The 56,307-nt window shown below is 71.4% G+C and carries 51 protein-coding genes, 2 tRNA genes and 4 pseudogenes (1 of these 57 only partly in view); 43 read left to right on the top strand and 14 right to left on the bottom strand.

All coding sequences use genetic code 11. The features are described from left to right. Both ACKUB9_RS24520 and ACKUB9_RS24515 read right to left on the bottom strand, forming a co-directional pair. Positions 1-743, bottom strand: the 5' portion of a protein-coding gene (locus tag ACKUB9_RS24520; RefSeq protein WP_407527957.1) for an MFS transporter. It extends 667 nt beyond the left edge of the window; the window shows 743 of its 1,410 coding nt (coding positions 1-743); its start codon is at positions 741-743; its stop codon lies off the left edge, out of view. A gap of 99 nt (positions 744-842) precedes the next feature. Continuing rightward, positions 843-1,610, bottom strand: a complete 768-nt coding sequence (locus ACKUB9_RS24515; protein ID WP_407527955.1) for a TetR/AcrR family transcriptional regulator — start codon at positions 1,608-1,610, stop codon at positions 843-845. 296 nt (positions 1,611-1,906) lie between these two features. Here ACKUB9_RS24515 and ACKUB9_RS24510 point away from each other — a divergent pair, with 296 nt between their 5' ends. The 3 genes from ACKUB9_RS24510 (at position 1,907) to ACKUB9_RS24500 (ending at position 5,651) form a co-directional block, all read left to right on the top strand. Next, positions 1,907-4,162 (top strand): MBG domain-containing protein, encoded by a 2,256-nt coding sequence (locus ACKUB9_RS24510; protein WP_407527952.1) that lies wholly within the window; start codon positions 1,907-1,909, stop codon positions 4,160-4,162. A 65-nt stretch (positions 4,163-4,227) separates the two neighbouring features. Further along, positions 4,228-5,010, top strand: a complete 783-nt coding sequence (locus ACKUB9_RS24505) for a SapC family protein (RefSeq protein WP_407527950.1) — start codon at positions 4,228-4,230, stop codon at positions 5,008-5,010. After that, the gene (locus tag ACKUB9_RS24500) at positions 5,010-5,651 is read left to right on the top strand and encodes an invasion associated locus B family protein (protein ID WP_407527947.1); all 642 of its coding nucleotides are present in this window, start codon (positions 5,010-5,012) and stop codon (positions 5,649-5,651) included. The genes ACKUB9_RS24505 and ACKUB9_RS24500 overlap by 1 nt, the downstream gene beginning before the upstream one ends. A 209-nt stretch (positions 5,652-5,860) precedes the next feature. Here ACKUB9_RS24500 and ACKUB9_RS24495 read toward each other — a convergent pair whose 3' ends face one another. Further along, positions 5,861-6,430, bottom strand: a complete 570-nt coding sequence (locus ACKUB9_RS24495) for a type II toxin-antitoxin system VapC family toxin (RefSeq protein ID WP_407527944.1) — start codon at positions 6,428-6,430, stop codon at positions 5,861-5,863. Beyond that, positions 6,420-6,719: a hypothetical protein gene (locus ACKUB9_RS24490; protein WP_407527941.1), complete on the bottom strand. Its 300-nt coding sequence runs from the start codon at positions 6,717-6,719 to the stop codon at positions 6,420-6,422. The genes ACKUB9_RS24495 and ACKUB9_RS24490 overlap by 11 nt, the downstream gene beginning before the upstream one ends. A gap of 548 nt (positions 6,720-7,267) precedes the next feature. Here ACKUB9_RS24490 and ACKUB9_RS24485 point away from each other — a divergent pair. The 18 genes and pseudogenes from ACKUB9_RS24485 to ACKUB9_RS24400 all read left to right on the top strand — a co-directional run bounded on the left by ACKUB9_RS24485 (position 7,268) and on the right by ACKUB9_RS24400 (position 23,887). Beyond that, positions 7,268-8,422 (top strand): alpha/beta hydrolase, encoded by a 1,155-nt coding sequence (locus tag ACKUB9_RS24485; RefSeq protein WP_407527937.1) that lies wholly within the window; start codon positions 7,268-7,270, stop codon positions 8,420-8,422. A 192-nt stretch (positions 8,423-8,614) separates the two neighbouring features. After that, positions 8,615-9,550, top strand: coding sequence for a LysR substrate-binding domain-containing protein (locus tag ACKUB9_RS24480; RefSeq protein ID WP_407527934.1), 936 nt, complete (start codon positions 8,615-8,617; stop codon positions 9,548-9,550). A gap of 116 nt (positions 9,551-9,666) precedes the next feature. Then, complete coding sequence (locus ACKUB9_RS24475) at positions 9,667-10,911, top strand: MFS transporter (protein WP_407527931.1); 1,245 nt, start codon at positions 9,667-9,669, stop codon at positions 10,909-10,911. After that, entirely contained in the window at positions 10,911-11,888 is a 978-nt protein-coding gene (locus tag ACKUB9_RS24470) for an alpha/beta hydrolase family protein (RefSeq protein WP_407527929.1), read from the top strand. The genes ACKUB9_RS24475 and ACKUB9_RS24470 overlap by 1 nt, the downstream gene beginning before the upstream one ends. Positions 11,889-12,332: 444 nt before the next feature. Then, the gene (locus ACKUB9_RS24465; protein ID WP_407527926.1) at positions 12,333-13,268 is read left to right on the top strand and encodes a LysR family transcriptional regulator; all 936 of its coding nucleotides are present in this window, start codon (positions 12,333-12,335) and stop codon (positions 13,266-13,268) included. 148 nt (positions 13,269-13,416) lie between these two features. Continuing rightward, a complete protein-coding gene (locus tag ACKUB9_RS24460) occupies positions 13,417-14,205 on the top strand; it encodes an SDR family NAD(P)-dependent oxidoreductase (RefSeq protein WP_407527923.1) in 789 nt (262 codons plus the stop codon). Beyond that, positions 14,145-14,780 carry a chemotaxis protein CheW gene (locus tag ACKUB9_RS24455; RefSeq protein ID WP_407528034.1) on the top strand — a complete coding sequence of 212 codons (636 nt, stop codon included), beginning with the start codon at positions 14,145-14,147 and terminating at the stop codon, positions 14,778-14,780. Before ACKUB9_RS24460 ends, ACKUB9_RS24455 begins: the two co-directional genes overlap by 61 nt. Before the next feature lie 71 nt (positions 14,781-14,851). Next, a complete protein-coding gene (gene cheB / locus ACKUB9_RS24450; protein ID WP_407527920.1) occupies positions 14,852-15,934 on the top strand; it encodes a chemotaxis-specific protein-glutamate methyltransferase CheB in 1,083 nt (360 codons plus the stop codon). Continuing rightward, positions 15,918-16,517: a HEAT repeat domain-containing protein gene (locus ACKUB9_RS24445; protein WP_407527917.1), complete on the top strand. Its 600-nt coding sequence runs from the start codon at positions 15,918-15,920 to the stop codon at positions 16,515-16,517. Before cheB ends, ACKUB9_RS24445 begins: the two co-directional genes overlap by 17 nt. 9 nt (positions 16,518-16,526) lie before the next feature. Continuing rightward, complete coding sequence (locus tag ACKUB9_RS24440) at positions 16,527-17,393, top strand: CheR family methyltransferase (protein WP_407527914.1); 867 nt, start codon at positions 16,527-16,529, stop codon at positions 17,391-17,393. Between the two features lies 1 nt (position 17,394). Next, complete coding sequence (locus ACKUB9_RS24435) at positions 17,395-17,766, top strand: response regulator (protein WP_407527912.1); 372 nt, start codon at positions 17,395-17,397, stop codon at positions 17,764-17,766. After that, positions 17,763-20,507: a chemotaxis protein CheA gene (locus tag ACKUB9_RS24430; RefSeq protein ID WP_410823794.1), complete on the top strand. Its 2,745-nt coding sequence runs from the start codon at positions 17,763-17,765 to the stop codon at positions 20,505-20,507. The genes ACKUB9_RS24435 and ACKUB9_RS24430 overlap by 4 nt, the downstream gene beginning before the upstream one ends. Then, positions 20,507-20,752: an STAS domain-containing protein gene (locus ACKUB9_RS24425; protein ID WP_407527906.1), complete on the top strand. Its 246-nt coding sequence runs from the start codon at positions 20,507-20,509 to the stop codon at positions 20,750-20,752. The genes ACKUB9_RS24430 and ACKUB9_RS24425 overlap by 1 nt, the downstream gene beginning before the upstream one ends. Next, positions 20,749-21,507 (top strand): ParA family protein, encoded by a 759-nt coding sequence (locus tag ACKUB9_RS24420; RefSeq protein WP_407527903.1) that lies wholly within the window; start codon positions 20,749-20,751, stop codon positions 21,505-21,507. The genes ACKUB9_RS24425 and ACKUB9_RS24420 overlap by 4 nt, the downstream gene beginning before the upstream one ends. A gap of 55 nt (positions 21,508-21,562) precedes the next feature. Further along, on the top strand, positions 21,563-21,952 hold the full coding sequence (locus ACKUB9_RS24415; RefSeq protein ID WP_407527901.1) for a response regulator: 390 nt from the start codon (positions 21,563-21,565) through the stop codon (positions 21,950-21,952). A 290-nt stretch (positions 21,953-22,242) separates the two neighbouring features. After that, entirely contained in the window at positions 22,243-23,262 is a 1,020-nt protein-coding gene (locus ACKUB9_RS24410; protein WP_410825933.1) for a methyl-accepting chemotaxis protein, read from the top strand. A gap of 54 nt (positions 23,263-23,316) precedes the next feature. Then, a pseudogene (locus tag ACKUB9_RS24405) lies at positions 23,317-23,472 on the top strand (transposase); the annotation flags it as partial. Continuing rightward, positions 23,432-23,887: a hypothetical protein gene (locus tag ACKUB9_RS24400; RefSeq protein ID WP_407527896.1), complete on the top strand. Its 456-nt coding sequence runs from the start codon at positions 23,432-23,434 to the stop codon at positions 23,885-23,887. The pseudogene ACKUB9_RS24405 and the gene ACKUB9_RS24400, both read left to right, overlap by 41 nt. Before the next feature lie 14 nt (positions 23,888-23,901). On the opposite strand, the gene ACKUB9_RS24395 is transcribed toward ACKUB9_RS24400, so the two are convergent. Next, entirely contained in the window at positions 23,902-25,260 is a 1,359-nt protein-coding gene (locus tag ACKUB9_RS24395) for an aminotransferase-like domain-containing protein (RefSeq protein ID WP_407527893.1), read from the bottom strand. A gap of 165 nt (positions 25,261-25,425) precedes the next feature. Between ACKUB9_RS24395 and ACKUB9_RS24390 the strand changes: the two genes are divergently transcribed. Further along, the gene (locus tag ACKUB9_RS24390) at positions 25,426-26,286 is read left to right on the top strand and encodes a DMT family transporter (RefSeq protein ID WP_407528032.1); all 861 of its coding nucleotides are present in this window, start codon (positions 25,426-25,428) and stop codon (positions 26,284-26,286) included. A gap of 77 nt (positions 26,287-26,363) precedes the next feature. Here ACKUB9_RS24390 and ACKUB9_RS24385 read toward each other — a convergent pair. Further along, positions 26,364-26,622, bottom strand: a pseudogene (locus ACKUB9_RS24385) (transposase); the annotation flags it as partial. Positions 26,623-26,724: 102 nt separating this feature from the next. Here ACKUB9_RS24385 and ACKUB9_RS24380 point away from each other — a divergent pair. The 9 genes and pseudogenes from ACKUB9_RS24380 to ACKUB9_RS24340 form a co-directional block, all read left to right on the top strand. Beyond that, complete coding sequence (locus ACKUB9_RS24380; RefSeq protein WP_407527891.1) at positions 26,725-27,534, top strand: ABC transporter permease; 810 nt, start codon at positions 26,725-26,727, stop codon at positions 27,532-27,534. A 68-nt stretch (positions 27,535-27,602) separates the two neighbouring features. Continuing rightward, positions 27,603-28,625, top strand: coding sequence for an ABC transporter substrate-binding protein (locus ACKUB9_RS24375; protein WP_407527889.1), 1,023 nt, complete (start codon positions 27,603-27,605; stop codon positions 28,623-28,625). Positions 28,626-28,645: 20 nt separating this feature from the next. Continuing rightward, positions 28,646-29,476 (top strand): ABC transporter ATP-binding protein, encoded by an 831-nt coding sequence (locus ACKUB9_RS24370; RefSeq protein ID WP_407527886.1) that lies wholly within the window; start codon positions 28,646-28,648, stop codon positions 29,474-29,476. Positions 29,477-29,480: 4 nt separating this feature from the next. Beyond that, a complete protein-coding gene (locus tag ACKUB9_RS24365) occupies positions 29,481-30,875 on the top strand; it encodes an enolase (protein WP_407527884.1) in 1,395 nt (464 codons plus the stop codon). Then, positions 30,872-32,056: a Gfo/Idh/MocA family protein gene (locus ACKUB9_RS24360; protein ID WP_407527881.1), complete on the top strand. Its 1,185-nt coding sequence runs from the start codon at positions 30,872-30,874 to the stop codon at positions 32,054-32,056. Before ACKUB9_RS24365 ends, ACKUB9_RS24360 begins: the two co-directional genes overlap by 4 nt. A 130-nt stretch (positions 32,057-32,186) precedes the next feature. After that, positions 32,187-33,380: a dihydrodipicolinate synthase family protein gene (locus ACKUB9_RS24355; protein ID WP_407527879.1), complete on the top strand. Its 1,194-nt coding sequence runs from the start codon at positions 32,187-32,189 to the stop codon at positions 33,378-33,380. Between the two features lie 8 nt (positions 33,381-33,388). Then, complete coding sequence (locus ACKUB9_RS24350; RefSeq protein WP_407527877.1) at positions 33,389-34,255, top strand: sugar phosphate isomerase/epimerase family protein; 867 nt, start codon at positions 33,389-33,391, stop codon at positions 34,253-34,255. Between the two features lie 10 nt (positions 34,256-34,265). After that, positions 34,266-35,015 (top strand): TetR/AcrR family transcriptional regulator, encoded by a 750-nt coding sequence (locus tag ACKUB9_RS24345; RefSeq protein WP_407527874.1) that lies wholly within the window; start codon positions 34,266-34,268, stop codon positions 35,013-35,015. Between the two features lie 100 nt (positions 35,016-35,115). Continuing rightward, positions 35,116-35,406, top strand: a pseudogene (locus ACKUB9_RS24340) (IS5/IS1182 family transposase); the annotation flags it as partial. Positions 35,407-36,071: 665 nt separating this feature from the next. Here ACKUB9_RS24340 and ACKUB9_RS24335 read toward each other — a convergent pair. Next, positions 36,072-36,593, bottom strand: coding sequence for a hypothetical protein (locus tag ACKUB9_RS24335; RefSeq protein WP_410825942.1), 522 nt, complete (start codon positions 36,591-36,593; stop codon positions 36,072-36,074). On the opposite strand from ACKUB9_RS24335, the pseudogene ACKUB9_RS24330 reads away from it, so the two are divergent. Further along, positions 36,574-36,618, top strand: a pseudogene (locus ACKUB9_RS24330) (hypothetical protein); the annotation flags it as partial. The gene ACKUB9_RS24335 and the pseudogene ACKUB9_RS24330 sit on opposite strands and share 20 nt — an antisense overlap. Here the strand turns inward: ACKUB9_RS24330 and ACKUB9_RS24325 are convergent. Together ACKUB9_RS24325 and ACKUB9_RS24320 are read right to left on the bottom strand one after the other, a co-directional pair. Continuing rightward, entirely contained in the window at positions 36,618-36,839 is a 222-nt protein-coding gene (locus ACKUB9_RS24325) for a hypothetical protein (protein ID WP_410825940.1), read from the bottom strand. The pseudogene ACKUB9_RS24330 and the gene ACKUB9_RS24325 overlap by 1 nt on opposite strands. 174 nt (positions 36,840-37,013) lie before the next feature. After that, positions 37,014-37,427 carry a hypothetical protein gene (locus tag ACKUB9_RS24320; RefSeq protein ID WP_410825938.1) on the bottom strand — a complete coding sequence of 138 codons (414 nt, stop codon included), beginning with the start codon at positions 37,425-37,427 and terminating at the stop codon, positions 37,014-37,016. A gap of 125 nt (positions 37,428-37,552) precedes the next feature. On the opposite strand from ACKUB9_RS24320, the gene ACKUB9_RS24315 reads away from it, so the two are divergent. Both ACKUB9_RS24315 and ACKUB9_RS24310 read left to right on the top strand, forming a co-directional pair. Beyond that, positions 37,553-39,835, top strand: coding sequence for a beta strand repeat-containing protein (locus ACKUB9_RS24315; RefSeq protein ID WP_410825936.1), 2,283 nt, complete (start codon positions 37,553-37,555; stop codon positions 39,833-39,835). 1,559 nt (positions 39,836-41,394) lie between these two features. Further along, entirely contained in the window at positions 41,395-46,803 is a 5,409-nt protein-coding gene (locus ACKUB9_RS24310) for an autotransporter domain-containing protein (RefSeq protein ID WP_407527868.1), read from the top strand. A gap of 191 nt (positions 46,804-46,994) precedes the next feature. On the opposite strand, the gene ACKUB9_RS24305 is transcribed toward ACKUB9_RS24310, so the two are convergent. Next, positions 46,995-47,282 carry a hypothetical protein gene (locus ACKUB9_RS24305; RefSeq protein WP_407527865.1) on the bottom strand — a complete coding sequence of 96 codons (288 nt, stop codon included), beginning with the start codon at positions 47,280-47,282 and terminating at the stop codon, positions 46,995-46,997. 40 nt (positions 47,283-47,322) lie between these two features. Next, complete coding sequence (locus ACKUB9_RS24300) at positions 47,323-48,000, bottom strand: HD domain-containing protein (RefSeq protein ID WP_407528029.1); 678 nt, start codon at positions 47,998-48,000, stop codon at positions 47,323-47,325. 126 nt (positions 48,001-48,126) lie between these two features. On the opposite strand from ACKUB9_RS24300, the gene ACKUB9_RS24295 reads away from it, so the two are divergent. Then, on the top strand, positions 48,127-49,092 hold the full coding sequence (locus tag ACKUB9_RS24295) for a GlxA family transcriptional regulator (protein ID WP_407527863.1): 966 nt from the start codon (positions 48,127-48,129) through the stop codon (positions 49,090-49,092). A gap of 59 nt (positions 49,093-49,151) precedes the next feature. Further along, positions 49,152-49,499: a hypothetical protein gene (locus tag ACKUB9_RS24290; RefSeq protein WP_407527860.1), complete on the top strand. Its 348-nt coding sequence runs from the start codon at positions 49,152-49,154 to the stop codon at positions 49,497-49,499. Positions 49,500-49,566: 67 nt separating this feature from the next. Here ACKUB9_RS24290 and ACKUB9_RS24285 read toward each other — a convergent pair whose 3' ends face one another. Then, complete coding sequence (locus tag ACKUB9_RS24285; RefSeq protein WP_407527858.1) at positions 49,567-49,776, bottom strand: hypothetical protein; 210 nt, start codon at positions 49,774-49,776, stop codon at positions 49,567-49,569. A gap of 20 nt (positions 49,777-49,796) precedes the next feature. Continuing rightward, positions 49,797-49,873 (bottom strand) — tRNA-Arg (locus tag ACKUB9_RS24280). Positions 49,874-50,187: 314 nt separating this feature from the next. Here ACKUB9_RS24280 and ACKUB9_RS24275 point away from each other — a divergent pair. The 7 genes from ACKUB9_RS24275 (at position 50,188) to ACKUB9_RS24245 (ending at position 56,013) form a co-directional block, all read left to right on the top strand. After that, positions 50,188-51,045 (top strand): PaaX family transcriptional regulator C-terminal domain-containing protein, encoded by an 858-nt coding sequence (locus tag ACKUB9_RS24275; RefSeq protein ID WP_407528026.1) that lies wholly within the window; start codon positions 50,188-50,190, stop codon positions 51,043-51,045. Between the two features lie 262 nt (positions 51,046-51,307). Continuing rightward, on the top strand, positions 51,308-52,309 hold the full coding sequence (gene paaA, locus ACKUB9_RS24270; RefSeq protein ID WP_407527855.1) for a 1,2-phenylacetyl-CoA epoxidase subunit PaaA: 1,002 nt from the start codon (positions 51,308-51,310) through the stop codon (positions 52,307-52,309). A gap of 64 nt (positions 52,310-52,373) precedes the next feature. After that, positions 52,374-52,658: a 1,2-phenylacetyl-CoA epoxidase subunit PaaB gene (gene paaB, locus ACKUB9_RS24265; protein WP_407527852.1), complete on the top strand. Its 285-nt coding sequence runs from the start codon at positions 52,374-52,376 to the stop codon at positions 52,656-52,658. After that, a complete protein-coding gene (paaC, locus tag ACKUB9_RS24260) occupies positions 52,658-53,506 on the top strand; it encodes a 1,2-phenylacetyl-CoA epoxidase subunit PaaC (RefSeq protein WP_407527849.1) in 849 nt (282 codons plus the stop codon). The genes paaB and paaC overlap by 1 nt, the downstream gene beginning before the upstream one ends. A 6-nt stretch (positions 53,507-53,512) precedes the next feature. Further along, a complete protein-coding gene (paaD, locus tag ACKUB9_RS24255; protein WP_407527846.1) occupies positions 53,513-54,037 on the top strand; it encodes a 1,2-phenylacetyl-CoA epoxidase subunit PaaD in 525 nt (174 codons plus the stop codon). A 123-nt stretch (positions 54,038-54,160) separates the two neighbouring features. Continuing rightward, complete coding sequence (paaE, locus tag ACKUB9_RS24250) at positions 54,161-55,237, top strand: 1,2-phenylacetyl-CoA epoxidase subunit PaaE (protein WP_407527842.1); 1,077 nt, start codon at positions 54,161-54,163, stop codon at positions 55,235-55,237. Between the two features lie 20 nt (positions 55,238-55,257). Beyond that, positions 55,258-56,013 (top strand): Phenylacetic acid catabolic protein, encoded by a 756-nt coding sequence (locus ACKUB9_RS24245; RefSeq protein ID WP_407527839.1) that lies wholly within the window; start codon positions 55,258-55,260, stop codon positions 56,011-56,013. An 89-nt stretch (positions 56,014-56,102) separates the two neighbouring features. On the opposite strand, the gene ACKUB9_RS24240 is transcribed toward ACKUB9_RS24245, so the two are convergent. After that, positions 56,103-56,179, bottom strand: a tRNA-Met gene (locus tag ACKUB9_RS24240). Positions 56,180-56,307 lie beyond the last annotated feature (128 nt).

Here is a 56,307-nt window from a genome sequence, read left to right as displayed (position 1 = left end):
AAGCGCCGGGCCACGCTGTCGGCCTGCCGGCCGCGGCCGAACGACGCCAGCCAGCGCGGCGATTCGGGCAGCCGGGCGAACAGCAGCGCGGCGAGGACGGCGATGACGCCCCCGGCGGCGAGCGCGATGCGCCACGCCTCGACGCCGGGCGGCAGGACGGGCGTCAGGCCGCGGATGAGCAGGATGACGGCGGGAGCGCCCAGGAAGCCGAGACCCGTCGAGATGAACATCATCGTGCCGCGCCGGGCGGGCGGCAGCACGTCGGAGAGGTAGCTCGCCGCGAGCGGCGGGTAGCCGCCGATCGCGAAACCGGTGATGCAGCGGGCGATCGTCAGGGTGGTCAGGTCGGGGCTCGCCGCCGCCGCGAGCGACCCCAGGGCCATGACCGTGAGCGACGCCTGCAGGGCGCGCCGGCGCCCGAACCGGTCGCCGAGGAGACCGAACAGCGGCGCGCCGACCGCGCCTCCGATGAAGACCGAGGCGAGAAACAGCGCGAGATCGCCGCGCGGAATGCCGTAGGGTGGCGCGATGAAGATCGCGGCCAGCGCGTTGCTCAAGGCGACCTCGGCGATGTCGGCGAACAGGCCGAGCGTGCACAGGGCCGTCATCGCGAGGTGCAGGCGCGTGACGGGCAGGCGGTCCAGGCGGTCGGAGATCGAGGGCGCGCGATCGGCCTCCCGCATCGGCCAGGCGGCACGATCCAGGGCCGGGCGCCGACCGGTGGCCTCTCCGTCGCGGGACATGGTGACGGCCGTCCTTCACCTAGGGGAAGGCGCATCCCTGCCACGAGTCCGCTCGCCTGAGAAGCCACGAAGCGGCGTCGCCGTCGCGTCGGAACGGTCTCAGCCCCCGGCCCTGCGCGTCCGTGGCCGTTCGGTCCGGCCGGGCGCCGGTTCCCGCGCCGCGGCCGCGGCCGGAACCGCGGCGCCGAAGAGAATCGCTTCGACGATCTGCCGATAGCGCGCCGCGTAGTCCTCCGTCGCGATCGGCGGAAGCGTCTGGTTCACGCCCCGCGCGGCATCGGTCAGGAGCTGGGCCAATTCCGCGGGCGTCCGGCCGGGCTGGAGCGCCATCAGGCCATCGGCGGCAAGCTCGCGGATGAGCTCTTCGAGTTCCGCATGGAAGGCGATCGCGCTCTCGATCATGATGTCGCGGCAGCGGCGAAAGGCCTCCGCGTTCAGATCGAAGATGTGCGGCGAGCCGTTCAGCCTCCGGCGCGTGTCGCCGTAGCGGGTGTCGAGCGTGGTCGCCAGGACGTCGAGGGCGCTGCCGCCCGCGCGCCGGGCCGCCTGTCCCGCTTCGAGGCCGGCCGTGACCGCGACCGCGTTGAAATGCCGGATCACCGCCCGGTACGCCGATTCCTTGCTGTTGAAGTAATGGTAGAGCGCTCGCCGCGTAAATTTGCAGTCATCGGCGAGCTGCACCATCGTCAAATTCTCGTAGCCATGCGTGAGGAATGCTTCCCGAACGCGCAGCATGAGGTCGTGGCTTGGCTCGATCATCTTGTCTGGCATGACGCAACGGGCATCAGCGCATGGAAAATCCTGGCGGGGCCGCGTCGGGAGAGGGGGTGACGCGGCCATCTGTCCGAACTGAAAGAAGTTCGCCACGGTTGCGGTTCCCTGAATCGGTTGAACGCGCTTGCTGGAGATGGGGCCGAAAGCCCCGTCCTCGAACCTGAATCGCGACGCCGCCATGGCCGGCCGGGCCGCGGATCGACATCGGCGCTCCGGGAGCACGCGACGGTCGGCCCATGAGACCGGTGACCTAACGTTTCCAAGTATTGCACATAAAGTCTTTTTGTGAGAAACAGCGACGCTGATCGGAGTCGGAATGGCCGCTCCGGCGGAGAGCGGTCGGGCGGGCCCTGCGACCTGCGCGGAATGCGACGGATTGGACGTTGGCCATGAGCGCTCGACTCGGTTCGGGATGGTGCCGTGCGGCGACCGCGGCTCTGATCGGGTTCGTGCTGCCTGCGGCGACCGCCCGGGCGCAGACCGCCTCGCAGATCACGCCGCCCTCGTTCAGCCCGAAGGTTCAGTTGTTCGGCGGCGGGCTCTCGATCCCGGACGGCGCGGGGCTGCAGGCACCGGCGGGCGCCGAGACGCTCTCGGTGCGGGTGCGGACGGTCCGGGTCGAGGGCGCCGCCGGCGGCCTGGCGGCGGACACGGCCGCCCTCGTCGCCCGGCTGTCGAACCGGATCGTCACGGCCGCCGAGATCTTCGCGGCGGCCCGCGCCCTGGAGCAGGCCTACGGGGCGGCCGGCTACGCGCTGGTGCGCGTGGTGCTGCCGGCCCAGAGGCTCGTCGACGGAGGCGACCTGCGCATCGTCGTGGTCGACGGCTATCTCGATCGGGTCGACACGAGCGCGCTCCCGCCCGAGATCCGGGGGCGCATCGCGGCGGTGCTCGGCGATCTCGTCGGCCTGCGCGGCGTGTCGCTGCGTCTCATCGAGCGTCGCCTCCTGCTCGCCGGCGACACGGCCGGCACCGTGCTCCGGTCGACCCTCGCGCCGGGCTCGGACCCGGGGGCGAGCGTGCTGCTGGTCGAGGCGCGCTACAAGCCGGTGACCGGCTCGGTCTCGGTCGACAACACGCTCGCGGCGACGCTCGGGACCTACACGACGAGCGTCGGCCTCGATCTCAACTCGCCGACGGGGAACGGCGAGCTTCTGTACCTGCGCGCCTCCGGGGCGCCCTACAGCGGCGGGCGCTTCGGCTTCCTGACGCAGGAGCCGCGCAACCGCGCGCTCGCGGCCGGCCTGATCCTGCCGCTCGGCCTCGACGGCCTGACGCTGACCCTCGAAGCGACGGATGCCCGCACCACGCCGCGGGCGGCGCCCGGAACGCTGGGCATCGCCTCGGATTTCTCGCGCACTTCGGCCCGGCTGCGCTATCCGCTGGTCCGCTCGCGGGACTTCACGCTCAACGCGGAGGCCGCCTTCGACGCGCAGGAGGAGCGGGTCACCGCGATCAGCCCCGTCACCGCGCCGCTCTCGCTCGACCGCCTGCGGATCGCGCGCGCGGGCGGGGATTTCTCCTGGTTCGCGCCGAGCGTCGGGACGTTCGGCCAGGGCCTTCTCACCGGCCGCCTCCTCGGCTCGTTCGGGATCGACGGCCTCGGCGCGCGCGAGCCGCCCCCGCCGGGCTCGCAGGCCGAGCCGCTCTCGCGCCAGGGCGCCCGGCCCGCGTTCCAGAAGCTGGAGGCGACGCTCGCCTTCACGCAGCCGCTGGCCGAGCACCTGACCCTCGACGTGAGGGCGCGCGGCCAGACCTCGTTCAATCAGGCGCTCGCCCGTTCCGAACAGATCGGGCTGGCCTCGTTGAGCGCCTTGTCCGCGTTCGATGCCGGCCTGTTCCAGGGCGACGAGGGCTACGTGGTGCGGGCCGAGCTGCAGGCGCCCTTCGTCGTGCCGTTCACCCTGCCCTTCGCGCTGCCCTCGATCCCGGCGCAGCTCGGCACCGGCCTGCCGGCCGGCGACACCACGCCGGCGGCGCTCGTGCTCGCCCCTTACGGTTTCTCCGCCTTCGGCCTGACGCGCCTGCAGCGCCCCACCGCCCTCGAACGGGCGATGGTGCGCGGCCTGGCCTACGCGATCACGCAGGGGAGCCTGGCCGCCACACCCAACTACGCGGTCACCTACCAGGGTGCGGACCTCACGGTGACGGCGCGCCCGGTCACCATCACGGCGGACGCCTTGAGCCGCCTCTACGGCGCGGTCAACCCGGCGCTCACCTACACGGTCGGCGGGCGCGGCCTCGTCAACGGCGATACGCTCTCCGGCCGCCTCGCCACCACGGCCGACGGGACCAGCCCGGCCGGGACGTATCCGATCACGCAAGGCTCGCTCGCGGCCTCGGCCAACTACGCGCTGACCTACGGCGGCGCCCTGCTGACCGTCACCGGAGCCCCCGCCGCGCCCGGCGGCCCGGCGCTCGACGCGTCCACGCTCGCCAGCACCGTGGAGCGGAACCTCGACGAGACCGGGGTGCTGCGCGGAGCCGGCACCGGCGCTCCGGTCCCGGTCGCCGGCAGCGAGGGCGGTTTCACCGGCCTCACCGATCCGCGCTTCATGGGGATCGTCGTCTGCGTGGGCGGCAGAACCGGAGGCTGCTTCCTCGTCCCGATCCCCGCCGCCCCGCGCCTCCAGGCGGCGCGCTGAGGCACCCCGATCCCGCACCGGGGTCGCGGCCCCTGCCCTACCCCCTCCTGACCGCCGAGACCGCCATGACCGGCCTGCCCCTGTTCTATCGATCCGTTGTGCCGCTCGATCGGGAGCGGCATCGCGGCCTCGCCCTCGCCCAGCCGCAGCTCTTCGACTTCGCGCGCGCGAGCCACCTCGTGCCGGCGGTGATCGACGAGTTCGGCCCGGCCTGCCGGCACCTGCCGATCCTGTTCCTGCCCGAGAGCCTCGGGCCGACGCCGGTCTTCCTCGTGGGCTTGCGGCCCGGGCGCTCGGCCCTCGTCGACGCGCACGGGGCCTGGTCCGGGCGCTACCTGCCGGCCTACCTGCGCCGCTATCCCTTCATCGTCGGCGAGGTCGAGGGGGCGGAGCCGCTGATCTGCTTCGATGAGACCGCGCCGATCCTCTCGCTGGGGGCGGAGGGCGACGGGCCGCCGCACGCGGCCCCGCTGTTCGGCGAGGACGGGGCGGACAGCCCGCTGCTGGCCGAGCGAGTCAGGCTGGTGGTCGATTACGCTGCGGCCGCCAAGCGCACGGCGGCGTTCGGGCGCGTCCTGCAGGACCTCGCGCTGCTGCGCCCGCTCACGGTCGAGGGACAGGATCCCGCGGACGGCGCGCGCCATACCCTGCACGGCGTGCTCGGCGTGGACGAGGCCGCCCTGGCCGCGCTGGCGGCGTCGGACGGCGACCGGCTGCGCCGGGAGGGCTGGCTCGGACCGATCCATGCCCATCTCGTCAGCCTGCAGGCGATCGGCGACTTCACGCTGCCCTTCGCCGCTCCGCCCGCCGCGGCCCATGGCGCCCAAGCTCCCGGAGCGCTCGCCTGATGCCCCGCTTCGCCCGTGCCCTCCGGTGCGCCCCCGGGCCGGCCGGCCGCGTCGTGGCAGCCGTCTCGGCCGCCGTTCTGGCCGCCGCCGTGGCGCTCCCGGCCTGCCTCGCGCAGGCGCATGCGCAGGCGGCCAAGCCGGCCGCCAAGCCCGACACGAGCCCCTCCCCTGCTCCCGTGCCGGCCGAGCCGGGCCTGACCACGGCGAGCTTCGGCGACTGGCTGCTGCGCTGCCAGCGCACGGGCGAGGGCGAGAAAGCCGAGCGCGTGTGCGAGGTCGCCCAATCCCTGCACGTGCAGGGGCAGCCTGCGCCGATCGCCCAGATCGCCATCGGCCGGATCGGCCCCGCGCCGCTGCGGGTCACGGCCGTCCTGCCCGTGACGGTCTCGTTCCCGAGTGCCGTCCAGGTTCTCGCCGGCGAGAAGGAGGCCGCCCCCTTCGACCTCGCGTGGCGACGCTGCCAGCAGGGAGGCTGCCTCGCCGATGCGGCTTTGAGCGAGGACGTGCTCAAGCGCTGGCGCGGCAGCGCCGAGCCGGGGCGGATCCGGTTCAAGGACGCCGCCGGCCGGGAGATCGCGCTCCCGTTGTCGATGCGCGGCCTCGGCCCTGCCCTGGACGCCCTGGCGAAGGAGACCCGCTGAAGCGGCCCATCATCATCGCGTGATCTCAACGACAGTGTTCGCGGTTCCATTCCGACCGGCGTGCCATCCCCATCTCACCGCTGGAAGAAGCCGCCGAGAACCCAGAACGCCAAGGTCATCGCGGGCGTTCGAAAACCCTCACCGCGCCGGTCACGGAGGCGACAGGCGACGGTGAGTTCGAGCACCGGCGATCCATCGAACGGATGGGATCAGGGATCCCGGCGATAGAAGAGCACGCGGCCGCCGGGGACGAGCTGTTCGACGAGATCGAGGTCGACGATGTTGCGCGACAGGAGACAGAAGCCTCTGTCCAAGGCATGGAGGTACAACACGGCGTCGTTGAGAAGCGGCTGGCGATCGGTCTTCGCTGTTCCACGCAGACGGGCAAGGATGCCCGTGACGATCCCCGCCTCGGCCAGAACGCGACCACTCGGTGCGCTCAGGCGATGGGGTGGGATGGCCTGGATGGCGGCCCTGATCGCGGCGGACACGGCCGCCGTTTCCGGATGCGCCGGGTCGAGGCGACCGAGGGGATGTGCCAGCTCGGCCAGTGCGATCGCCGAGTGATTGACCTCGCGGGAGATCAGCAGTCCCTCCACGACGGCAGGAAGGCGGTCCTGCAGGGCGTCGATGTACACGGAGGTGTCGAGCAGCAGCGCCGGACCTGCCGCGGGCGCAGACCCGACGAAGCTCAGCTCGTCGTCGTGCCTCCGGTCGAGCCGCGCGACGCGCTTCTCCGGCTTCAGCCGGCGCAGCGCCCCGGCGAGATCAAAACTCAAGGTCGACGTCTTTGGCCACCGACCCCTTCAGCGCGAGGAGCCGTTCCGTGAAGTCGTCCTCCAAGGCGACTTTCGCGAGCGCATATTCGAGCAGGTCGTTGCCGTCGAGGCCGGAGCGCTCCGCAGCTGCGGCAAACAACTGGTCGTGCGCCCGCCCCGAGATGCGCTTGCCCTTTCGGCCGGACAGCAATCCGGCAGCGGCCACCGTGTCGAGCGTCGCCGCGACCCGTTGTGCCACGATCTCGCGCGAGCCCGGCCGTGCCTCACGTTTCGGCTCGCCTTCACGCATGGCCATCGCCTCCGACACGCCCTTCGGGGATGCATGACAAATGGAGGATAATGTCATGCATCGCAAGGCCGCGAGGAAGCTCGGCTGCTTCTGGAAAGAGGGAAACCTCCGATCGAGCCCTTTGCGGTGGGTGTTTTCGAACGAGGCTCAAGGAGCGTTTCCAGTGCGGTGATCCTGACTCCGTAGGCGGCGTATCGGCGAAGCGCCCATCGTCCATGGGTTGATCTCCGCGTGTCAGCTTTCCGCGGCCGGGTGAGGCGCGGCCATCGAGGCGGCCCCGATCGAAGGTCCGGACGTGGCGCATCTCTGCCGTCTCCAAGTGCAGCCGCACGCGGCAAGCGATCGCCCCTTCCAGCATCCGAACCTTCATGGACTGCCCTGCCCGGCCCGCTCACCACCTGCCCGCAAGATGCACGCGTCCGCCCTCATCCCGCATGGTAGGCTTCAAGGGGCGCACGAGACGCCACTTGGCACGAGACGCCACTTGGCACGAGACGCCACTTGGCACGAGACGCCACTTGGCACGAGACGCCACATGGGAGGACATCATGCTCCGGGCTGTCACGGCCTGCGCCCTTGCGCTGGCTTGCCTGTCACCCGCCGCGGCCGCCGATTCCGGCACGCCCGCCGCGTTCAAGCCGGCCCAGCGCGAGGGCTACTTCTTCGTGGGCGGCCGCTACGAGACGGTCCGGGGCAAGGAGATCGCCGTCGGCCACATGTTCGTGCAGTATCACGCCCCGGTTCAGGTCACGCAGCGCCATCCCGTGGTGATGGTGCACGGGACCGCTCAGACCGGGATCAACTTCCTGGGCACCCCGGATGGACGGCCGGGCTGGGTCGATCGCTTCGTCGAGCGTGGCTTCGCCGTCTATGTCGTCGATCAGGTCGGACGCGGCCGATCCGGCGACAATCCCGAGGTCTACGGACCCTACGCCCGGCTCGCCACGGGTGATCTGGAGAGCATTTTCACGGGCCAGGAGAAGTTCGAACTCTTTCCGCAGGCCAAGCTGCACACCCAGTGGCCGGGTGGTCCGGGCGTGAAGGGCAATGCCGCGTTCGACCAGTTCTACTTCTCCCAAGTGCCCTACATCGCCAGCGCATTGAAGAGCGAGGACCTCGTCGGTCCCGCGCTCACCGCTCTCTTGGAGAAGATCGGTCCGTCGGTCCTCCTCACCCACTCGCAAGCCGGTGTTTTCGGCTGGGCCGTGTCGGACCAGCGGCCGGATCTCGTGAAGGCGCACGTCGCGGTCGAGCCGAATGGGCCGACGTTCTTCGATATCCGCTTCAAAGGCGGCGAGGAGTGGTACGAGAAGGTCGGCGACGCCCGGGCCCGGCCTTACGGCATCACGCGCGTGCCGCTGCATTTCGAACCGGCGGTCAACTCGCCCACCGATCTCACCATCGCCCAGGCGGAGAAGCCGGTGCGGCCCGGTCAGATCCGGTGCTGGCTGCAGGCCGAACCGGCTCGCAAGCTGCCGAACCTGGCGAAGGTTCCTGCCGTGATCGTCACCGGCGAGGCATCGTTTCGAGCCACGATGGATGACTGCACCGGTGCGTTCCTCGAGCAGGCCGGTGCGAAGCCGGATCGGCTCGCTCTGGCCGAGCACGGCATCCGGGGAAACGGGCACATGATGATGCTGGAATCCAACAACCTGGAGGTTGCGGATGCCATCATCGGGTGGATCACCGCAAAGCTGCGCTGACCCCGACGGGGATCGAGCCGAGCCGCCTCGGCGAGACCCTGCCCGTCACCGGCACGGGGGTTCGAGCCTGTCCTCCCGGCGCGCGACCATCGCAGGCGTCGCCGGAATCACACGGACGGACCCCTGCGACCTATGGCGCCCACACGTCGTCTCCGCCTAGGTTCGCTCCGGTCCCACCGCTCCGGAGGAGGCATGCGGATCCGAACTCCGCCGCTCTCGACGCTCAGGCTCTTCGATGCGGCCGGCCGGCATCTCAGCTTCGCCCGCGCGGCGGCCGAACTCAACGTCACGCCGAGCGCCGTCAGCCATGGGATCGTCGCTCTGGAGAAGGCGCTGGGCGTGAAGCTCTTTCTGCGGGAGCCGGGCAAGCTCTCCCTGACGCGCGAAGGGGCGGACTACCTCACCTACGTGTCGGAAGCCCTCTCGCTCATCCTCGTCGGAACGAGGCGCCTGCCGACGCCGCACTCGGGACGAACCATCGCCGTCAGCTGTGCCCCGACCCTCGCCTCGCGCTGGCTGCTGCCGCGGATGCATGAGTTCCGTGCGCGCTACCCGCGGATCGCCATCGCGATCGACACCTCGCACCGCCAAGTGGGCTTCCCGGGCGACGGCTTCGACTTCGCCCTTCGGATGAGCCGGATCCCGGTCTCGACGGAGCGCTGGACGCGCCTCTTCGAGGAGCGGCTGGTTCCGGTCTGCAGCCCGGCCTATCGCGAGACCCTGGTCGATCGCGACGGCGCGGTCGATCTGACCCGCGCGACCATCATCCATGTCACCTCCCTCAGCGAGGATTGGCAGGCGTGGTTCGACGCCACGGGAACGAATGCGGCTCCGCTGATCGGCACCCTGCACGTCGACACGATCCAGCTGTCGCTCGAGGCCGCGGCGGCAGGCCTGGGCGTCGGTCTCGGTCGCACGTCGTTGATGGACCGGGAGCGTCGCGACGGCACGCTCGTCGAGGTCGGGCCTGCGGTCCGGGCGGCGACAACCTACTGGCTCGTCAGCTCGGATCGTGCCGACACGGAGCAGGATCTCGCTCGCTTCAGGGACTGGGTGCTGACGCAGGCCGAAGCTTTCGCGCCCTGCCCGACGGACGCGGCATCACCCGCGGACATCGTCGGCGGCTGAGTCCGGCCGGGCCGTCGCGAGGCCTCCCCTCGTGAGGACCGCTCACCGGCCGCGGAAGGCTTCTCGTTTGCCGCTCCGCCACACGGCTGCGAGCCTCGCGTCGAAGGAGCGGGCTCATGGCGATGATCACACATGTGCGGGTGGTGCGAGGGCGGGGCGGCGTGACGCTGGCGGTCGCGGCAGCGGCGCTGGTCCTGAGCGGCGCGATGGGGATCCGGCAGACGTTCGGTCTCTTTCTCGGACCGTTCTCGGTCGAGCACGGCATCCCCGTGGCGACGACCGCCCTCGCCATCGCGCTGCACAACCTCGTCTGGGGTCTGGCCCAGCCCGTCGCGGGAGCGACGGCGGACCGCTACGGGGTCGCCCCGGTCATCGCCTTCGGCGCCCTGGTCTTCGCCGGGGGCCTCGCGCTCGCCGCTCTTCTGCCGTCGGGGCCGATGCTCCTGGTGGGCATGGGGCTCATGGTCGGCATCGGCATCAGCTGCACGAGCTTCGGCGTCGTTCTGCCCGCGATCGGCAGGATGGCCTCGCCGGAGAGCCGCAGCTCGGCGCTGGGGCTGGCGAGCGCCGGCGGCTCGCTGGGGCAGGTCCTGCTCGTGCCCTTCGCCGAATCGATTACCGCGCTCGCCGGCATGACCGCGGCCCTCCTCGCGCTCGCCGGCATCATCCTGGCGGTCGCGCCGCTCGGATACCGGCTCGATCGCGGCGGCCCAGTCTCGGCGGGCGCGGACGAGTCCACGCCCGGCAGCCTGCGCGACGTGGTGGCGCTGGCCGGGCGGACCCCCGGCTATCAGCTTCTCACGCTGGGTTTTTTCAGCTGCGGCTTCCAGCTCGCCTTCATCGCCACCCATCTGCCCGGCTATCTCACGCTCTGCCACATGCCCATGGGCCTGGGCGCGACGGCCCTCGCCCTGATCGGTCTGTTCAACATGATCGGCAGCTGGGGCTGCGGCTGGCTCGGCGGGCGCTTCCGACAGCAGCATGTTCTCGGCTGGCTCTACGTGGTTCGGGCCGTGGCGATCGGCGCGTTCGCCCTCGCACCGAAGTCCGAGATGGTGGTGATCCTCTTCGCCGCCGTCATGGGTCTGACATGGCTCGGCACCGTGCCCCTGACGAGCGGCCTCGTGGCGAAGGTCTTCGGGGTTCGCCATCTCGGCACGCTCTTCGGCATCGTCTTCCTGAGCCACCAGATCGGCTCGTTCCTCGGTGCGTGGCTCGGCGGTGTCGTGCTGGACGCGACCGGCTCCTACGGGCCGGTCTGGGCGGCGACCGCCATCGCGGGCCTGATCGCGGCGCTGCTCCATTTCCCGATCGACGACCGCCCGGGCCGCATCGCCCAGCCCGTCGCGGCCCGCGCCTGATGACGAGCCTCGTCCACGCGCCTCGGAACGCCGCGGGCGTGCTCTCCGAAGCGGTGACCATGCGGTGCCAGGACGGCTACGTGCTGCATGGCCATCTCTGGCGCCCCGATCGGGGGTGCGGCCCGCTCCGCGGCACGGTCATCGTCAACCCGGCGACCGGCGTCCTGGCGCGCTACTATCACGCCTACGCGGCGTTCCTGGCCGGGCAGGGTTTTTTGGTCCTGACCTACGATTACCGGGGAGTCGGCGCCTCGCGTCCCACCACCCTGAAGGGCTGCGGCATCCGATGGCGGCACTGGGGGGAGCGTGATCTCGACGCCGTCATCCGGTGGGTGCACGGACGCCGGGCCGGGCCGATCATGACGGTCGGCCACAGCATCGGCGGCTTCCTTCTCGGTTTCGCGGAATCGGCCGGCCACGTGGATCGCGTCCTCACCGTCGGCGCGCAGTTCGCGTATCGGCGGGACTACGCCGCACGCCACCGGCTGCGCATGACCGCGAAGTGGCACCTCGTCATGCCGCTCCTGACATCGATCGTCGGCTACTTCCCGGGGCGGCGGCTCGGGTGGCTCGAAGACCTCCCGGCGGGCGTGGCGTACGAATGGAGCTTGCGCCGCGCCCGGATGGAGGCGAGCTATCCGCCGCGCGACCGCGCGACGATCCTGGCCCGCTTCGCGGCCGTACGCGCGCCGATCCTCGCCGTCGGCACGACCGACGACGAATTCGGCACACCCTCGGCCATCCGCCGGGCGCTGGCCTACTACACCGCCAGCCCGCGCATCCAGGTTCAACTGACGCCCGCTGCCGTCGGCGCGACGGGGGTCGGCCATTTCGGTCTGTTCCATGCGCGCCGCAGCGGCACCTTCTGGATCGACACGGTGCGGTGGCTGCGCGACGGCACGAATCCCTGGCCGGACGCCGCGATCGCCGTGGATCGACCGCGAACCGGGCCTGATCAGCGGCCCGGCGCTCTGTGAACGGGTTGCTGCCGGGCCGCTGCGACCAACCCCAGACATGAAGAGGCCGCCCTTGCGAGCGGCCCGAAGTCGAGGGAGGAAACGCCCACGAGGGGGCCTATCCGGTCTAGCACCCCGCCAAGCCACGTGATGTGTGCGGACGCACATGGCCTGACGGCTCCCGCGTGATCCGGTCCGTGCCCCGCCCGGCCTCGGTCGCGGCGAGCCGGCTCCGAGATGTCTCGACCTCGACCGGCGCCACGCATATGGCCCCCTGCCCTGGCGAGCCGGACCCGCCCCGTGCCGTTCCCGACAGCCGAGGTGAGGCGTCGGCCATCATCCGACCCGTGATCGACGCGTTCCGAAGCTCCGCTGTCGGGCGTTGATCCGCCGCCCCAGCTATGGTGCCGGCTCGTTCGCGACCGCGCCGCCGCCGCACACGTCAGAATTCGAGGGTCTCGCCAGATGGATCGCATCGACGCCCTCCGCTACCTCATCGACGTCGCCGAGATCGGGAGCTTCTCGGGCGTGGCCCGCCGACGGTCCGTCGCGACCTCGACGGTCGCCCTGGCGGTCGGCCAGCTCGAGCAGGAATTCGCCACGCGACTGATGACGCGCTCCACCCGGCGGCTCGCCTTCACCCACGAAGGGCAGACCCTCCTGGCCGACGCGCGCCGCATCGTCTCGGATTGGGATACGGCGATGTGCGGGCTGCGCGAGGACGGGCCGCTGACGGGGCCGATCCGCGTCACGGCGACCAACGATTTCGGACGCCATCATCTCCGCCCTTGGCTGGACGCCTTCCAGGACAGGCATCCGGGCGTGTCGATCACGCTGCTGATGAGCGACGATACGGTGGATCTGCTGCAGGAGCGGATCGATGTCGCGCTGCGCAGCGGCCCACTCCCGGATTCCGGCCTGCGCGCCAGGCTGCTGATCCGCGGCGCTCGCCTCGTTTGCGCGTCGCCGGCCTATTGGCAGCGGGCCGGCATACCGCGGCACCCTGGCGATCTCGCCGACCACAACTGCATCATCCTCGCGCGGCCGGGGGCTCCGCTCTCGCCCTGGCCGTTCCGCAAGAACGGAAAGACCTTCAGCGTGAAGGTCTCGGGCGATCGGGCGGCGAGCGACGGCGATATCGTGCGCGACTGGGCCCTGGAGGGTCGCGGCGTCGCCATCAAGAACCACTGGGACATCCGGGAGGATCTCGAAGCCGGTCGGCTGCGGACCGTGCTGGACGACTACGTGGCCGGGCAGGTCGATCTCTACATCGTTCAGGCCGGCGGTCCTCCGAGCCGCCGGGTCACGGCCCTCGTCGAGTACCTCTCGGAGGTTTGCGCTGCCGAGGGCCGCAGGCTGAGACCGGCGAAGCCGCCACAATCCGCGCCGCTCGGCGGGTGAGAGACAGACCGGCGGGCCGTCGCGTGTCTCCTGACGGCGATCCGCGCCCGCGATCGTTCGAACATCTCGAAGAGTGATCGCGATCCGAGCCGAATTATCGGCGCTGCCCCCCTCCTCCATAGTCGGGCCGTCTCATCGAGGTCCGACCATGCAGATCGAGTTCAGCGGGCGAAGCGTGCTCGTCACCGGCTCCACCAGCGGCATCGGCTTCGCCGCCGCGAAGGAATTCGCAGCGGCCGGGGCAAGGGTCGTGGTCAACGGCCGCAGCCAAGCCAGCGTCGACGCGGCGATCGCGCGCTTGAAGGAGGCCGGATCCCCTGTCGAAGGCTTCGCCGGCGATCTCGGGACCGCCTCAGCCTGCGCCCGGCTGCTCGACGAACAGCCCGCCTTCGACATCGTCGTCAACAACATCGGGATCTACGGGCCGCAGGACTTCTTCGAGACGACCGACGAAACCTGGGAAAAGTACTTCCAGGCGAACGTCATGTCCGGTGTCCGCGCGGCCAGGGCCTACGTGCCGGGCATGGTGGAGCGCGGCTGGGGTCGCGTCGTGTTCGTTTCTTCTGAATCGGCCCTCAACATCCCGGCCGACATGATCCATTACGGCTTCACCAAGACGGCGCAGCTGTCGATCTCGCGCGGCCTCGCCAAGCGCTTGGCCGGGACAGGCGTGACCGTCAATGCGGTGCTGCCGGGCCCGACCCTCTCCGAAGGGGTGATCGAGATGCTGAAGGCCGATGCCGAGCGCACCGGCGGCAGCATCGAGGCGGTCGCGACGGATTTCATCGCCGCCCACCGCTCGTCCTCGATCCTGCGGCGCCCCTCCACCGTCGAGGAGGTCGCCCACATGATCCTCTATGTCAGCTCCAGCCAGGCATCGGCCACCACCGGTGCGGCGCTTCGCGTCGATGGCGGCATCGTGGACACCATCGCCTGACGGACGCCCCCGCCGGTCCCCGAGCGCGCAGGCGACCGCAGGCCGATGGCAAGTCCCGACGGCAAGTCGCCCCTGGGCAATCGGCCCGGCGAGACCGGCCGCTCCGACGATCCACCGACCTCCGGTGGCGGTTCGAGCCCATCTTCCGCCTCGCGGGCGAGGAGTACGGGGTGCCGATCGACGCGGTCCACGAGATCGTGCGGGTGCCCGAGCAACTCACCCGCGTGCCCCGCACGCCCGCCTTCATCGAGGGCGTGGTCAACCTGCGCGGGGCGGTGCTGCCGGTGGTCGATCAGCGCCGCCGCTTCCGACTCCCCGATGCCGAGCGCAACGACCGCCAGCGCATCATGGTCTTCCTGATCGAGGGCGTGCGCACCGGCTTCATCGTCGACTCGGTCTCCGAGGTGCTGAAGATCCCGCGCTCCGCGATCGGCCCGGCGCCCGATCTCGGCCAGGACGGCGGCGCGGTCGACCGCATCGCCAACCTGGCCGAGGCCAAGCGCATCATCCTGATGCTGAACGTCGACCGCCTCCTCGCCCGCGAGGAGGTCGCCGACCTGCGCCGCGCCGCCTGACCGAGCCGCCGCAACACGACCGCCGTCGCCGCACGCCGCGGCCGGGACTCCGCTGATCTCCCGCTGATCCGATGCCCAAGCTCCTGATCGTCGATGATTCCGCGCTCATGCGCAAACACCTGCGCACCCTGTTCGAGGAGACCGGCTCCTTCGAGGTCCGCACCGCCCGCAACGGCCGCGACGCGCTCGAACAGATCGACGCGTTCGAGCCCGACGTGGTGACGCTCGACGTCAACATGCCGGAGATGGACGGGCTGACCTGCCTCGGCGAGATCATGGCCAGCGCCCCTCGGCCGGTGGTCATGGTCTCCTCGCTCACCAGCGAGGGCGCCGCCGTGACCCTCGAGGCGATGCAGCTCGGGGCGGTCGACTACGTCGAGAAGCCCGGCGGCACCGTCTCGCTCAACATCGACGGCATCCGCCGGGAGATGATCGACAAGGTGCGGGTGGCCGTGCGCGCCAAGCCCCGCCGCGCCCACGGCCTCCTCGACCGCGTGCGCCGGTCCGGGCGCGCGGCGGTGCCCGCGCCGCGCCGCGCCGCGCCGCGCGTCGGCTGGTCGGACGGGCTCGTCCTGATCGGCGTCTCCACCGGCGGCCCGCGGACCCTGGAGGAGATCCTGCCGGACCTGCCAGCGGATCTGCCCTGGCCGATCGTGATCGCCCAGCACATGCCGCGCGCCTTCACGGGCGCCTTCGCCCAGCGCCTCGACAAGGTCTGCGCGCTCGACGTCTCCGAGGTGGTCGGGCCGACGCCGCTCACCCCGGGCCGGGTCTATATCGGCCGCGGCGACGCCGACGTGGTGATCGAGCGCCGGCTCGGGCGCCTCCTCGTCAACACGATCCCGAGCGACACGAGCCTGCGTTGGCACCCCAGCGTCGACCGCCTCGTCCGCTCGGCCAGCGGGCACCTGCCGGGCGATTCCCTGGTCGCCGTGCAGCTCACCGGCATGGGCGACGACGGGGCCGCCGCGATGGCTGAGCTGCGCCGGAGCGGCGGCCGCACCATCGCGGAATCCGAGGAGAGCGCCGTCGTGTTCGGCATGCCGGCCGAGCTGATCAAGCAAGGCGGCGCGACCGTGACGCTCCCGGCCCGATCGATCCCCAATCAGCTCATCAGCTGGCTCTCCCGAGGTTCCGATGGCTCTCGTCCGTAGAAAACCCGTCGCCGCGGCCCAGGAGGTCGAACCGGCCGATCCGCGCGAGGCCCTTCGGGCGGGCTCGGCGGCCGAACGGCGCGCGGCCGCCCGCGCGCTCGCCGGAGACCGTGCCGCCTCCCGCGACCTCGCCGGTCGCCTCAGCGTCGAGGCGGACGACAGCGTGCGCGAGGCGATCCTCGCCGCCCTCGGCCGGATCGGCACGCCGGAGGCCGTCGATCACCTGATCGGCCTCCTCGGCAGCGAGGACGTCTGGCTCCGCAACGCCGCGATCGAGACCCTGCAGGTGATGGACGCCGAGGTGCTGGAGGCGCTGACCCGAGCCCTCTCGGATCCCGAGAGCGACCGCCGCATCTTCACCGTCAACGTGCTGGTCTCGCTGCGCCACCCGGAGGCCGCCGCTCTGGCGCTCCGGGCGCTCGCCGAGGACGACCACGTCAATGTCTGCGCCGCCGCCCTCGACGTGCTGGCCGAGATCGGCACGCCCGAGACGATCCCCGCGATCGACGCCGCGGTCGCGCGCTTCCCCGACGAGCCCTTCCTGCGCTTCGCGGCGAGAGCCGCCAAGCGTCGCATCGCCTGAGAGATGACCTTGTTGGGTGCCCTCCCGGCCGCACGCGAGCCCACCGTCACGGAGAGCGACTTCGCGCGCTTCCGCGACTTCTTCTACCGCAAGACCGGGATCATGTTCGCCGACAACAAGCGCTACTTCGTGGACAAGCGTCTGCAGGAGCGCATGGTCGTCACCGGCCAGACGGCCTTCCGCGACTACTTCAACATCCTGCGCTTCGAGGCGAGAGGCGCCGAGTTCCAGACGCTCGTCAACCTGATGACCGTCAACGAGACCTACTTCTACCGGGAGGAGTACCAGTTCCGCTGCCTCGTCAACGGGATCCTGCCCGAGATCGCGCGCCGGAAGCGCCCCGGGGAGCCGGTCCGGATCTGGTCGATCCCCTGCTCGACCGGGGAGGAACCCTACTCGATCGCGTTCCAGCTGCTCGACAACTGGGCGGACGTGGACCGGTTCGACGTGGAGATCGTCGCCTCCGACATCGACACCAGCGTGCTCGATCAGGCCAAGCGCGGGCTCTACGGCGACCGCTCCGTCCAGCACGTGCCGAAGCCGACCCTCGAGCGGTTCACCCGCCGGGTGCGCGGCGCCTACGAGGTGATTGCGGACATCCGCGACTCGATCGCCTTCACGCGCGTCAACCTGTCGGACCCGCTCTCGACCCGGCAGTTCCGCAACTTCGACGTCGTCTTCTGCCGGAACCTGCTGATCTACTTCGACGACGCATCGCGTCGCGATGCCGCGCAGACGATCTACGAGGCGCTCGACCCCGGCGGCTTCGTCTGTCTCGGCCACTCGGAATCGATGAGCCGGATCTCCTCGCTGTTCGCCATCCGCAAGTTCGCCGAGGCGATCGTCTACCAGAAACCCCTGAGTGCCGAGGCGTGAGATGGCTCGAATCCTCGTCGTGGACGACGCCACGACCGTGCGCATGTACTACCGCGACATCCTCGAGGAGGCCGGCTTCACGGTCGAGGAGGCCGTGAACGGCTTCGAGGGCCTGGAGAAGGCCATGGAGCAGGCCTTCGACCTCGTCGTGGTCGACGTCAACATGCCCAAGATGGACGGCTACGCCTTCCTGCGGCAGGGCCGTGCCCTGCCGGAACTGCGCGCCGTGCCGGCGGTGATGATCTCGACCGAGAGCGGTCCGCAGGACCGTGCCCGCGCCTACGCCGCCGGGGCCAATCTCTACCTCGTCAAGCCCGTCCGCCCCCAGGCACTGGCGGAGGTCGCAACCGTGATGGCCGGAGTCGCCCCGTGACCAACGCCCTGCTCGCCCAGTTCATCCCGGAGGCGCGGGAGCTCCTGGAACTCGCCGGCAGCGGCATGCTCGCCCTCGAAAAGTCGCACAGCCCCGACGCGCTCAACGATATCTTCCGGGCGGTCCATACCCTGAAGGGCACGTCGGGCCTGTTCGACATCGCCCCGCTGACCGACCTCGTCCACGCCGCCGAGGACCTTCTCGTCGAGATGCGGGCGGGCGAACTCGCCCTCGAGCCCGAGATCGTCGACGGGCTTCTCGACAGCCTCGACCTCGTCGGCCACTGGATCGACGCGCTCGAGAGCCGCGAGGTGCTGCCCTCCGACGCCGAATCCGTGATGAGCGAGCGCGTGGCGGCCCTGCGCCGCTGGCTCGCCGCCCCGGCCGCCTCGGCCGGCGTCGCGCAGGGGCCGCAGGCCGCCCCCGCCTGGATCGCCGGTCTCGACGAGGCCGACCGGATCGCGGCCTACCGGGCCGCCGCTTCGGGCCCGCTCGCGGCTTGGCGCTACGAGCCCGACGAGGCCTGCTTCTTCCGGGGCGACGATCCCGCCCATCTGGTGCAGGGCGCGCCCGGCCTGCTCTGCCTGCGCGCCGTCGCGCGCGCGCCGTGGCCGGCACCCGAGACGCTCGATCCCTTCGTCAGCGCCCTGCGCTTCGACGTGCTCTGCGCAGCCTCGGCCGAGGAGGTGGCCGACCACCTGCGCTACGTCGCCGACCAAGCCGCCGTCACGCCGATCCGCCCCGCGGACCTGATCGTGCCCGCGGGGCGCGACGAGCCGGCCGAGGTCTTCGACGATTTCGCGGAGCGGGCTGCGGCGCGGCTCGCGGCCGGCGACCGGGCCGGGCTGGCCGCCGCCGCCGAGGCCCTGCTGCGGATCGTCGGCCCGGAGAGCCGGCAGGCCTCCGCCCTCCGCTGGATCGCCGCGGTCGCACCCGACGCGCAGGCCGAGCGTCTTGCCGCCCTCGTCTGCGCCGTGTCGACCGCGGCGCCGCGGCCTGCTCCGCCCGCCGCCTCGGTCATTCCCTTCCCGATGGCCTCCGCCGACCCGGCGGAGGCCGCTTTGTCGGCGGACCGCCTCCGGGAGGTTGCCGGCGAGATCATCGCGGTGCAGGCCGGGATCCTCGGCCGGATGTCAGCGACGCGGACGGAGGGCGCACCGTCCGAGAGCCGCCTCGACTCGACCCTGACCGTCCTGCGACGCTGCCTGTCCCGCCTCGCCGAGCCCCAGGCCGGAAGCCTGCGCGACGCCCTTGTGCGCGCCGAGCGCGACGGCGATGCCGCCGCCCTGGCCGACGCCCTGAAGGGCTTGGACGGGACCGCCCGGTCCCCGGCGACGACGCCCACCGTGCCCGACAGGGCCGATCGCGACCGGGCACCCGCGCCCCCTGCGCCGGAGGCGCTCGCCCTGTCCGCCCCGGAACACCCGGAGGCGCGACGGGAGCCCCTCGCGCAGCACCTGCCCGCACCGGTCGTGTCCCGGCCGCCGCCGCAGGAAGCCGCCGCGCCGGTCGCCGAGGTGCAGAGCCCGAGGCCCGCGGACGCGCGCCCGGCCGAAGCTGAGGGCAAGGGTCCGGTCCGGATGCTCCGGGTCGAGCAGGGCAAGGTGGACGCCCTGATGAGCTTCGTGGCCGAGCTGACCGTGGCCAAGAACGGGCTCGCCTACCTGGCGGGCCGGGCCGAGCAGGTCAGCGGCTCGCGCCAGCTCGGGCGCGAGATCAAGGAGCAGTACGCCGTCATCGACCGCATCGCGCAGAGCCTGCAGGTCGGCGTCATGGCGATCCGCATGATGCCGGTGAGCCAGGTCTTCCAGCGCTTTCCGCGCCTGACCCGCGACATCTCGCGCAAGCTCGGCAAGGAGGTCGCGCTCGTCATCCAGGGCGAGGACACCGAGGCCGACAAGAACGTTCTGGAGAGCCTCTCCGACCCGCTCATCCACATGGTCCGCAACGCCCTCGATCACGGCATCGAGACCCCCGCCGACCGCCGGCGGGCCGGCAAGGCGCCGCACGGCACCCTGCGGCTCTCGGCTCGGCAGGAGAACGACAACGTCATCGAGGTCGCTGATGACGGGCGCGGGATCGACACGGCGGCGGTGCGCGCCAAGGCGCTGCATGGAGGCCTGATCACGCCGGACCAGGCGGCGCAGATGACGCCCGAGGAGATCGTCAACCTCGTTTTCGCGGCCGGCTTCTCGACGAAGGAGCAGGTCTCCGACCTGTCCGGCCGCGGCGTCGGGATGGACGTGGTCCGGTCGGCCGTGCGCAAGGCCGGCGGCGACGTCTGGCTGACGAGCCGGGTCGGCGAGGGGACCTGCGTGACGGTGCAACTGCCGCTCACCATGGCGGTGACCCGGATCGTGACCGTGGAGGTCCGCGGCCAGCAATACGGCGTGGCCATGGAGGCGGTCGCCGAGGCCGTGAAGGTGCCGCGCGGGCAGATGCACCGGATCAAGCGGCGCGAGACCTTCGTGCTGCGCGACGCCGTGATCCCGCTGGTGCGGCTCGCCGAGAGCCTGGGCCTGCCGGCGCAGGCGGCCGAGGCGCCCGAGGAGGAGGCCGTGATGGTGGTGCGGATCGGGCGCGAGCGGGTGGGCATCGTCGTGGACGGCTTCCGTGAGCGCATGGAAGTGATCGTGCGGCCCCTCGACGGCCTGCTCTCGGGTCTCTCGGGCTTCTCGGGCACGGCGCTGCTCGGCGACGGCCGCGTGCTTCTCGTCCTCAACCTGCCGGATCTGGTCTGATGCCCCTCGATCTCTCATCCGACCGCATCGCGCTCAGCGGCCTCTGCACGATCGAGGAGGCCGAGCCGCTCCTCGCGGCCCTGCGCGACACGGCCGACCCGGTGGTCGACATCGCCGGCCTGGAGCGGGCGCATACGGCGATCCTGCAAGTCCTGATGGCCTGCCGCCCCGTTCTGTCGGGAGCGCCGCGCGACCCCGTGGCGGCGGCCTGCCTGGCGGGTCTGGACAGGGAGGGGCACGGGTGAGCGCGCGCGTCATCGCGGTCTCGAATCGCAAGGGCGGCACCGCCAAGACGACGACGGCGGTGAACCTCTCCGCGGCCCTGGGCGCGCGCGGCCGCCGGGTGCTGCTCGTGGACCTCGATACGCAGGGCCATGCGGGCCTCGGCTTCGGCGTGCGCGCGGCGCCGGGCGCCGTGACGGTGCACGACCTCTTCCGCGGAGGCGGGCAGGATCTGGCCGAGGGCATCCGGACGAGCGCCTACGCGCAGGTCGACGTGCTGCCGGCCGACCGGACCTTCGCGGGCGTCGCGGAGCGCGTGGAGCCCCTGGACCTGGCCCGCGCGCTCGATCCGCTGCAGGCCGCCTACGATGCCGTGGTGATCGATACGGCTCCGACGGCCGACGCGCTTCTGGTGAGCGCGCTGGCGGCGGCCCACCACGTGATCGTGCCGACCCTGCTGCATCATCTGGCGTTGGATGGCGTCGGCCAGTTCGCTCGCTCCTTCTTCCGGGTCGCGGCGGATCTGAACCCGCATCTCGCCGGGATGAGCCTGCTGCCCGTCCAAGTCGATCTCCGGATGACGATGCAGCGCGAGGCCCTCGAACAACTCGCCGCGCGCTTCGGCCGGCAGCGGCTGCTTCCCGGCATCCGGCCCGACATCGCCCTGGCCGAGGCCTTCGGGTGCGGGCGTCCGGTCCGCTATTTCAAGTCGCGTTCACGCTCCGTTGAAGATTTCGAGTTTCTATGTGATCGCATGCTTGAAGTTGTACTCAATTAGATGCGCACGTTCCAAAGATTAATTTTGCTTTGGCGCGGATCAGGGGATTGGCAAGATGGAAACAATTCTGTTGGTTGACGACTCGCCTACCATCCTTGCGAGCATGTGCGGCATCCTGGTGCAGTCCGGCTACGTGACCGAGCAGGCCGCGAACGGCGCGGCCGCGCTCGCGAAAGTGAGAGGCGGTCTGGCTCCGGGCCTCGTCATCACCGATTACAACATGCCGGGGATCACCGGCGTCGAGCTCATCCAAGAGCTGCGCAAGCTCGCGCAGACGCGCTTCACGCCGATGCTGGTCCTCACGACCGAGTCGCAGCCGGAGAAGCGCGACGAGGCCCGCAAGGCCGGCGCGACCGGCTGGCTCGTGAAGCCCGTCGAGGCCGCCAAGCTGGTGCAGGTCATCAAGCAGGTCGCGCCCGGCGTGCGCCCCCGCGCGGTGGCCTGAATCGTCCGCACCCGCCTCGCCAACCGACCGGATCAGGCCTGCCGATGCCCACCCTTGCGACCTGCGCCTCTGCCCGCCGCTTCGCGCGCGCGGACCTGAAGGCGCTCGCCGTCGGTGTCGCGGCCGGGACGGCGGTCGGCCTGCCGCTGCTGGGGTTCGGCATCGCGCAGCCCTGGACCCTCGTTCAGGCGGCGGTCTGTGGCGGCTGCGGCGGTCTCGCGGCGCGGCTCGTGCAGCGGGTCCGCGGGGCCGGCCCGCCCGCGACGGATCCGCCCGATCGCCCGGCCACGGTGCCCGATCCGCCCGCCTCCGCCCTCGCCGCGACCGGACCGGCGGATCGCGAGGTCGGCGCGGTCCGGACGCTCGCCGCGCTCGGGCCGTTCTTTGCCGTCACGGACGAGCAGCTCCGCAGCGTCGTCGCGCAGACGGAGGCGGCCGCGGCCCGGATCATCGTCGCCCTGACCGCCCTCGGCGATGCGCAGGCACGCAGCGCGACGTGCATCGGCCAAACGAACACCCGCCTGGTGTCCGTCGCCGAGCAGGGCGACGCGGCCCTGCACAAGCTCACCGGCACGCTCGGCGCGTATCTGGCGGACCGGCTCGCGGTCAGTCGGTCCGCGAGGGCCACGATCGATCATGTCAGCCAGTACATGCACGGTCTCGACGCGCTGACGTCCAGCCTCAACAAGATCTGTTCGAGCATCCGCATGCTGGCGCTCAACGCGAACATCGAGGCGACGCGCGCCGGCGAGCATGGCCGCGGCTTCCAGGTCATCGCACGCGAGCTGCAGGCGCTCGCCCGTGATTCCCAGGACGCCGTGACCGAGGCGCGCTGCCGGATCTCGACCGTGCAGCAGACCGTCGACAGCGCGCTGGCCTCCGCCGGCACCCGGGAGAGCGGCGAGGTCGAGCAGGCGCGGATCGAGGCGCTGATCGCCGAGCTCGACGGCATCGGCGCCACGAGCACCCGGGCGATCATCGACGTGGCCAGGTCCGACCTCGCCGAGATCGAGGCCCAGACCGCCGCCGTCGGCCGGCAAGTCCTGGCGCTGTTCGGCCAGATCCAGTTCCAGGACGTCGTTCGACAGCAGATCGAGGGGGTGAGCGAAGGCGTCAGGTTGCTGGAAGGGCACCTGCAGCATATCGGCGATGCCCTGGACGACCCCCGTTCCGATCAGGCCATCGATAGCGAGCGGCTTCTCGACAAGGTGCGCGTCCGCTACGTCACGCAGATTCAGCGCGCCAACGACGCGAAGGTCGTTGGCGCGGAACACGCGTCCGAAGCTGCGCCGTCGATCGAGCTGTTCTAAGGTCTGGGGACATACGCCAGCTTGACGCGAGGCCGGATCGTCAAATCTCCCGAGATGGAGGTCACGATGGATCGTCCGACGCTGAGCGATAAGCGATGGGAACGGGTCGCCCCTCATCTTCCTGGCAAAACCGGCGATCCTGGGCGATCGGCTGAGAACAATCGCCTCTTTGTCGAAGCCTTGTTCTGGATGGCGCGCGCTGGCGGTCCATGCCCGGCCGTGGAACAACGATGCGGTCGGCTTCTACAATGCGCTGAGCGGGGCGACGATCGGGCGTGTGTGGGCCACCCACGGCCAGCCCGATCCCGCGGTCGGCCTCATGCCGGAGGGCACGGTCGCCGCCAAACTGCTCTTCACGACCGCGCCGGTCCAGGACGTTCCCTACCTCCAGGGCGCGCCGGTCTGGACCGCCTACGTCTACGCCGACCCGAACGATCCCACCCCGACGCCGGCCAGCCCGCGCCCGAGCGGACGAGCGCGAACGGCGGAGAGGAAGCCCGCACGCGCGAGATCCTGCACGGGGTCGAAACCCGTCTGGCCGCCTTCGGGCGTCCGCTTCCTCGGCGGCGATCAGCGCGACCGGGTGAATTTCAAACCATCTGCCTTCAGCACGACGAAGGCATGAGCAGACGCGGCCGCTCAGCCCCGCTGGGAGACGAGAGCCTTCCGCAAGAAGGCAGGCACTTTCGGATCCGCCATCTGAGCCACGTTGAAGCGCATCCACTCCGTCGCGGTCTGCGCGATGCTGAACACGTTCCCGGGTGCCAGGACGATCCTGTCGGCCAGGGCAAGACGCGCGATGGTCGCGGCGTCGTGCCCCCGAGGGAGGCGGCACCAAAGGTAGAAGCCGCCACGCGGTTCGAGCCAAGGACGGATGCCCAGGGCTTCCAAGGTGCTCGCCATCTCGCGCCTTCGCTTGGCGAGCCGGGATCGCAAGCTCGCGAGGTGCTTGCGGTAGCTGCCGTCGGCGAGGACATCGTGGACAACCGTCGTTGCGATCGGGCTCGGACCGCCGAAGTTGGTTGCGACCTGGAGGTCGATCAGGCCCTCGATCCAGTCCCCGCGCGCCGCGATGTAGCCGCAGCGGATCGAGGCCGACAGCGTCTTGGAGAAGCTGCCGATCCGGATGACCCAGGCGAGACCGTCGAGGACGGCGAGACGCGCCGAGGGCTCGGGTTCGAAGTCCGCGAAGATGTCGTCCTCGACGACCGTGACGTCATGCGCCGCCGCCAAGGTCAGGATGCGGTGCGCCGCCTGGGGCGACAGCGACGCCCCCGTCGGATTGTGGATGGCCGAGTTGGTGACGTAGAGCCTCGGCCGATGCGTCTCCAGGACTTCGGCGAACGACGTCGTGTCCGGCCCGGTCGGGGTCATGGGGACGCCGACGACCTTCACGCGGTGGGCGCGAAGCAGGGCCTGGAAGTTGAAGTAGCAAGGATCGTCGAGGACGACGGTGTCGCCGGGCTGGAGGAGGAAGCGGCAGACGAGATCGATCGCCTGCGTGCCCGATGCGGTCAGGAGGATCTGCTCCGGTCCGGTCTTGAGCCCCTCGAGCACGAACTGGCGCGCAAGGAGGCCGCGCAAGGCCAGCGAACCCCGCGTCGCGCCGTAATCGGACAGCACCGCATCCTCGGCCTTCGCCAGGCTCCGCACCGCCCGCCGGATCGCCGCGTTCGGCATCCAGTCCGCCGGAAGCCAGCCGCATCCCGGACGGAGCATGTCGGGACCGCCGTCCAGCGATTGGCGCGAGACCCAGAACGGATCGACCGCCCGATCCGACCGGGGCTCGACCTCGGCCAGGGTGAGCGGCAAGCTCCCCGTGACATAGAAGCCGGAACCGGGGCGCGGCCGGATCAGCCCCTCGGCCGCAAGCCTGTCGTACGCCTCCACGACCGTGGACGGCGAAACCTGCATCGACTTGGCGAAACCCCGGATCGAGGGCAGCTTCTCGCCAGGCGCGAGGGATCGTGTCGACACCTTGCGTCGGATCGCGTCCATCACGGCGCCCGTGCGCGTGCATCCTTCCGGACGATCGCCCCGGCGCCTCTCCAAGCGTTCTGCTCCGTCCGACCATACAGTTCGGCGTTATCGTACGTGACCGTCGCTGTCCCGGCCAGCCCCCGAGGCCTATCGGACCGCACGAACCGGCATCGGGAGGGGAATGTGGAACGGGCAACGGCGGGATGGGGCAGCGGCCTCCTCGGGGTCATCATCTTCAGCGGGTCGCTCCCCGCGACCCGGGTCGCAGTCGCGGATCTGTCCCCGACGTTCCTGACGTCGGCACGCGCGGTGATCGCCGCGCTTCTCGGCGCTGTCGTCCTCTCGGTCCTCCGCCAGAGAAGGCCCGAACGCAGGGACCTCTTCCCGTTGGCGCTCGTCGCCATCGGGGTCGTCGTCGGCTTCCCGCTCCTGACGGCGCTCGCCCTCCAGCACATCACGGCGGCGCACTCCATCGTCTTCATCGGGATGCTGCCGCTCGCGACCGCGACCTTCGGCGTCCTGCGCGGGGGCGAGCGCCCGAGGGCCGCGTTCTGGGTGTTCTCGGTCATCGGCGCCGCGACCGTCGCGGGCTTCGCCCTTTACGGCAGCGGCGGTGGAACGTTGACCGGTGACCTGCTGATGATCGCCGCCATCCTGGTCTGCGGCTTGGGCTACGCGGAGGGCGCGACGCTGTCCCGCCGCCTCGGGGGCTGGCAGGTCATTTCCTGGGCGCTGCTTCTCTCCCTGCCGATCATGACGGTCATCGCACTCCTGACCCTGCCGCAGACGTGGACCACCGTCGGCGTTCCGGCCTGGCTCGGCTTGGCCTACGTGTCGGTCTTCAGCATGATGGTCGGGTTCATCTTCTGGTATCGCGGACTGGCCCTCGGCGGCATCGCGGGGGTCGGGCAGCTCCAACTTCTCCAGCCCTTCTTCGGCTTTCTCCTCGCGGCGGCCCTCCTCCACGAGCCCATCGCCTGGACCATGGTCGTCTCGACGGTGATCGTCGTCGCCTGCGTGTTCGGAGCGAAGCGGTTCGCCTGACGGCGATGGAAGGCGTGTCCTGAGGTTGCCGAAATGATCGTCCCGTCACGGTCTGGCGGCACCGCGAGCCCGAAGCCCCTGCCAAGCTCCGCGACGAACCGCAGGCGGGCGCCGTAGACCCTTCTGGTTCCTGGCCATGCCCACGGCCCATCGCAGGCCACGCGCGTCGAGGCTGTGGCGGCAAGGCGGCTGCCGGCAGCCCGCGTCCGCGAGCACCACGCCGAAGCGCACGCCCGCCTCCCGCAGACGGTCGCGTTCGGCCGGCGCGATCTCGCCCTTCGAGTGCGGACCGACGGTCACCGCGTCGGGTACGCCGCCCGGCCAGCACCGCGCCGGAGCGCCGGCACGGGCGCGATTGACACCGCCCGCGTTCTCGTTAGTAATTCACCGGTGAGTTACTAACGCGCAGGACAGCGCGGGGCTCGGGGAGGATCGTCCATGGCCGCAGGCACGGCGCTTCACGCCCGCACTCCGCGCCGCTGGGACCCGGCTTGGCTGCGCCCGGCGGTGCTCCTCGTCGGCCTGCTGATCGCCTGGGACCTGACCGTCCGGGTGCTGCGGATTCCGCCCTACCTCGTGCCCAAGCCCTGGGACGTGGTGATGGCCTTCCGCACCGACGGGGCGGAACTCGCCGCGCAGGCGGTGCCGACCACCATCGCGACGGTGTCGGGCTTCCTGCTCTCGGCGCTGTTCGGCATCCCGGTGGCGATGCTGATCGCCGGCTCGAAGCGCGTCGAGGCCTACGTCTACCCGCTGCTCGTGTTCTCGCAGTCGATCCCGAAGGTCGCGGTGGCGCCGCTCTTCGTGGTCTGGTTCGGCTTCGGCATGGCGCCGAAGGTCATCTCGGCCTTCCTGCTCGGCTTCTTTCCCGTCGTCGTCGCCGGCGTGCAGGGCTTCAAGTCCCTCGATCCGGAGATGCGGGATCTCGCGCGATCGATGAAGGCCTCCTGGCTGCAAACCTTCCGCATGGTGAGCCTGCCGCACGCGCTGCCCTCGATCTTCGCCGGGCTCAAGGTCTCGGTCACCCTCGCGGTGGTCGGGGCGGTGGTGGGCGAGTTCGTGGGCGCCAATTCGGGGATCGGCTTCGTGCTCCAGCGCTCGATCGGCAACTTCGAACTGCCGACGATGTTCGCAGCCCTGCTCATCCTCGCGCTGATCGGCGTGGTGCTGTTCTGGATCGTCGATCTCGTCGAGCGCGTGATGGTGCCCTGGCACGCCAGCCAGCGGACGGAGCACGTCACCGTCTGACCGGCGCGGGCCGAGCCGTCAGGACCGGACATCCGAGGAATGCCGGACAACCGAGGGAGGACCCGAGAATGCCCAAGACGCGTCCTGCTGCCCTGAGCCGTCGCGCCGCTCTGAGCCTCGCGCTCGGCGCCGCGCTGGCCTCCGCCGGCCCGGCGGCTGCCGCCGACAAGGTCGTGCTGATGCTCAACTGGTACGTCTACGGCGAGCACGCGCCGTTCTTCTACGGCAAGGCCAAGGGGATCTACGCGGCCGAGGGGATCGACCTCGAGATCCAGGAGGGCCGGGGGTCCGCGATCACCACCCAGGCGGTCGCCGCCAAGACGGTGCCGTTCGGCTACGTCGACGTGCCGACGATGATCAAGGCGGCTGCCAAGGGCGCGCCGGTGATCGCGACGGGCGTGCTCCTGCAGCGCAACCCGATGGCCGTGATGGGATTCGCGGAGAAGAACATCCGCAAGGCCGAGGACCTGAAGGGCAAGACGGTCGCGACGACGCCGGGCGACTCGATGTCCCAGATCTGGCCGCTCTTCCTCAAGAAGGCCGGGTTGAAGGAGAGCGAGATGCGGATCCTCACCGGCGACGGACAGACCAAGCTCAACGCGGTCATCAACGGCCAGGCCGACGTCCTGCTCGGCTACGCCATGGACCAGTCGATGAAGATCAAGGACGCCACCGGCAAGTCCACGGTGCCGATCATGTTCTCCGATTACGGCGTCAACCTCGTCTCGTCCGGCATCGTCACCAACCGCGAGTGGGCGAAGGAGAATCCGGACCTCGTGCGCCGGTTCATGACCGCCTCGACCAAGGCGGTCGAGGCGGCGGAGCGGGCACCCAAGGAGGCGGTCGAGGCCGTGCTCGCGGCCCTGCCCAAGGCCGGCAAGCCCGAGACCCTGCTCGAAGGCTTCCAGCTCACCATCCCGCTCTACCGCACCGCGGCCACCAAGGACGGGCGCCCGTTCCAGGTGACCGATGCCAACATGGCCGACACGCTCGACGTGCTCGTGGGCTACGGCGGCGTGGCGGCGAGCGCCAAGGACGATCCCAAGCGGTTCTACACCCGGGACTACCTGCCCTCGGGCGCGACGAACTGACGGCGACGGGAGGAGCAGCGATGACCTCTGCCGCCCTGCGGGTCGTCGGCGACGGCGCGCCGGCCTCGGCCTCCGCATCGTCCAGGCCCCTGATCGAGATCCGCGGCCTCGCCAAGACCTACCGGACCCGGGACGGCGACGTGCCGTCCCTGCGCCCGATCGACCTCGATCTCGCCGCGGGCGAGTTCGTGGCGGTGGTCGGCCCGTCGGGCTGCGGGAAGTCGACGCTGCTCAAGCTCGTCGGCGGGCTGATCCCGCCGAGCGCCGGCGAGGTCCGCATCGCCGGCCGGCCGGTCACTGAGCCGCCGGACGACGTCGGCATCGTGTTCCAGAACCCGGTGCTGCTCGCCTGGCGAACGGTCCTGCGCAACGTGATGATGCCGGTCGAGGTGCGCGGCCTCGACCGCGGGACGCACCTCGCCCGCGCCCGGGCGCTGCTCAAGACCGCGGGCCTCTCGGATTTCGAGCAAAAGTATCCCTGGCAGCTCTCCGGGGGCATGCAGCAGCGCACCTCGATCTGCCGCGCCCTGGTCCACGACCCGAAGATCGTGCTGATGGACGAGCCCTTCGGCGCCCTCGACGCGATGACGCGAGAGCGCATGAACCTCGAATTGCAGCGCATCCACGGCGAGACCGGCAAGACGGTGCTGCTCATCACCCACTCGATCCCCGAGGCGATCTTCCTCGCCGACCGGGTCGTGGTGATGTCCGAGCGCCCCGGCACGGTCGCGGCGATCTACGACATCGATCTGCCGCGCCCGCGCACCATCGAGATGCTCGGCAACCCGGTCTTCGCGGACCTCGCCCGGCGGGTGCGAAGCCACTTCTACGCCCAGGGCGGACTGGACTGAGCCGATGCCCGGGCTCGCCATCCGGCTCGGTGCGGTCGCGCTGTTCGAGCGCGGGATGCGGTTCACGCATCCCTTCCGCTTCGGCGTCGCGCGCGTCGAGGCGGCCCCCCAGGCCTTCGCCCGGGTCGAGATCCTGTCGGAGGGCGGCGAGGCCGTCGGCGCCGCGGCCGAGATGATGATGCCGAAATGGTTCGACAAGAACCCGGCGAAATCGCCCGAGGACACGGTGGCGGACCTGCGCGCGAGCCTGCTCCACGCCGCGGCCCTCTACCGCGAGGCGGGCGCCGGGGCCCGCACGCCCTTCGGGCTCCACGCCGAGTGTCTTCCCGGCCAAGTCGCCTGGGCGCGGGCGCGCGGCCTGCCGGCCCTCGTCGCCGCCTACGGCCCGGCGCTGATCGACCGGGCGATCCTCGACGGGGCGCTGCGCCTGGCGGGGACCGGCCTCGCCGAGGGCCTGCGGTCGAACCTCCCGGGCCTCGACACGCGCCTGACGCCCGACCTGCCGCAGGACGCGCTCGACGCGGTCCTGGCGCGCATCGCCCCGCTGCCCGCGGTGGCGCTGCGCCACACGATCGGCCTCGCCGACGACCTCGACGCCCTCGATGCGCTGCTCGCCCGCTCCCGGCCGGGCTTCCTCAAGATCAAGCTCTCCGGCGCGGTCGGGCCCGACCGGGCGCGCCTCGCGGCGATCCTCGGGCTGGCCGCCCGCCGCGTGCCGGACTTTCGTGCGAGCCTCGACGCCAACGAGGGCTACGACGCCGCGGGCCTCGCCGCGCTCGGCGACGCGCTGACGCGCGACCCCGCCCTCGCGCGCCACCGCGACGCCCTGCTCTGGATCGAGCAGCCCCTGGACCGCGGCGCGACCTTCTCCGGTCCGCTCGCGCCCCTGCCCCTGCCGGCGATCATCGACGAGGCCGACGGCGACTACGACGCCTTCCCCCGCGCGCTGGCGCTCGGCTACCGGGGCACCTCGATCAAGGGCTGCAAGGGCGTCTACAAGGCGATCCTCAACGCCGCCCGGGCCGAGGTCGCGGGCGCGATCGTCTCGGCCGAGGACCTGACCTGCCAGGCGGGGCTCGCGGTCGAGCAGGACACCGCGCTGGCCGCCTGCCTCGGGATCGGCCACGCCGAGCGCAACGGCCACCACTACGTCGACGGCTTCGGCCCCGCCCCCGCCGCGGAGGCCGCGGCGTTCCGCGCCGCCCTGCCGGAATTCTACGCCGCCTTTCCGGGACCCGGCCGGGCCGGCGCCCCGTCGCTCCCGACCGCCGCGCTGCTGTCCGGCCCGGGGCTCTCCGCCGGCGCCCGCCCCGACTGGCGCGCCATGACGCCGCTCGCCCCTTCTCCGCTCGCCCCTTCCCCGCTCGCCCCCTCGGCCCCCCAGGAGACCGCACCATGACCACCCGCAGACTCGGCCTCATCATGAACGGCGTGACCGGCCGCATGGGGATGAACCAGCACCTCATCCGCTCGGTGGCGGCCATCCGGGCGCAGGGGGGCGTGGCGCTCTCCGACGGCTCCCGCGTCCAGCTCGACCCGATCCTGGTCGGGCGCAACGCCGACAAGGTCGCGGGCCTCGCCCGCGCCCACGGCATCGAGCGCTGGACCACCGACCTCGACGCCGCCATCGCCGACCCGAAGGACGAGATCTTCTTCGACGCCGCGACGACGCAGATGCGGCCGAACCTGCTCGAGCGCGCGATCGAGGCCGGCAAGCACATCTACTGCGAGAAGCCGATCGCCACGAACCTCGCCGAAGCCCTGCGCATCTGCCGCCTCGCCGAGGCGAAGGGCATCAGGAACGGCGTCGTGCAGGACAAGCTCTTTCTGCCGGGGCTGCAGAAGCTGAAGATGCTGCGCGATTCGGGCTTCTTCGGCCGCATGCTCTCGGTGCGCGGCGAGTTCGGCTACTGGGTGTTCGAGGGCGACTGGCAGCCGGCGCAGCGCCCGTCGTGGAACTACCGCAGCGAGGACGGCGGCGGCATGATCCTCGACATGGTCTGCCACTGGCGCTACGTGCTCGACAACCTGTTCGGGGAGGTGCGGGCCGTCTCCTGCATCGGCCAGACCGCCATCCCCGAGCGCGTCGGCGAGGACGGGCGCCGCTACGCGGCGACCGCCGACGACGCGGCCTACGCCACCTTCGCGCTCGAGGGCGGCGTCATCGCCCACATCAACATGAGCTGGGCGGTGCGGGTCTACCGCGACGACCTCGTGACGTTCCAGGTCGACGGCACGAACGGCTCGGCGGTGGCGGGGCTCACCGGCTGCGTGATGCAGGCGCGCCAGGCGACGCCGCGCCCGGTCTGGAACCCCGACGTCAAGCAGACGATCGACTTCTACCAGGGCTGGCAGGAGGTGCCGGACAACGTCGCCTTCGACAACGGCTTCAAGGCGCAGTGGGAGATGTTCGTCCGCCACGTCGCGGAGGACGCCCCCTACCGCTACACGCTGGTCGAGGGCGCCAAGGGCGTCCAGCTCGTCGAGTGCGCGCTCCAGAGCTGGAAGGAGCGCCGCTGGATCGACGTGCCGGCCCTCGACCTCGCGGGCGGCGCTCGCCCGGCGATGGCCGCCGAGTGACGGCCGGCCCGCGGCGGCCGACCCCGCCGCACACCACGTCGCCGCGCGGCCGGCCCCTCGCCGCGCCCCGGCCGCGGCGCCCTTCGCCGGGCACGCCGCGCGCCCGCGCCCTTCTCTCGGGAGCAAGCCCATGACCGTGATGAACCGCGCGCCGACCGCGCTCTCGCTCCGCCTGCCGCAGGCCGACCGGAGCCTCGAGACGTTCCACCTCTCGCCGCCCCGCCACTTCCCGGCCCGTGCCGAGGGGGCGATGAACCGGGTCGCGTTCTCGGCCGCGCACGTGGTCGCCGACCCGCTGTCCGACGCCGATCCCTGGCTCCGGCCCGCCCTCGACTGGGACCGCACGATCGCGTTCCGCGAGCACATCTGGGACCTGGGCCTCGGCGTCGCCGAGGCGATGGACACGGCCCAGCGGGGCATGGGGCTCGACTGGCCGACCTCGCTCGACCTGATCCGCCGCTCGGTGGCGGCGGCCGGGCGCCGCGAGGGAGCCCTCGTCTTCTCGGGCGCCGGCACCGACCACCTCGCGCCCGAGGCGGCCGGACGCGTCGAGGACGTGATCGCGGCCTACGAGGAGCAGGTGGCGGCGATCGAGGGCGTCGGCGGGCGCATCATCATGATGGCGTCCCGGGCGCTGGCCCGGGTGGCCCGCTCCGGCGAGGACTACGCCCGCGTCTACGGCCGCATCCTCTCGCAGGTGCGCGAGCCGGTGATCCTGCACTGGCTCGGCGACATGTTCGATCCGGCGCTCGCCGGCTACTGGGGCTCGTCCGACATCGCGACCGCGATGGACGTCGCGGTCCGGGTCGTCAACGACAATGCCGCCAAGGTCGACGGCATCAAGATCTCGCTGCTCGACGCGGAGTGGGAGGTGGCCATGCGCCGGCGCCTCGATCCCCGGGTCAAGATGTATACCGGCGACGACTTCAACTACGCCGAGCTGATCGCCGGCGACGCGCAGGGGCACTCGCACGCGCTGCTCGGCATCTTCGACGCGATCGCGCCCGCGGCCTCGGCGGCACTGGTCCACCTCGCGAAGGGCGAGACGGAGGCGTTCCACGACATCCTGGCGCCGACGGTGCCGCTGTCGCGGCACATCTTCCGGGCACCGACCCGCTTCTACAAGACCGGCGTCGTCTTCATGGCCTACCTCAACGGCCACCAGGACCATTTCACGATGGTGGGGGGCCAGGAGAGCGCCCGCTCGACCCTGCACCTCGCCGAGCTCTTCCGCCTCGCCGACCGGGCCGGGCTCCTCGCCGATCCCGACCGTGCGGCCGCCCGCATGCGGACCGTGATGGCGGCCCGCGGCGTCGAGGCGTGAGGCGGCCGATGCGCGACTTCTCGCACGATCACCGCTGGCTCTCGATCAACACCGCGACGGTGCGCAAGCAGGGCGACCTCCTCGCCATCGTCGAGGCCTGCGCCCGCCACGGCATCCGCGCGATCTCGCCCTGGCGCGATCAGGTCGCCGCGATCGGCCTCGCGCGGGCAGTCGCGGCCGTGCGCGAGGCCGGTCTCGACCTGTCGGGCTATTGCCGCGGCGGCATGTTCCCGGCGGACCGCGCCCACGCGGCCGAGATGCGCGACGACAACCGGCGGGCGGTCGACGAGGCGGTGGCGCTGGGTGCGCCCTGCCTCGTCCTCGTCGTCGGCGGCCTGCCGCACTTTTCGCGCCCCGGCTCGGCGCCCTCGCACGACCTCGCGGCCGCCCGCGCGCAGGTCGAGGACGGCATCGCCGCGCTCCTCGACTACGCCAAGCCCGCCGGCATGCCGCTCGCCATCGAGCCCCTGCACCCGATGTACGCGGCGGACCGGGCCTGCGTGAACACGATGGCCCAGGCCCTCGACATCTGCGACCGACTCGATCCGGGCCGGACCGGGGCGCTCGGCGTCGCCTGCGACCTCTACCACGTCTGGTGGGACCCCGACCTGTTCGCCGGCATCGCGCGGGCCGGCCGCGAGCGCCTGCTCGCCTATCACGTCTGCGACTGGCTGGTGCCCACCCGGGACCTGCTCCTCGACCGGGGCATGATGGGCGACGGCGTCATCGCCATGCGGCCGATCCGGCGCGCCGTCGAGGCGGCGGGTTTTTCCGGTTACTCGGAAGTCGAGATCTTTTCCGAGCAGAACTGGTGGCAGCGTCCGATGGACGAGGTGCTGGCGACCTGCATCGCCCGTCACCGCGAGGTGGTTTAGACAAGGCGTCATGGATACCCCGATCCCCACCCCTCCCGAAGCGGCCGAGCCGCGCGCCCCGCGCCAGCGCGACCCGGAGCGGACGCGCGCCAGCATCCTCCAGGCCGCGACGGAGGCGTTCACCGCGAGGGGCTTCGCCGGCACGAGCATCGACGACATCGCGGTGCGCGCGGGCGTCAACCGCCGCATGCTCTACCATTATTTCGGCTCGAAGCGCGGCCTGTGGCTCGCCGTGCTGGAGGGCGCCTACGAGAGGGCCCGCGCCCCGGAACTGCGCCTGGACCTCGGGGCACTGCCGCCCGAGGCGGCCATGCGGCGCCTCGTCACCTTCACGTTCGATGCCTTCGTGGGCGACCGCACCTTCATCAACCTGCTGAACAGCGAGAACCTGCACCAGGCCCGGCACCTCAAGGGCTCCGCGCGGGTCAAGGAGATGCACTCGCCGCTGATCGGCACCATCCGGGCCATTCTCGAGCGCGGCGTCGCCGAGGGGGTGTTTCGCGAGGGCGTCGATCCCGCCCAGCTCTGGATCTCGATCGCGGGGCTCGCCTACTTCTACTTCTCGAACGTCTTCACCCTGTCGGTGATCCTCGACCGCGACCTCCAGTCGAAGGCGCAGATCGCCCAGCGCCGCGCCCATGTCGAGGACTTGGTGCTCGCCGCCCTGCGTCCCGCCGAGGGCGTGCCGTCCTCTCGCACGACCGAGGCCGCCGCGGCACCGCGCCCGCCGCAGAGACGCCGCGCCGGCAGCCCGGCGTGAGGGTCCGCCGGTTCGGGTCATCCTGAACCGCGCCGGGCTTCCCGGAGGCCCTCTGGTTCGGCTCAGGCCGCCAAGGCGTGTCCCTCGGCCTGGGCAAGATCGGGCGTCCCGTCGCCCGTGGCCGTTCCTGGCGCATGGCTTCGCCGAATACGCCGATCAAGGCCAGCGCGCCGGCAGCGCCACCGCCGTCACCGTCGAGATCGTCAGGCCCGACAAGGGACAGAAGGACTTTTCCGTCCAGCCGCGACGCTGGGTCATCGAGCGCAACTTGGAGTAGATATCCCGTTGCCGCAGGCCCGCTCGCGACGACGAGGCCACTTCGTCCTCCACGCCAGTCTTCTTCGTCCTGGCCGCAGCGATGATCACCGTCGAGAAACTGTCTCTACCCTAGCGGAATGAGAGCCGGATATGTGTCGGAATAGTCGCACAGCATGCAAATGGTGTCCGACTTCCACAGTGCCTGTTCCTTTCGGCCGTGCTTTTGACGAGACCGTTAGCCGTAGCCGTCGTCGCTCGCGGGAGCGCCCGTGCGGCGGGCGCGGCGTGGTGGAGCATCATGGGCGAGCGGACATCGACGGGCCGGGGCTTGCGCCGGTCGCTGACGGGGGTCTCCGCGGCGCTGATCGTCGTCGCGCCGCTGGACACGGCTTCGGCCGGCGGTGGGGTCGGGGGCGGACCTGGCGGCGGGACGGCCGGGCAGAACGCGACGACGGGGACCGGCGGGTCCGGAGGTGACGCGACGGGGACGGGTGCCGGCGGCGGCGGCGGCGGAACCGGGCAGAACGGCGGCGCCGGCGGCAAGGGATCGGGCGGAGCCGCCGGCGGCGGGGTGGTGAACGGCGGTGGCAACAGCGCTACGGCCATCAATGGAAATCCGGGAACGGCGGCCATCGTGAATTCGAATGGCGGCGGTGGCGGCGGTGGCGCGGGCGCGAGTTATTTCAACCAGGCCGGCTCGATCTTCAGCGGCGACTTCACGAGTTCTGTGGGTCGAGGGGGAACCGGAGGCGCGGGCGACGGGACGGGCAGTGGCGGCGGCGGCGGCAGTGGCGCGAACTACCTCCTGACGACTGGCGCGAACGCAACCGTCACTTTTGGTTTGTCCGGCTTTCCCGCGATCATGTCGGGTGGGACTGGCGGTACGGGCGGCGCAGCCGGCGGTGGCGTCGGCTCGTTCGGCGGCGATGGCGGTGACGGCGGCGGCGCCGTCGTGATGTCGGCGGGCGGGACGCTCGTTCTGACAGGCGGCAGCCGATTGACGGGCGGGGCCGGCGGCGCGGGCGGAGCCGGCGGCGCGAACGGCACCGCCGGCAGGCAGGGAGCCGGCGGCGCGGCCGTCGTGGGAACCGGCGTCACGATCACCTTGACCGACGGCACCCTCCAGGGCGGCGCCGGCTCGACGATGGGCAACGCCGCGACCCTGCTCGGCGGCACCAACGTGCTCAACCTCGGGGGCACGATCAACGGCAACCTCGCGATCCAGGCCGGCACGCTGCAGATCAACGCGGCCACGGGCGGATCGACGCTGGCCAACGTCATCACGGGCGGGGGCGGCCTCATCCAGAACAGTGCCGACACCCTGACGCTGTCCGGTGCCAACACCTACACCGGAGGCACGACAGTCTCGGCCGGGACGCTGCGGCTCGGCCACGTGACGAACAACACGATCGACGCGGCCGGCACCGGCGCCATCACGGTCGGCAACGCCGCACTCGAACTGGCTCGGACCGGAGAGCTGACGAACCTCATCATCCTGAACGGCACGACCGCCTCACGCATCGGAGCCGCCACCGGCACGACCGCGACGCTGACGGGCAACTTCATCGGCGCGTCTGCTCCACGAATCATTTTCGGGTCGGCAGCGAATACCGGAACGATCGTATTGGCGGCGAGTAATTACGGATTGCATGTCAATCAGACCTACGAGATCGCCGGCGGGGTATTGCGGGCTGGGAACAGTGCGTTTGCCAATGTCCCGTCCTTCATCTCTCCCACCCATCAGATCGACGACGGTGGGACGCTCGACCTCAACGGCTTCAACACGACGATTCGCAACCTGCAGGGCGGGACCGCCACCACGGGTGGCGTGCTGACCAACGCGGCGGGTGCCACCACCACGATCAATGGCGGTTCCTTCGCCGGCCAGATCAACGGTGCCGGGGCGGTCACGTTCAACAATGGATCGGGAGGCACGGGCGTCACCACCCTGTCGGGCGTCAATGGCTTCAGCGGCCAGACCGGGATCAGCCCCGGCGCCGCGCTGAACCTGTCGGGCCTGGGTTCCATCAGCCAGTCCGGCGGCGTGATCAACAACGGCACCTTCGACATCTCCGCCACCACGGCCGGCACCGCCATCACCACCCTGTCGGGCATCGGCGGCACGGCGCTGGGCGCGCAGACCCTGACCATCACGGCCGGTTCGACCAGCTACGGCGGGGTGATCTCCGGTACCGGCGGGCTGACGCTGACCGGTGGCACCCAGGTCCTGACGNGCGCAGACCCTGACCATCACGGCCGGTTCGACCAGCTACGGCGGGGTGATCTCCGGTACCGGCGGGCTGACGCTGACCGGTGGCACCCAGGTCCTGACGGGCGCCAACACCTACACCGGCGCCACGACGATCACCGGCGGCGTGCTCAACATCCGCAACGCCGCGGCACTCGGCGCGACGGTGGCGGGCACGGCGGTGTCGTCGGGGGCGGCTCTGGAACTGCAGGGCGGGATCGCGGTGGGGGCCGAGCCGCTGTCGCTCGCCGGCACGGGGGTGGGGAACGGGGGTGCGCTGCGCGGCGCCTCTGGCGCCAACAGCTACGCCGGGACGATCACCCTGGCGGACGACGCCCGGATCAACGCCGACGCGGGCACGCTGACTCTGTCGGGGGCGATCGCCGGCAGCGGCGGCAGCCGCAGCCTGACGCTCGGCGGAGCAGGCGACGGCATCCTGTCCGGCACAGCCGGCACGCTGACCGCCCTCGCCAAGGACGGGACGGGCACCTGGACGGTGACGGGCCAGGGCACGTTCGTCGGCGACGCGACCGTGAGCGGCGGCACCCTGCGGCTGCAGAGGGGCGGCACGCTGTCGAACCTCAACGGCGTCCTCGGCTCCGGCGCCGGCACGGCGGGGACGGCCGTGGTGACGGGGACGGGCTCGACGTGGAGCAGCACGCGCTACCTCACCGTCGGCAGCGCGGGCACGGGCACGGGCACGCTCACCGTCGCGGCCGGCGGCAGCGTGTCGGCCGCCAGGGCCTATCTCGGCTTCGGCGCCGGTTCGACCGGGACCGCGACGGTGACGGGAACGGGCTCGGCCTTGACCAGCACCGGCAGCCTCTATGTCGGCAACCAGGGCACGGGCACGCTCACCGTCGCGGCCGGCGGCCGCATGTCGAACACCCTCGGCGCTTTCCTCGGCTACGATTTCGGCGCGCGCGGGACGGTGACGGTGACCGGGGCGGGCTCGTCCTGGACCAACGGCAGCCTCCTCCAGATCGGCGTCTCGGGCACGGCCACGCTCACCGTCGGGGACAACGGCTCCGTGACGAGCACCACGGGGTTCATCGGCAACGGCGCCGGCTCGACCGGGACCGCGACGGTGACCGGGGCGGGCTCGTCCTGGGCCAACAGCGCCACCCTCTATGTCGGCAACCAGGGCACGGGCACGCTCATCGTCCAGGACGGCGGTCGCGTGTCGAACACGGTCGGCGTCCTCGGCAACAATCCCGGTGCGCGCGGGACGGTGACGGTGACCGGGGCGGGCTCCACCTGGAGCAGCACCCGCGACGTCACCGTCGGCAATGTGGGCACCGGCACGCTGACGATCGCCGACGGCGGCACGGTGTCGGCCTTCGGCGGCACCGGCACGGTGACGGTCGCCGCCCTGACCGTCTCGACCGGAACCCTGACCATCGGCGCCGCCGCCGGCCAGGCGCCCGCCGCCGCCGGCACCCTTCAGGCGGGTCGGGTGTCGTTCGGCGCGGACACCGGCACGCTGGTGTTCAACCACACCGGCAACCCGGACGGCTCGGCCGTGACCTTCGCGCCCGTGATCACCGGCGCCGGCAGCGTGCGACAGCTCGCCGGCACCACGGTCCTGACCGGCGCCAACACCTACACCGGCGCCACGACGATCACCGGCGGCGTGCTCAACATCCGCAACGCCGCGGCACTCGGCGCGACGGCGGCGGGCACGGCGGTGTCGTCGGGGGCGGTGCTGGAGCTGCAGGGCGGGATCGCGGTGGGGGCCGAGCCGCTGTCGCTCGCCGGCACCGGGGTGGGCAACGGGGGCGCACTGCGCGGCACCTCGGGCGCCAAGAGCTACGCCGGGACGATCACCCTGACGGACGACGCCCGGATCAACGCCGACGCGGGCACCCTGACCCTGTCGGGGTCGATCGCGGGCGCGGGGACCGGCGGGTTCAGCGAGAGCCTGGCGCTCGGGGGGACGGGCGCCGGCACCCTGTCCGGCACCGCGGCCGGCAACCTCTACAACCTCGTCAAGGACGGGACGGGCACCTGGACGGTGACGGGCCAGGGCACCTTCGACCGCAACGCGATCGTGAGCGGCGGCATCCTGCAGCTGCAGGGGGGCGGCCGCCTGTCGAACCTCTCGGGCTTCGTCGACGCCGCCAGCAGCACGGCGGCGGTCATGGTGACGGGCGCGGGCTCGACCTGGGCCAACAGCGGCAACGTCTGGAGTGTGAGCGGCGAGCCGGCGTTGATGGTCAGCGTGTTGGAGACGGCGATGAGGTCGTTGACGGTGTTGCCGGTCACGTTCGGCTGGTTCAGCTCGAACAGCGTGCCGCCGCCGTTGGCGGTGTAGTTCGTCACGGTCAGCGTGCCCGGCGAGTTGCCCGCCGAGACGGTGCCGCCGGTGTTCACGACAACCGTGCCGGCGAGGGTGCCGGTGCCGTGCAGCGTGCCGCCGGTGTCGACGTTCACCAGCGCGCGGCCGTCGGCGGTGTCGCCGAAGACCCCGTTCACCGCGAGGGTGCCGGCGCTGACGTTGGCCGTGCCGGTGAACTGGCCCGAGCCTGCGCCGTTCGTGCCGGTGAGGCTGAGCAGGCCCGTGCCGCGCTTGTTCAGCGTGCCGGCGCCCGTGACGGCGTTGGCCAGCGTGAGATCTCCGCTGCGGTCGATGGCGAGCACGCTCGGACCATTGGCGCCGCTCGCAGCGGCGCTGGCGACGTTCAGGTTGCCGGTGAAGGCGCCGGCGCTGTTGCCGATCACCAGGGTGCCGCCGTCGATCTGGACGGCGTTGCCACCCGCTGCCGTGCTGGCGAGGGTGCCGCTGCTCGCGAGCGTCGTGGTGCCGACGCCGGCCACGCGCAGGCCGATCGCGCCCTGGACGACCTGTCCGGGGCCGACCGCCACGGTGTTGGCGGTGTTCGCGGAGGTCAGGAACACGCCGGCATGGCCGGCGCCGCCGGCCGTGATGCCGCCGGTGGCGGTGACGGCGACCGCCCCGCTCGCGGCCGTCGCCACGATACCCGAACCGTTCGGTGTGGTGATCGGCCCGGCCGTCACCGTCACCGCCCCGGTGCCCGCGGTCGTGGCCCGGATCGCGTCGGCCGTGGTGCTGGTGACAGGGCCGCCGGCGACGATGCTGATCGCACCGGTCCCGCTGGTGGCCGCCTGGATCGCCACGGTCGCGCCCGAGACGGTGCCGAGCGCTGCGCCGGCGCTCGTGGTGCCGAGGGTGATATCGCCGCCCCGGCTGCCCGCCCGGATGCCGAAACCGCCGGTGCCCGTATACGCGCCGTTGCCGGTGATGGTGATTCCGTCGGCGGTCGTCAGGTCGGCGTCGATGCCGTTGGCGCCGCCGATCGAGGCGCCGGGACCGATGTTGGTGATCGTGACCGGGCCGGCGAGCGCGAAGGCGCCGCTCTGGTTGGCCGCGGTGACGCTGCCGGCGTTGTTGAACGTGCCGCCCTGCAGGGCCACACCCTGGTTGCCGGCGGTGATCGTGCCGGTGTTGCCGAAGATCGCCCCCGCCTTCACGAGGGCGGCGGCCTGGGCCCGGCCCCCCGCCGCTCCCGGCACGAGGTTCGCCACGCCGGCGGTGTCGAGCCTGCCGGTGGTGTCCAGGCGAAGCGTGCCCTGGTTCGCGATCAGCGCGCCGCCTGTCATGGCCCCGGCCAAGGTCAATGGTCCGGTGCCGGTCTTGCCCAGCACGCCGGTTGCGTCGGCGTCGATCGCGCCCGCGATCGAGACGGTGTTGCCGTTCGTGTCGATCGTGCCCGTCGTGCCCGCGGTCAGGCTCACCCCGCGCGGGGCCGGCGAGGTGATCGTCCCGCCCGCCTGCAGGGTGCCGCCATCGAAGATCAGCGTGTTGGTCGCCGAGCCGTCCCGGCCGAGCCGGCGTTGTTGCCGAGGACGCCGGTGGCGCTCGTCACGGTGCCGCCGGACGCGACGGTCAGCGTGCCCGCGCGGCTGTCGCCGAGGAAGACCACCGCCGGCGGCACGCCGGCCTCCGGCCTCTACCGGATCTTCACCTACGGCACGCTGGCCGGCGCGGTCTCGAACTTCAGCACCACGGTCACCGGCGCCAACGCCGGCTCCGCCGAGCTCTACGCGGCCGGCAACGGCATCAACGTGCGCGTGTTCGGCGCGGACCGGATCACCCAGTACTGGGCCGGCGCGCAGGGCGGCGCGGGCACCTGGAACGCCACCAACACCAACTGGGCCGACGATCCGGCCGCCGGCACGGTCAACGACCGCTGGCGCAGCCAAGCCGGCGTGTTCGGCACCGGCACCCCCAACAATGCCGCCGTCGCCAGGACCGTCACGGTCGAGGGTGCCCAGAGCGTCCAGTCGCTGCGCTTCTCCGACAACCTCTACACCCTCACCGCCGGCGCGGGTGGCAGCCTCAACCTCGTCGGCAACCCGTTCGCAGCGGCGGCCGACCGGGCCTTCGGCTCCGTCACGGTCGATCCCGGAAACACGGCCAGTATCAATCTGCCGATCACCGGCACTGCCGGCCTGCTGAAGCTCGGCGCCGGCACGCTGAACCTCGGCGGCGCCAACACCTATGCCGGCGGAACGCGCATCGACGCCGGCACCCTCGCGATCCTCGCCGGCGCGAGCGTCGCCGCGACGGTCGCGAACAACGCCGGCTTCACCAATGCCGGCACCGTCAACGGCGGCGTGGTCAACGCCGCGACCGGCGCGAATTCCGGCACGATCACGGGCCGCGTCAGCAACGCCGCGACCTTCACCAACAGCGGGACCCTCTCCGGCGGCCTGACCAACACGACCGGCACCTATACGCAGACGGCCGGTGCCACCAACGGCGGCACCACCAACGCGGCGACGATCGTCGCCAATGGCGGCGCCTTCACCGGCGCCATCGCCAACAATGCCGGCGCCTTCACGGTCGGCGGTGCGGTGAGCGCCAGCAGCACCTTCGCGAACGCCGGCACGGCCACGCTCGCCGTCGCCGCGGGCAGCCTCACCGGCATCACCGTGCTGACGAACGACTCGACGGCTGCGGCCGGGGTCGCGACCGCCGCGGGCACCACGCTCGCGGCCGGCGGCCTCGCGGGCACCACGGCCGGCGCGACCCTGGCCAATGCCGGCACCCTCGCCCTCGGCGGCGGCGTCGGCGACACCGCCTATGCCGGGCGCATCACCGGCGCGGGAGCCGTCACCAAGGCGGGCTCCGGCGTGCAGACCCTGACGGGCGCCAACGCCGCCGGTGCGCAGTACACCGGCGCGGCGGCCGTGAACGGCGGCACCCTGCGCATCGAGGGCACGTTCGGCGACACGGCCGCCAACGCGGCGACCCTGACCGTCGGCGCCGCCGGCACCCTGACCGGCTCGGGCACCGTCGCGGGCAGCGTCGTCTCCAACGGCACCGTCGCGGCAGGCACCGGCGGCGCGGTCGGCACCCTCAGGATCGGCGGCAACTACACGATCGCCGCCGGATCGACCGCGCGCTTCGATCTCGGCGCGCCGGGCGCGGTCGGGGGGCCGGCCAACGACCTCGTCACGGTCGGCGGCAATCTCTCGATCGACGACGCCAGCACCCTGGCGCTGCAGACGGTCGCCGGCGGGCGGATCGCCAGCGGCTCCTACACCCTGTTCGAGGTGGCCGGCACGACCGGCGCCGGGCGCTTCGGCACGGTCACCAACGGCGGGGCGAACGCGACGGCCGACGTCACGCAGATCGTCACCAACGGCGGCACCGCGCCCTCGCGGTACGACGTGCTGCTCGCCGGCAACGGCCAGCGGGTACAGTTCTGGGACGGGGCGAACCTGTCGGCCAACGGCGTCGTGAACGGCGGCGCAGGCACGTGGAACGCCACCAGCACCAACTGGACCACGGTGGACGGGGCGACCAACGATCAGTGGCGCTCGCAGGCCGGGGTGTTCGCCGGCGCGGCCGGCGGCGCGGTGACGGTGTCGGGCACCCAGGGCGTCCAGGCGCTGCAGTTCCGCACCAGCGGCTACGCGCTGTCCGGCGGCGCGCTCGCTCTGGTCGCCGACAGCGGCCTCAGCGGCAGCACGGCCGCCTCGATCACGGTAGACAGCGGCGTCGCGGCGAGCATCGCCAGCCCGCTGCAGGGGGTGGCCGGCCTGACCAAGTTCGGCTCCGGCACCCTGACGCTGTCGGGCGCCAGCACCTATACCGGCGCCACCACGATCACCGGCGGCACGCTGCGGGCGGGCGCGGCGAACGCCTTCTCGGCGGCCTCCGCCGTGACGATCGCCAGCGGCGCCCGGATGGACCTGAACGGCCTCGACCAGAGCGTGGCCTCGCTGGCCGGTGCCGGCAGCGTCACGCTGGGTTCGGCCACCCTCACCACCGGCGGCGGCAACGCCAGCACGACCTACGCGGGCACGCTCTCGGGCACGGGCGGGCTGACCAAGGCCGGCACCGGCACCCTGACGCTCTCGGGGACGAACAGCTTCACCGGCCCGACCACGGTGCAGGCCGGCACGCTCGTCAACACCGGCGGTCTCGCCGGCTCGGTGAGCAACGCCGCGACCTTCACCAACGCCGGCAGCGTCGGCGGCGGCCTGACCAACACCGGCACGGTGACGGCCGCGGCAGGCCGCATCGACGGCACCATCGCCAACAACGCCGGGACCGTCGCGGTCACCGGTCAGGTGAGCAGCAACGGCACCTTCACGAACGCCGGCGGCGCGACCCTCGCGGTCACCGGAACCGGTATCTACAGCCTCGCCGGCCTGCTCACCAACGCCGGCAGCCTCACCGTCGCACCGGGCGGCAGCCTCACGGCCCCGGCCGGAATCGTCAATTCCGGCTCGATCGCGGTGGCGCAGGGCGGCACGATCACCGACGCGCTCGCCAACAGCGGCAGCGTGGCGAACGACGGCGCCTACAACGCCGACATCGGCAACACCGCCTCCGGCACCATCGCCAACCGCGCTACCGGCGTCTGGACCGGCACTCTCACGGCCAACACCGGCGGCGTGACCAATGCGGGCCAGTGGCGCGGCGACGGCCGCAACGAGGCCAGCGGCCGCGTGAGCAACACCGGCACTTGGACGACGGCCACCGGCCCGTTCGCCAATGCCGGGACGCTCGTCACCTCCGGCGTGGTCGACGGCGGCGTCGCCAACACCGGTACCGTCCTGGCGTCCGGCCGGATCGCCGGCGCGGTCTCGAACGGAACGGGAGCGCGCTTCACCGTCGCCGGCCCGCTCACCGGCGTGACCACCTTCGTCAACGACGGCACGCTCGATCTCGGGGGCACCACCTTCGCCATCGGCGCGCTCTCGGGCACCAGCACGACGGCGGTCCTGCGCAACGGCACGCTGGCCACGAACGGCGACGACAGCGCGACGGTCTATGCCGGCAGCATCGTCGACGGCGCCGTCGCGACCTCGCTCGTCAAGAACGGCAGCGGCAGCCTGACCCTGACCGGCACCAACACCTCCACCGGGGGCATCACCATCAACGGCGGGACGCTCATCGCCTCGGCGGCGGGCCTCGGCAGCGGACCGGTGACGGCCAACAGCGACCTGATCGTCGACCAGGCCGGCGATGCCACCCTCGGCAGCGCCCTCGCCGGCACCAGCCGCTTCACCAAGCAGGGGGCGGGCACGCTCACCACCACCGGCACCGGCACCCTCTCGGGGCCGACGACGGTCGCGGCGGGCGGGCTCGTCGTCAACGGCAGTCTCGCCGCCTCGCCCGTCACCGTGACGAACGGCGCCAGCCTCGGCGGCGGCGGTCGGATCGGCGGGCTGACGGTCCAGGCCGGGGCGATGGTCAGCCCGGGCGCCGGCACCGCTGCGGGCAACCTCGGCACGCTGAGCGTCAACGGCAACGTGCTGTTCGCGAACCGGTCGCTGTACCAAGTCGACGCCACGGCCGCCGGCCAGTCCGACCGCATCGCCGCCACGGGGACCGCGACGCTGCAGGGCGGGACCGTGCAGGTCACCGCCGGCACGGGGGCCTACGCGCCGCGCACGCGCTACACCATCCTCTCGGCCGCCGGCGGCGTGACCGGGCGGTTCGCGGGCGTCACCGCGAACTTCGCCTTCCTCACGCCGTCCCTGAGCTACGATGCCAACGATGCCTACCTGACGCTGGGCCGCAACGACCTGCGCTTCCGTGCCGCCGCGGCCACGCGCAACCAGGGCGGCGTCGCCGCGGCGGCGCAGGCACTGGGTGCCGGCAGCCGGCTCCATGATGGGATCGCCGTGCTCTCGGCCGCGCAAGCCCGCCAAGCCTTCGATGCGCTCTCGGGCGAGATCCACGCGGGCGCGGTGACGAGCCAGTTCGCGACGGGCTCCCTCGTGCGCGAGGCGATCCTCGACCGCCTGCGCTTCGGCGACGCCCCGAGCTTCGGCGGCCGCGGAGCGGAGGGCATCGGCCAGCGCTTCGCGCCCGGCACCACCCTGCCGTCGGTCGACTCCGCCGACCTGCCCGGCCGCGCCCCGGCCGTGTCGCCGGTCACCGCGCAGCTCGCCGCCCCGAGCCCGGTGGCGGCCTGGGGCCAGGCCTTCGGGGCGTTCGGCGCGTTCGGCGGCGACGGCAACGCCGCGCGGCTCGACCAGCAGACCTCGGGTTTCGTGCTCGGCGCCGAGACCCGCTTCGACGAGAACTGGCGCATCGGCGTGGCCGGCGGCTACACCTTCACCACCCTCGACGTGACCGCCCGCCACTCCAGCGGCACGGTCGAGAGCGGCTACGGCGCTCTCTATGCCGGCGGCAGCCTGGGTCCGATCCAGCTGCGCCTCGGCGGCGCCTATGCCGGCTCGAGCCTCGCCACCAGCCGCGCGGTGCTGTTTCCCGGCTTCTCGGAGAACGCCTCGGCCCGCTACGGCGGCTCGCTCGGTCAGCTGTTCGGCGAGGTCGGCTACCGCATCGGTTCCGGCACGGGCTACGTCGAGCCCTTCCTGGGCGGCGCCGCGATCCGGCTCGGCCGCGACGGCTTCACCGAGCGCGGCGGCGCGGCGGCCCTGACCGGCCGGCGGCAGGACGACGACATCGCCACCGCGACGGTGGGCGTCCAGGCTCAGGGTCAGATCGGTGCGCTCCTCGGCTCGGCCACACCGATCTTCGTGCGCGGGCGCGTCGGCTACCGTCGCGCCTACGGCGACGTGGTGCCCTCGACCCTGTCGCGCTTCGGTGCGACCGGTCAGACCTTCCTGACGGCCGGCGTCCCGGTGGCGCGCGATGCCATGGTGGCGCAGGCCGGCCTCGATTGGCAGGTGGCGCCGACAGCGACGCTGTCGATCGCCTATACCGGCCAAGTCGGCGCCGACCGCACGCAGGTGCACGGCGTCAAGGGCGGGTTCCTCTATCGCTGGTGAGGGCGGGCGCGACGGGACCGAGAGATCGGGATTGCCCCGGTCTTGTGGGTCCTGCTCACGTTGCGTGGATCAGGCGGCGAGGACCATGCGGCGTTTGAGGAGATCGAGGCCTGCCCGTCCGCAGCATGGGCGCTGGATGAGCTTGAGCCGGTTGATCCGGCCTTCGGCCTGACCGCTATGCCAGGGCTCCGTCAGGGCAGCCCGGAGGGCAGCGCCCCGTCCAGTCCCGAAGTGAACGTCGCGATGGCGAGCGCGCTGCAGGCCCGTGCCTGGGCGATCCAAGGGACGATATTTGCAGCGACGTTCTCAGCCAGAGCGCCCGCGACGGTCACGCTCCTGCCTGCGGTGCCCACCAGCGCCGTGAAGCGGGGAGCCAGACCCGTGACGGCCCGCGCGGCGGTGTCATCCTGCTCGACGGGTGTCACCACAGCCCCGACGTTCGCATCCGGTGCCGCGAGCGGTTGCACGAGCAGCCACACGAGCGGGCGATCGCGTCGGCCCGTCGAGCGGAAGAGCCGTTCAGTCGTGCTGCCCGCCTCCGCAACCCTGTGCATGGGCGCCGCCCGGCCAGCGCGAGGCGCGGATCACGCTGCAGAAGTTCCCTTTGCGGAAGCCCGGCTCCTTGTCGGCGATCACGTCGGCCTTGACGTTGCCGAACGTGGTGTCGGGCTTGTGCCTGATGCCGTCGTAGAAGGCCTGGATGATGTCCTCCTTGAAGTCCGGCGTGCGGGGGAAGGCCGAGACGACAGCCTCGCGCTCGGCGTCGGTATACTCGCCATAGGTCAGGCCCAGCACGTCCATCTCGACGCCGGCCGTGACCAGCGCGACCACCGGATGCATGTGGACCGGAATGCCAGGCGTGGTGTGGAGCGCGATGGCCGTCCAGACGGTGTAGACGTCCGCCTCCGGCACGCCATGCGCCTTGAGGAAATCGCGAGCCGCGTTGGCGCCATCCACCTCGAAGCGCTCCCTTGCGCTGCTGTGATCCGGCATCAGGCCGAGGTCGTGGAACATGGCTCCCGCGTAGAGCAGCTCGCGGTCGAAGGTCAGGCCACGACGGACACCGGCGAGCGCGCCGAAGTGATAGACGCGGCTCGAATGGTTGAAGAGCAATTCGGTCTCGGTGTCGCGGACGAACTCGGTGATCGCCCGGGCGATGGCGCTGTCGGGGATGGCGGCTTCGGACTGGATGCTCATGGGGCTCATGGCCGATCTCCTTTGCGCTGGGTGCCTCGATGAGCTACGGGCCTTGTCCGATGGCATCAATCGTCTGATCACGACGATTTCTGCCATCGTACGCGCATCTTCAGCCACGGAGCGCGCATGGCACCTCGACCCGTCGCAGTCCTCGCCCTTCCCGGTGTTCAGCTCCTGGATGTGGCTGGTCCACTCGACGTCTTCGCCGAGGCGAACGCCCAGAGCGGCCGAGACGTCTACGACCTCAGCATCGTCGGAACGGTACCCGGTTGCATAACCACATCGTCCGGGTGTGGCTTGGTCGTCGATCTGGTTGTGCCCGAGCCTGGACCGACCTCCTTCGATACACTCCTGGTCGCGGGTGCTCCCCGGATCCTCGACTTGGAGGTCCGGGCCGATCTGCTGGAGTGGCTTCGACGGACCGCGGAGCGCTGCAGGCGCTACGGCTCGGTCTGCAGCGGGGCCTTCCTGCTCGGGCAAGCCGGCCTGCTCAACGGCCGCCGGGTCACGACACACTGGGCCGTGGCGGAGGCACTGGCCGAGCGGTATCCGGGCGCCTCCGTCGAACCCGACGCGATCTGCCTGTTCGATGGCCCGCTGCGGACCGCGGCCGGAGTCACGGCCGGACTCGATCTCGCTCTGGCGCTCGTGGAGGAGGACCTTGGCGCCGAGATCGCACGGCGGGTGGCAGCCCAACTGGTCATGTTCTTCAAGCGCGGCGGTGGCCAGATGCAGTTCAGCCGACGAGGGGTCAGCGCCCCGGTCGGCCGCTCCGCCCTGCAGGGGGTGCAGCGCTGGGTGGCCACCCATCCAGCCGAGGATCACGGCGTCGACCGTCTCGCCGAACGGGCGGGGATGAGCCCGCGCCATTTCGCGCGCCTGTTCCGGGCGGAGACGGGTCTCACACCTGCCGCCTATGTCGAGAACGTTCGGATCGAGGCCGTCCGCCGCCTCCTCGAAACGGAGGATGCCGCTTTGAAGCAGGTTGCCGGCGCATGCGGGTTCCGCGACGCCGACACACTCCGGCGCGCGTTCATGCGTCGGGTTGGCACGACCCCGGCCGAGTACCGGCGTCGACACGCACGCCCCTGACTGGCCGATCGACAGCGCCAAGACGTTCTGGAAGCCGATGACCTCGCGGTCAACCAGAGGTGCTGATCGACACGCTCGTCCCGCTGGCAACCGACCGCGGTCAGTCCCGCCGCCCCGAACGCCGGGCACGCCCGGCCGCGATCGTCCGCAGGCGGCGGATCCTGCAGGCCGGCGGCTGGCGCGGGATCAACATCGGGCCGCTGGACGTCCCGTGCCGGCTGACCCGCGCGGAACTCGCCGTCCATGCCCGACGCATGGGCCGGATCGGCATGATCCTGCCCGACATCGACGACGGGCGTCGCGGGATGGTCGACGCCGCCCTCGATCGAGCCTTCGCTCCATACCTGTCGTGCGGGGTGGCGCGCTTCGACGCGGCTTGCTGGATCGTCCGGGCGCAAGCCGGCTGAGGTCGACACCGGGAGCGGCACTTCTCTGTGAGGCATCCGCTCGGCGCCGTGGCCCGTGTCAGGAGTTTTAGGTCATGGACGTGGTCACGTCCCCGATGATGACCTCCAGGATGGTGATGCCCGAACCGACGATGAGCCCGGCCAGGGGGTTCAGGGCCCACAGCATCCGGGGCCCGAGCGCGTTGTTCAGGGCGATCCAGCGCGCCTCCTCACGGATCTCGTCGGAGTCGGCGTTCAGCACCAGCACCGTCGAGGCTAGGTCGACCAGCGTGGCCATTGGCCGAGCGGGCATGAGGCTGGCGACCCCGGCAGGGCTCGAACCTGCGACCTGCCGCTTAGAAGGCGGCTGCTCTATCCAGCTGAGCTACGGGGCCCGACCGGTCTGGGTGGTAGCAGGCCCCCGGCAGCCTGTCATCCGCGCTCTGCGGACCGGCCGGATCGTCTCGCGATAGGCCCGAAAAGGCGCGCCGCGATGGCGGCTCGCGGCGAATCCTGCCGCCGGTTCCGACCGGGATCTCACCCGGTTGTGCGGCCTGCGGTTTCGCCGTAAGCGGCCGTGCCCGTTCCGTTTCCGTCGAGGTCCGAACGGAGCGGGGATGGCGGACGATGGCGGTGCCGCGCCCGCCCGGGACCGGGGGGTGGTGTGAGCGACGCGCGCGGATCCTCTGCGGAGGGCGACGGAAAAACCCTGGTCTCGCGTCTCGTCGAAGCCGTCCCGCTGCGCTCGGGCAGCTTCATCGTCACCCTCTACGGCGACGTGGTGGAGCCGCGCGGCGGCCGCCTGTGGATGGGCAACATCATCGAGACCTGCCGGACGGTCGGCATCAGCGAGACGCTGGTGCGGACCGCCGTGTCCCGGCTCGTCGCGGCGGGGCAGCTCAGCGGCGAGCGGCAGGGACGGCGCAGCTTCTACCAGCTCACCGACGCGGCGCGGCGCGAGTTCCTGTCGGCGTCCAGGATCCTGTTCGACCCGCAGCCGGAGGCCGGGTGGCTTTTCGTCTGGCTCGGGGCGGATCAGACGGGCGAGGCCGGACCGGCGCTGGAGCGCCAGGGCTTCGTCCGGCTCGGGCCGCACTGGCTGCTCGGACCGGCCCACCACCTGCCCGCCGACCCCTCCCTCGTCGCGTTCGACGCGCGCACCGCGGCGGGGCCGATGCTGCGGCGCCTCGTCGCCGCGCACTGGGACCTCGCCGCCTTCGGTGCGGCCTACGACGCCTTCCTGGCGGCCTTCGCCGGGCTCGCCGCCGCGCTGGCGGACGGCGTTCGCCTGGCGGACGCGCAGGCCCTGCAGCTCCGGTTGCTGCTGGTGCACGCCTATCGCGCCGCGGCGCTGCGCGACGCGCGCCTCCCCGCCGACACCCTGCCGCCCGACTGGAGCGGGCACCGCGCAGGCCGGCTTTTCGCCGACCTCTACCTGCGCCTCTCCCCCGCGGCCGACCGCTACGTGGGGCAGCACTTCCTCGCCGGCGACGGCTTGCTGCCCGCAGAATCGCCCGACATCCTCGGCCGGACGGCCTCCCTCGCCCGGGTCCGCGACGGCGCCTGAGCGATCCGCATGCCCCGCTTCCGGCGGATCCAGCTGGGCCGAGACATCACACGAAAGCAGCAAATCTGCGTTGCGATGTGATGCTTTCGGTGGTAGACCGTCGTGCAGGCGATCGGAGTGGGCGATGGGACCGGCTCGCCTCGTCCGCGCGGCCTCCACGCCGTCCGGACGATGGCTCTTGTCGGGCTCCTGCCGGACCGGGTCGGCGCCGCGGGCAAGGCCCGGACCGCCCCTCGCACGTGTCCTGACGGGAGGATCTCGCATGTATGCGCAGCTGGTGAAGACGGACAGCACGCATCTCCGCGGGCGCGACGAGATGTCGGCCGAGGAGCGCGCCTTTCAGGAGCGGATCGACCGCGGCGAGAAGATCGAGCCGAAGGAGTGGATGCCCGAGGGCTACCGCAAGACCCTGATCCGGCAGATCGGCCAGCACGCCCATTCGGAGATCGTCGGGCAATTGCCGGAGGGCAACTGGATCACCCGCGCCCCGACGCTGGAGCGCAAGGCGATCCTGCTCGCCAAGGTGCAGGACGAGGCCGGCCACGGGCTCTACCTCTACTGCGCCGCCGAGACGCTCGGCGTCAGCCGCGACGAGCTGATGGAGCTGCTGCACGCCGGCAAGATGAAGTATTCGTCGATCTTCAACTATCCGACCCTGACCTGGGCCGACATGGGTGCGGTGGGCTGGCTCGTCGACGGCGCGGCGATCATGAACCAAGTGCCGCTGCAGCGGACCTCCTACGGCCCGTACAGCCGGGCGATGATCCGGATCTGCAAGGAGGAGAGCTTCCACCAGCGGCAGGGCTACGACATCATGATGAAGATGGCGCGCGGCACGCCGGCCCAGAAGCACATGGCGCAGGATGCGCTCAACCGGTTCTGGTATCCGGCGCTGATGATGTTCGGCCCCTCCGACAAGGATTCGGTCCATTCGGCGCAGTCGATGGCCTGGAGGATCAAGATGAACACGAACGACGAGCTGCGCCAGAAGTTCGTCGACCAGACCGTGCCGCAGGCCGAGCATCTCGGGCTGACGGTCCCCGATGAGGGCCTGCGCTGGAACGAGGAGAAGGGCGGCTACGACTTCTCGGAGCCCGACTGGAGCGAATTCTACGCGGTCCTCGCCGGCAACGGGCCGTGCAACCGCGAGCGGCTCGGGGCCCGGGTGAAGGCCTGGGAGGACGGCGCGTGGTTCCGCGACGGGCTCAAGGCCCATGCCGACAAGGCCGCCCGCCGCTCCGCCATGGCCGTCGCGGCCGAGTGACCCCGCTCCTCCGGGCGGCCGACCGCCGGCCGCCCGGTCACGCCAGCATCCAGGGAGGCAGAGCATGTCCGGCGAATGGCCGTTGTGGGAGATCTTCATCCGCGGTCAGCACGGCCTGAACCACCGCCACGTCGGCAGCCTGCACGCGCCCGACGCGGAACTCGCCATCAAGAACGCGCGCGACGTCTACACGCGCCGCAACGAGGGCGTGAGCATCTGGGCGGTGAAGTCGAGCGACATCGTGGCGTCGAGCCCGAGCGACAAGGGCCCGCTTTTCGACCCGTCCAACAGCAAGGTCTACCGGCACCCGACCTTCTACGACATTCCGAGCGACGTGGGGCACATGTGATGCCGTCCCTCCCCGACGTGATGACGCCCGACGCCGCCGCGCTCGCGGCAGCGGCGGCCGAGGCCCATCCGGCGTCCGATCCGCCGCACGAGCCCGCCCGCGCGGCGCTGTTCGAATTCCTCGTCCGGATGGGCGACAACACCCTGGTTCTCGGGCATCGCCTGTCGGAATGGTGCGGCCATGGGCCGGTGCTGGAGGAGGATATCGGGGTCGCCAACGTCGCCCTGGACCTGATCGGGCAGACCCAGTTCTGGCTCGGGCTCGCCAGCGAGATCGAGGGACGGGGGCGCAGCGCCGACGACCTCGCCTTCCTGCGCGACGTCTGGGACTTCCGCAACGTCCTTCTGGTCGAGCTGCCGAACGGTGATTTCGGCCACACGATCATGCGCCAGTTCCTGTTCGACGCCTGGCACGTCGCGATGCTGCGGGCGCTGACCGCCTCGTCGGATGGGCGCGTGGCCGAGATCGCCGCCAAGGCCGTCAAGGAGGCGCATTACCACCTTGAGAAGACGGCCGATCTCGTCGTGCGCCTGGGCGACGGGACCGAGGAGAGCCATCGCCGGATGCAGGGCGCCCTCGACCGCCTCTGGGCCTATGCGGGCGAGATGTTCGAGGCCGACGCCACGGATGCGGCCCTGGCGGAGGCCGGCATCGCGCCCGATCCGGCAAGCCTGCGCCCCGCCTGGGACGCGACGGTCCGGTCGATCCTGGCCGAGGCGACGCTCACGGTCCCGGATGGGTCGTTCGCCCACAAGGGCGGTCGCCGGGGCATCCACACCGAGCATCTCGGCCGCATGCTGGCCGAGATGCAATTTCTCCAGCGCGCCTATCCCGGCGCGACCTGGTAGGGCGCCATGGAGGCTCACGCCCTGCCCGAGCTCGGTGCGATCCGGGGCTGGCTCGCGGAGGTGCCGGATCCCGAGATCCCGGTGATCTCGATCGTCGATCTGGGGATCGTCCGCGACCTCGCCTGGGAGGACGACACCCTGGTGGTGACGGTGACGCCCACCTATTCGGGCTGCCCCGCCACATCGGTGATCAACCTCGCGATCGAGGAGGCCCTGCGCGGCCGCGGGATCGAGAAGCTGCGCATCGAGCGGTCGCTGACGCCGCCCTGGACCAGCGACTGGATCGATGCCGCGGCCCGGGAGCGGTTGCGGGCCTACGGCATCGCCCCGCCGATCGACGGGACGGCGGCGGATGGCCGCGTGATGCGGCGGATCGGTCGCCTGACCGGGGGATCGAACCTCTGCGTTCCCTGTCCGCGCTGCGGATCGAACCGGACCGAGCAGGTCAGCCATTTCGGGTCGACGCCGTGCAAGGCGAGCTGGCGCTGCACGGACTGCCTCGAACCCTTCGACTACTTCAAGTGCATCTAGAGCCCCGCCCGATCGCGTTGCCATCGGGCAGTGCTCTAGGTCTTTGATCTTGCCGCATTTTCTGCGACGAACCGGTATCCACTTCGTCGGAAAATGCTCTAACCCTACGGGTGCTGGCGGTCCATGGCGCGCTTCTACTCCCTCGACGTCGCCGACGTCCGACGCGAAACCCGGGACGCGGTGGTGGTCACCCTCAGGCCGCGCGACGGCGACGCGGCGGCCTTCGCGTTCACCCAGGGGCAGTACCTGACCTTCCGGCGCGCCTTCGACGGCGTCGAGCTGCGCCGCTCATACTCGATCTGCGCCGGCCGGGACGAGGGCGCCCTGCGGGTCGGCATCAAGCGCGTCGAGGGCGGCGCCTTCTCGACCTGGGCCAATCAGGACCTGAAGCCCGGCGACGTCGTGGAGGCGATGCCGCCGATGGGGTCGTTCCACACCGCCCTCGAGCCGGATGCCGCGAAGCACTATCTCGGCTTCGCGGGCGGCAGCGGCATCACGCCCCTGCTGTCGATCCTGAAGACGGTTTTGGTCCGCGAGCCGAAGTCGCGCTTCACGCTCGTCTACGCCAACCGGCAGATCTCCTCGATCATGTTCCGCGAGGAGCTGGACGATCTCAAGAGCACCTATCTCGGCCGATTGTCGATCGTTCACGTCTTGGAGAGCGAGACGCAGGACATCGATCTGTTCACGGGCCGCATCGACGCCGCGAAGTGCGCCGAGCTGTTCCGGCTGTGGGTCGATGTGACGTCGGTCGACACGGCCTTCATCTGCGGGCCGGAGCCGATGATGCTGGCCATCGCGGCCTCCTTGCGGGAGCACGGCCTGTCGGACGCGCAGATCAAGTTCGAGCTGTTCGCCTCGGGCCAGCCGGGCCGCGCCAAGGCACGGGCCGCCGCGACGGCGGCCTCGGCCTCGGACGCGCATTGCGAGGCGACGGTGACGCTCGACGGCGCGACGCGCCAGTTCCGGATGCCGAAGCAGGGCGAGAGCCTGCTCGATGCGGCGCTCGCGAACAACATGGACGCGCCGTACGCGTGCAAGGCGGGGGTCTGCTCGACCTGCCGCGCCAAGGTCCTGGAAGGCGAGGCCGAGATGATCACGAACCACGCCCTCGAAGACTACGAGGTGCGCCAGGGCTACGTTCTGACCTGCCAATGCTATCCGACGACGGACAAGCTGGTCGTGAGTTACGATCAATGAAAACGCTGCGGGGAAGCGCCATGTCGGAGACGATGGACATCGAGGAGTACCTCGCGCAGGGCGGCGTCTTGACGAACCCCGCGAACACGCCGCCGCGCTACCGGGGCGAGCTGTTGCGGCTGATGGCCACTTTCGTCGACAGCGAACTGGCGGGGTCGGCGGGATTCGCCGAGGTGATCAACGACGCACCGGGCCTCAAGGAGCGGATCTCGGCCTCGCGGATCGTGCTGGAAAAAACCGATCACGCCGAGCGCGTCCTCGACCTGATGGGCACCTTCGGGGCCGACACGGCGCGCTACGCCGTCCACCATCCCTGGGCGGCCCGCCTCGACCGCGACGCCGATCTCGGCGCCGCGCGCCACGGCACGGACATGCGCCTCGCCGTCTTCCATTATCCGCTGCAGGGCTGGATCGACGCCGTGGTCATGAACGTGCTGATGGGCCGGGCCGTCGGCATCCAGCTGCAGGAATTCTCGCACCTGTCCTACGCGCCGCTGGCGGAGGTTTTTCGCGCGATCGCCCCGCGCGAGGCGCGGCATGCCGAACTCGGGCAGGAGGGCCTGAACCGGATCGTCGCCAGCGAGGAGGGCCGTGAGACGGCGCGGCGGAGCGTGGCCTTCTGGCGACCGCGCGTCGCCGCGAGCTTCGGCCGCGAGGGCTCGGCCCGCTTCGCGACGCTCAAGCGCTTCGGCCTGCGTCGCCGCACGAACGAAGAGCTCGCCGCCGCCTGGACGGCGGAGATGGATGCTCTCCTGCCGCCATTGGGTCTGGCCTGATATCCCGAGCCACAGAGGCCTGAACGCCAGAAAACCCCCGCGCGCGGAGCGCCGGGGGTTCGTCGTGTGTGGTCGTGTGTCGTGATGGTTGGTTGCGGGGACAGGATTTGAACCTGTGACCTTCAGGTTATGAGCCTGACGAGCTACCGGGCTGCTCCACCCCGCGCCGGACCCTGGCGGGCGTGGCGGCGCCTGGATCCCGTGCGGGATCCGGCCGTGTGTGGATCGTGAGTTGAGGGATGCATGCGGCGGCGCGCTTGGCGGGTCTGGCGGTGACCGACTCTCCCGTGCCTT

Origin of the sequence: Methylobacterium oryzisoli (assembly GCF_046557895.1) — a bacterium.
Lineage (GTDB): Bacteria > Pseudomonadota > Alphaproteobacteria > Rhizobiales > Beijerinckiaceae > Methylobacterium > Methylobacterium oryzisoli.
The sequence above is the reverse complement of the archived record's forward strand: the minus strand, read 5'-3'. Positions and strand labels throughout refer to the sequence as shown.

What these genes read in the sequence shown, in the direction of transcription:
- ACKUB9_RS24510 (WP_407527952.1), top strand. Translation starts at nt 1,907, where the DNA reads ATGAGCGCTCGACTCGGTTCGGGATGGTGCCGTGCGGCGACCGCGGCT.
- ACKUB9_RS24505 (WP_407527950.1), top strand. Translation starts at nt 4,228, where the DNA reads ATGACCGGCCTGCCCCTGTTCTATCGATCCGTTGTGCCGCTCGATCGG.
- ACKUB9_RS24500 (WP_407527947.1), top strand. Translation starts at nt 5,010, where the DNA reads ATGCCCCGCTTCGCCCGTGCCCTCCGGTGCGCCCCCGGGCCGGCCGGC.
- ACKUB9_RS24490 (WP_407527941.1), bottom strand. Translation starts at nt 6,719, where the DNA reads ATGCGTGAAGGCGAGCCGAAACGTGAGGCACGGCCGGGCTCGCGCGAG.
- ACKUB9_RS24485 (WP_407527937.1), top strand. Translation starts at nt 7,268, where the DNA reads ATGCTCCGGGCTGTCACGGCCTGCGCCCTTGCGCTGGCTTGCCTGTCA.
- ACKUB9_RS24480 (WP_407527934.1), top strand. Translation starts at nt 8,615, where the DNA reads ATGCGGATCCGAACTCCGCCGCTCTCGACGCTCAGGCTCTTCGATGCG.
- ACKUB9_RS24475 (WP_407527931.1), top strand. Translation starts at nt 9,667, where the DNA reads ATGGCGATGATCACACATGTGCGGGTGGTGCGAGGGCGGGGCGGCGTG.
- ACKUB9_RS24470 (WP_407527929.1), top strand. Translation starts at nt 10,911, where the DNA reads ATGACGAGCCTCGTCCACGCGCCTCGGAACGCCGCGGGCGTGCTCTCC.
- ACKUB9_RS24465 (WP_407527926.1), top strand. Translation starts at nt 12,333, where the DNA reads ATGGATCGCATCGACGCCCTCCGCTACCTCATCGACGTCGCCGAGATC.
- ACKUB9_RS24460 (WP_407527923.1), top strand. Translation starts at nt 13,417, where the DNA reads ATGCAGATCGAGTTCAGCGGGCGAAGCGTGCTCGTCACCGGCTCCACC.
- cheB (WP_407527920.1), top strand. Translation starts at nt 14,852, where the DNA reads ATGCCCAAGCTCCTGATCGTCGATGATTCCGCGCTCATGCGCAAACAC.
- ACKUB9_RS24445 (WP_407527917.1), top strand. Translation starts at nt 15,918, where the DNA reads ATGGCTCTCGTCCGTAGAAAACCCGTCGCCGCGGCCCAGGAGGTCGAA.
- ACKUB9_RS24435 (WP_407527912.1), top strand. Translation starts at nt 17,395, where the DNA reads ATGGCTCGAATCCTCGTCGTGGACGACGCCACGACCGTGCGCATGTAC.
- ACKUB9_RS24425 (WP_407527906.1), top strand. Translation starts at nt 20,507, where the DNA reads ATGCCCCTCGATCTCTCATCCGACCGCATCGCGCTCAGCGGCCTCTGC.
- ACKUB9_RS24415 (WP_407527901.1), top strand. Translation starts at nt 21,563, where the DNA reads ATGGAAACAATTCTGTTGGTTGACGACTCGCCTACCATCCTTGCGAGC.
- ACKUB9_RS24395 (WP_407527893.1), bottom strand. Translation starts at nt 25,260, where the DNA reads ATGGACGCGATCCGACGCAAGGTGTCGACACGATCCCTCGCGCCTGGC.
- ACKUB9_RS24380 (WP_407527891.1), top strand. Translation starts at nt 26,725, where the DNA reads ATGGCCGCAGGCACGGCGCTTCACGCCCGCACTCCGCGCCGCTGGGAC.
- ACKUB9_RS24375 (WP_407527889.1), top strand. Translation starts at nt 27,603, where the DNA reads ATGCCCAAGACGCGTCCTGCTGCCCTGAGCCGTCGCGCCGCTCTGAGC.
- ACKUB9_RS24370 (WP_407527886.1), top strand. Translation starts at nt 28,646, where the DNA reads ATGACCTCTGCCGCCCTGCGGGTCGTCGGCGACGGCGCGCCGGCCTCG.
- ACKUB9_RS24365 (WP_407527884.1), top strand. Translation starts at nt 29,481, where the DNA reads ATGCCCGGGCTCGCCATCCGGCTCGGTGCGGTCGCGCTGTTCGAGCGC.
- ACKUB9_RS24360 (WP_407527881.1), top strand. Translation starts at nt 30,872, where the DNA reads ATGACCACCCGCAGACTCGGCCTCATCATGAACGGCGTGACCGGCCGC.
- ACKUB9_RS24355 (WP_407527879.1), top strand. Translation starts at nt 32,187, where the DNA reads ATGACCGTGATGAACCGCGCGCCGACCGCGCTCTCGCTCCGCCTGCCG.
- ACKUB9_RS24350 (WP_407527877.1), top strand. Translation starts at nt 33,389, where the DNA reads ATGCGCGACTTCTCGCACGATCACCGCTGGCTCTCGATCAACACCGCG.
- ACKUB9_RS24345 (WP_407527874.1), top strand. Translation starts at nt 34,266, where the DNA reads ATGGATACCCCGATCCCCACCCCTCCCGAAGCGGCCGAGCCGCGCGCC.
- ACKUB9_RS24325 (WP_410825940.1), bottom strand. Translation starts at nt 36,839, where the DNA reads ATGAAGTTGCCCGTCAGCGTCGCGGTCGTGCCGGTGGCGGCTCCGATG.
- ACKUB9_RS24300 (WP_407528029.1), bottom strand. Translation starts at nt 48,000, where the DNA reads ATGAGCATCCAGTCCGAAGCCGCCATCCCCGACAGCGCCATCGCCCGG.
- ACKUB9_RS24295 (WP_407527863.1), top strand. Translation starts at nt 48,127, where the DNA reads ATGGCACCTCGACCCGTCGCAGTCCTCGCCCTTCCCGGTGTTCAGCTC.
- ACKUB9_RS24285 (WP_407527858.1), bottom strand. Translation starts at nt 49,776, where the DNA reads ATGGCCACGCTGGTCGACCTAGCCTCGACGGTGCTGGTGCTGAACGCC.
- paaA (WP_407527855.1), top strand. Translation starts at nt 51,308, where the DNA reads ATGTATGCGCAGCTGGTGAAGACGGACAGCACGCATCTCCGCGGGCGC.
- paaB (WP_407527852.1), top strand. Translation starts at nt 52,374, where the DNA reads ATGTCCGGCGAATGGCCGTTGTGGGAGATCTTCATCCGCGGTCAGCAC.
- paaC (WP_407527849.1), top strand. Translation starts at nt 52,658, where the DNA reads ATGCCGTCCCTCCCCGACGTGATGACGCCCGACGCCGCCGCGCTCGCG.
- paaD (WP_407527846.1), top strand. Translation starts at nt 53,513, where the DNA reads ATGGAGGCTCACGCCCTGCCCGAGCTCGGTGCGATCCGGGGCTGGCTC.
- paaE (WP_407527842.1), top strand. Translation starts at nt 54,161, where the DNA reads ATGGCGCGCTTCTACTCCCTCGACGTCGCCGACGTCCGACGCGAAACC.
- ACKUB9_RS24245 (WP_407527839.1), top strand. Translation starts at nt 55,258, where the DNA reads ATGTCGGAGACGATGGACATCGAGGAGTACCTCGCGCAGGGCGGCGTC.